The sequence below is a fragment of the Staphylococcus ratti genome (assembly GCF_020883535.1).
Taxonomy (GTDB): Bacteria; Bacillota; Bacilli; order Staphylococcales; family Staphylococcaceae; genus Staphylococcus; species Staphylococcus ratti.
Genome location: NZ_CP086654.1, coordinates 1,787,818 through 1,845,488, shown reverse-complemented (window position 1 = coordinate 1,845,488; position 57,671 = coordinate 1,787,818). Strand labels below are relative to the sequence as shown.

Here is a 57,671-nt window from a genome sequence, read left to right as displayed (position 1 = left end):
AATATTTATCTGTCCTCGTCACTTTGATATTTATGTTAGCAGTTTTTGCACCAAACACTTATGCCAAAAGCACATTGTCTCCCTTAAAATCAACATCTTCACCTTTTGATCATCCGATTTCTCCAAATAGTGAAGCTTCTAAACTACCAAAAGAATTTGCACCGACGCATTATCCAGATGTTAATCAATACATTATTCAAAATCAAATTAAGCATTCTAAGGTTGTAAAGGATAGCCGAATGAACACGCTACCTAAATTACCTTATAAGTATGGCACATATCAGGGGATTGTTATTCATGAAGTTGGTGAAGACAATAGTACTTTAACTCAATGGGTAGATCGTATGTATGAAACATATGAAACAGCCTTTGTCCACGCGTTTGTAGATAACAACGAGATTCATTTAACAGCACCTGCTGAATATTATGTATGGGGTGCTGGTAAAGAAGCAAATCCATACTTCTATCAAATAGAAGTGGTGCGTACATATACGTTTGATGATTTTGCGAAATCAGTGAATAATCAAGCATGGCTTGCAGCATATATGTTAAAACAAAAGAATCTAACACCAACGCTTGCCGATGACAATGAAGGTATCGGTACGATTATAAGCCACAATGCAGTAGGAAAATATTGGGGTGGCACAGATCACACTGATCCAATTGCATATTATGCAAAATGGGGTTATGATATGCATCAATTTTTTGACCTCGTTAATTATCACTACAATCATATGGATGCTGTATAAAGTAAACCAATATTTTTATATCGTTAATCGTTTTTCAAAGGTTATATTTAACCAAAAAGAACACGTCCTTTTAAAGGACATGTTCTTTTTGGTTAAATTACTTTGTCTTTACGATTTTCTCCACTTTTTCTGCAGTCTCTTTACCTAAATATTTCTCCACATCGTGAATAGACACCTTGTCTAGATTATATTCATCTAATGTTTTTGTATTTTTGTCCATATTTTTTTCATATTCATCAGCGGAAATCTCATTATTTATTAGTTTTTCCGTATCAGTTCCCAAATTGTTAAAGAAGCCACCTATGGTTTGGTTAGACTGTAAAAAGCGTTTTTCAATGTCTTTTAAGTCTTCAGGTACCTTAGCATCATATTTTTGAGACTCAAAGCTTTTACGAGATTTTTCAAATATATTAGCTTGAGTTTTAATGGTTTTAACAAACTTTTTTGGATTAGAGGCGTCAACGATACTTACTTTCTCCGAAAAGTTATCATAAGCATCAAGTTCCCTGTTAACAAATGCTTTCAAGTTGGCCTTATATTTTTTTAATTCGTCTTCTTTTTGATGGTTTTCTGACTTCGCTTCTTTTTTACTGTTGCTATCGTTTTGACCGCATGCACTTAGTACTAAAAAGCTCGATAAGCTAATTACCGCAATTTGTTTGAATTTCATAATTTAATAACCCCTTTTTATATATAATCATAAAATCTTGACCATAAATACAATATTTTTAAATAAATATGGATCGCAATTATTATAGCAAAAAAGGCGTAGCAATATTAGCATTTATTTCAAAACATTTACACTAATATATCCTTTTGTTACTGAATATATTATCTGCTGTCCACGCAGTCCTTTGAAAAGTGGATTTTTATAACGTATGATGTGTATAAGTTACTATTATAAAATGGATATATTACACATATTTATAACTTTTGGTTTACTTTAGTCAACATTGCGTGTATAGTTGAGTTTATCGTAATAAAAGATCGTGAAGTTGAATTGTAGTTTATTATTTTAGAATATGCTCCTTTTAATGAATGAAATTTTTTTACAAATAAAATGTGCTTAATGCACAACGGAGGTATTCTTTATGTATAGTGGTACAGTAAAATGGTTTAACGCAGAAAAAGGTTTTGGATTTATTGAGCGCCAAGATGGAGATGATGTATTCGTACATTTCTCAGCAATCGTTGGAGAGGGCTACAAATCTTTAGAAGAAGGTCAAAATGTTGATTTTGAAATCGTTAATGGCGACCGCGGCGAGCAAGCAGCAAACGTTGTTAAAATGTAATTAATCATAAAAAGAAAGCGGAAGTGGGATAAAGCATCCTTACTTCCGCTTTTTTTGTGTTTCATTATAAACTTACACGACCGTATTCATCTGATGGAATCAGTAGAACGCGAATGGCACTAATAATAGCAATAATGTGGGGAATACCAGTCCAAAAGAATGCGATGTGTAAAAGACCTTGAATTGGCTTACCAGCATAAAATTTATGGATACCAAATGAACCTAAAAATAAGGCTAATAAGATATAAGCTAATTTATTCACTTGCATTGTAAAACCTCCTTTTATTTTGCATGATTCGCATATATTAAATATAAGCGATAGCGTGCTTTATTTCCATTAAAGTGTCTATTCAATGAAAACATGATGATTGTAATTCTGAATGGACTTAGGTATAATAATTATACTTAAAAACACAAAGGAGTTACACTATGAATTTTCATGATAACAGAGCGATACATGTTAACCGTATTACATTAAATGTAGCCAATTTAGAGAAGCAAACGCATTTTTATCAAGCGATTGTAGGTTTACCGATTAAATCGCAATCAAAGCAACAAGTTGTTTTTTCAATAGGAACGAAAGGGCATGAACTGGTTTTAAATGATCTAAAAGAAGGTCGTCAAGCAACACCTTATGAAGCAGGATTGTTTCATATTGCATTTTTATTAGACTCAGTTAACCAATTAGGTGCGCTAATTAAACATCTTTCGTCGTTTAATATTCCTATCGGTGGTGGGGATCATTTAGTCAGTCAAGCAATCTATTTTACTGATACTGAAGGTAATGGAATTGAAGTCTATGTAGATCGAGATGCACGTACGTGGGAATGGCAAAATCAAATGGTCAAAATGGATACTTTACCTTTAGATATTGAAAGCATTATAGGAGAAGCCGAAAGTACTATTTGGGAAGGTATGCATAAAAATGCTCAAATCGGTCACTTACATTTGAAAGCAAGTGATTTAAAAGAAGGACGCTTATTTTATGAGCGTATTGGTTTCAACGTCGCTTCGACGTTACCACAAGCGTTTTTTATGTCAGACAAACAATATCATCATCATTTGGCGCTAAATACATGGCAATCTCATCAAAAGCGTAAAAGTCCTCTAGAAACATATGGTTTAAGCACTTTTAATGTCGTTATTCCAAATGGAAAAGTGGATGAACATGTGACACCTGAAGGATTAATATTAACAATAAACAAATAAAAAAATAAGAAGGGATGGATCGACAAATTCAATAGAATATTGTCATTCCATCCCTTCATTTTATGAAGGAGTATTAGGATATTGAGTTAGTGTATATATTTTAAAATTTAAACGCAATCGTTATGTTTAAAAACTTAGAGTCCCACTTCATTCCAAGCTTCTGTTACTTTTTCTTTTGCGCTTTCACCGTATAAATCTTCTGCTGATTGTTCAAGCGCACGTTTAGCATCTTTGAATTGAGATGTTGAAGTTAAGTATTCAGTAAGTGCGCGGTAGTAGATTTTTTCGGATTTTTCTTTTCCTAATTTTTCAGTTGTTAAGTAAGCTGCTTTATTTGGAATACCAGAGTTGATATGAACACCACCGTTATCATAATCTACATTTTGGTAATCGTCCATGTGTGCAGGTTGATCAAACTGAGTAGGATCGCTGAAGCTACGGATTGCTTTGTCTGGACCAGGATTGATGAATAAGTCTTCACCTAATAAAGTATCGTCTGGATCAATGAAGTATGAAAAAACGTCAGAGAAACTTTCGTTTAATGCACCTGGTTGATCACGGTAAACAAGTCCAGCAGTTTGTTGCGTCACACCATGTGTGATTTCGTGTGCAACAACATCGTCAGCAGCAGAAAAACTGTGCGTTTCTTGTCCATCACCGTCACCGTAAATCATTTTATCGCCTAACCAAGCAGCGTTTTTACTGTTATCGCGGCCTCTGAATTTGTTCACGTGAGTGATAGAATCGATAGGGCTACCTTTATCGTCATATGAATCTCTGTTGTGTACTTCTTTGTAGTAATCATAAACTTTACCAGCGTAGAAGTTAGCATCTACACCCGCTTTTTGATCATCAGAGTCAAAAGTAGTATCTTCATCTGTAATTAAGTGCGTAGCATTTGTGTATTGATCATAAGTAAATGCTGCTAATTTACCATTACGTGTAAGGTCTTCTAATGAGTAACCATCTTGAGTAGAGTTGATATTAATCTCTTTTTCATCATTACGAACACCTACGCCTTTACCAACTTCTGCAGCATGGTGAACTAAGTCTTGTTTTTCAACAACTTCTCCAGTTTTAGCATCGATTTGAACTTTCCAGTGAGATGGCTTAGGATCAATTGTTGTTAATTCTACTTCATAAACAAATTTGTTTTTGTCACTGTTAATGACAACTTCACTTGATTTAACTACTTCATCATCAGCATTTTTAGCTTCGTTACGGTTAATGTCGACAGCTTTAAATGCCTTGTTAATAGCATCCTCTTTGCTTAGCGAAACGTTGTTTTTAGGTTTTACTTCTGGTGCTTTTAATTCACCATTGACCATTACAACTTTACCTTTTGGGTTTACGTGTACTTTCACTTCACGGTCTTTAGCAATGTGTTTGTCCACTTTAGGGTAAAGTGTGTAGTGTGTGAAGCCCATGTTGTCCTTTTGTTCTTTTTCAATGCTGTAGTACTTAGTGTAGTTTTTAATGCCTTTCTCTGGTGCTGCCTCTTTGAGTGACTCCATCACGTCAGCTTTACTTTTGACAGTGAGTGGGCCAGTAGGTGCTACAGTTTCAGCCTTAGCGAGTGGTGTGTAGACCGTACCTAAGAGAGATAAAGATAATGCACAAATTCCAAGTTTTTGATACATGTAAAAAAACCTCCTAATTAAAAGATAAATTTATTATATCATAAAGTATGGAATAAATAACAAACATATTTTAAGATAAAAAATCGCTTCACATAGTGTGGTCTGCCATTGTACAATATCTCTAAATGACGTTAGGCATTATGATAGCGCTTAATTTATTGTTTATTCTAAAAAATGAGAAAAATATATTGAGGAAGGTGTCATGATGATAAGAGAAGCAAAGATAGAGGATATTGAAGTGATTACAGAGATTTATAATCATGCGATCCGTCATACAACGGCAGTGTATACTTATGATGAAACGTCGCTCGAAGAACGTGAAACTTGGTTTAATAAAAAGAAAAATGAGGGATGGCCGATATGGGTTTATGAATATGAAGGCGCGGTTGCTGGATTTGCAACATTTGGTTCCTTTAGAGATTGGCCTGCTTATCAATATACAGTAGAACATTCAATTTACGTCAGTGACTTATATAGAAGAAAAGGGATAGCTTCGAAGCTTTTGACACATCTTATTAATGACGCAACGACAAGAGGCTATCAAACGATTGTGGCAGGGATTGATACGATGAATGAAGGCAGTATGCATTTGCACAAAGCGCAAGGGTTTAAGTTGATGGGCGTGCTAGAAAAAGTTGGTTATAAATTTGATCGATGGCTAGACTTAGCCTTTTATCAATTACAATTAAAATAACAAAAAGGAAGAGTGGGGGAGAAAGGCTTGTCTCACTTTTTAAATGTATAGCATCCATGAGGCGTAGAGGTTTTAGAATAGAAGCTGTTGAACACGACGTGTGCGTCTGAGTTAGAAATTACAAACAACTTACTCTTGACGCCACCGCTGACCAATTTTATCTATGCGACCTGTAATTAGAAATTTTGCCATTCTATGCATCTAATTGGGTGTGTTCAAAAAGAGGCCAAAAACCTGTCAATAAATGCTCACAAATGGCATGTTTATTTTTTCACAATGAGCGTTATAATAAAAGTGCCTTCGAAAATAGGTTTATTAACCCATCTCTTAATTAGCGTATACCCCATAATATACGACGAAGGTTTAACTCCCTTTAGTAGTGAGACCAGAATGATGCAGCATTCTGGTCTTATCTTTGTTTTTTATTGAAAAATTGAGCAATTAATTTCATAACGACCACACGAATAATAATTCTGAAAATAGACTTTAACATGAGTGTCCTCCTCTTATATATCAATTTTTTCTATATATTTTCCTTGGTTGATATGGAAGTAAACGTTTTTTCTAAAATAAGACAAACATTTTCGTTGAAATGTTCTATTAAACGTTTATTTTTATTTTTAGACATAGAGTTGTTATAATGATAGATATTGAATAGAAGGTTTGACGTTCAGTTGACAAGTTGAACAAAATAATTCCGAGTCATCACGAGTATAAACACAAGTAAGTTATATAAAGTGAGGTCAGATTATGGGATTAAATAATCAAATGCCCCCGTCTAGACAAAATGACAAACGCGCTAAAAAAATAGCTACAGGCTGTTTGAGTATACTCGTTATTTTACTGTTAATAGGCGGATTGATATTTGCAATTTTTGCTTTTGTTGATCAATCACACCGTGGGAATGAGCGACTCCAAGAAAAATCTGCAGAAGAATACCAAAAGCAAAAAGAAGAAGAAAAAGCAAAAGAGAGAAAAAAACGTGCTGAAGAGAAAAAAGAGCGTGAGAAAAGGTTAGAAGCGCAAGAGGCTCAACGTCAAGCAATGCAAGCTTCAATCGAACAAGAACGCCAAGCTTCCATAGAGCAAGCACGTCAAGCGTCTATTGAAGCGGCACGCCAGGCTCGAAATAAAGCACGTACAACAGAGCAACCAACGAAAGAAAATAAGAAAGAGAAGCCATCATCAGAAGAACAAAAGTCTTCAACGGAAGAAAAGCAAACACAAGAAAAATCGACTCAAGAAAAGCCAACGCAGGAAAAACCAACACAAGAACGTACTACAGAACCGGCCTCTCCTTCTCAACCGTCAACAGAGGAACGGCGTACGCAGCAATCAACAGAAGCACATCATTCAACACAAACACGTCAAAGTCGTGAGTCAGCGTCACAAACTACAGACCCATAACCTAAAAAGCCCCTGAACATAGACGATTTGTTCAGGGGTAATTTTTACCAAAAAAACATATTTAAAAGTATCGTTAAAATGATAGAGATAACAATAGAAACTAAACAGCCTGGGAGACATCCGAAAGGTGTACAACCGTAAGATTGATAGTAAATATGTCTACCTCCACGTGAGTCTTCATTATAAAAATCTCGTTCTTGAGAACGATTGTTTTGGCGATGAAAGTCCTCAGGTCTTTTATAACGAGGATCATCAGGGTCTATAACTTCGGGTTCATCATTTGAAAAGTGCATATTGCATCCTCCTTTATTTACGAGTATGAGGCATACTTTATATGTACCCATTCATGTTTAAGGTCAGACATTTTCGTGAAAATAGAACTAACTGGTCGTTATATTTCTATCTGTTTGGGACGTTTTTTGTCCAGGTGATTTAGGAGCGGGATTGTTTTTGACTTGCGTTTTTATTTTATCCATAGTAATATGAAAATGTAAACAGGTTATATTTTTTTGTGACTGACGGGACTAAATTTGTCAACGCTTGGCTCAAACTTGACCATCCTGTTTCGCAAATAAGGAGGCATGCCTCTTGAAAAATATCATTCAAGTGCAGCAAAGAATTGTTCCTGATTTGGTAGACAAGATGTATCGGCGTTTTTCAATTTTAAGTACCATCCAAAAGTATCAACCTGTCGGACGCCGAACGCTTAGCGAAAAATTAAATCTTACAGAAAGGGTGTTACGTTCTGAAACAAACCTTTTGAAAGAACAAGATTTAATTTTAGTCAAACCTACAGGAATGACACTGACTAATGTTGGTGTCGATGTCTTAAGTGAACTTAATATTTATTTTAATAACTATACAGATTATCATAGCTTAGCGAAGCAAATTAAAGATTTGTATCAAATTAAAGAAGTTCATGTAGTACCTGGTAATAGCGAAAAAGACTTAAGTGTTAAAGTCGAAATGGGGCGCATTGCAGGGCAATTATTAGAAAAACAATTATATAAGGACGCAATTGTTGCTGTGACCGGCGGTTCTACAATGGCATCTGTAAGTGATGCGATGTCATCATTACCTTATAAGGTATTATTTGTGCCTGCTAGAGGCGGCCTTGGTGAAAATGTTGTTTTCCAAGCGAACACCATTTGTTCTACGATGGCACATCGTACAGGTGGAAGCTATACGACATTATATGTTCCTGATAATGTCAGTGAGTTAACGTATCAGAATTTACTCAAAGAACCTGCAGTAATTCAAACACTAGAAAAAATTAAAGATTCACAAATAACAATACATGGCATTGGTGATGCGCTGAAAATGGCAAAAAGACGTCAATCATCACAAGAAGTGATAAAGAAACTTCAACATCATAATGCCGTAGGTGAAGCATTTGGGTATTATTTTGATGAAGATGGCCAAATTATTCACAAAGTCAATACAATTGGACTGCAACTTGAAGAGGTTCGATTGAAAACACACAATTTTGCTGTGGCGGGTGGTTGTTCTAAAGGTAATGCAATAAAAGCATACTTGAAAATAGCCCCTAAAAATACGGTATTAATTACAGATGAAGAAGCAGCAAAAATGATTGTAGGCACAAGCACTAAGTAAAAAAGTAAAAAGTGATTTAATCATAAAGATGCATTGAGATTAGATTGCCTATTTGGTTTTCTAGCATATGCATTCGTCTATCGGGAAACAATGATTCACAGTAGGGTGGTATATCACTTTTTAAATATCATTAAAGGAGGCCATTAACATGGCAGTAAAAGTAGCAATTAACGGATTTGGTAGAATTGGTCGTTTAGCATTCAGAAGAATTCAAGACGTAGAGAACATTGAGGTTGTAGCTGTAAACGATTTAACTGACGACGACATGCTTGCACATTTATTAAAATATGACACGATGCAAGGACGTTTTACTGAAGAAGTAGATGTAATTGATGGTGGTTTCCGCGTAAATGGTAAAGAAGTGAAATCGTTCTCTGAACCAGAACCATCAAAATTACCTTGGGGTGACCTTGATGTTGACGTTGTTTTAGAATGTACAGGTTTATTCACAGCGAAAGAAAAAGCTGAAGCACATATTCAAGCAGGGGCTAAAAAAGTATTAATCTCTGCACCTGGTACAGGAGATCTTAAAACGATTGTATTTAACGTTAACCATGAAGAATTAGACGGCTCAGAAACTGTGGTTTCAGGTGCTTCATGTACAACAAACTCTTTGGCGCCAGTTGCAAAAACGTTACACGATGAATTTGGTATTGTAGAAGGTTTAATGACAACAATTCACGCTTATACAGGCGATCAAAATACACAAGATTCACCACACAAAAAAGGTGATAAACGTCGTGCGCGTGCAGCAGCAGAAAACATTATCCCTAACTCAACAGGTGCTGCTAAAGCAATCGGTTTAGTAATCCCTGAAATTGATGGCAAATTAGATGGTGGTGCGCAACGTGTACCAGTTGCAACAGGTTCATTAACTGAATTAACGGTAGTATTAGATAAAGAAGTTTCAGTTGAAGAAGTGAACAATGCAATGAAAAATGCAACGAACGAATCTTTCGGTTACACTGAAGACGAAATCGTATCTTCTGACGTTGTAGGTATGACTTTTGGTGCATTATTTGACGCAACACAAACACGTGTAATGACTGTTGGCGATCGTCAATTAGTTAAAGTAGCATCATGGTACGATAACGAAATGTCATATACTGCTCAATTAGTACGCACTTTAGAATATTTAGCAAGTCATGCTAAATAAGCTGAATTATATTATACTAAGTTAAAGGCATATCCTTTAGTTTAACTTATTTAGGTTAAATGTACGTGCTTCTAACTAGAAATTAGCTTATAGTAAGCGGAGGAGCACATCACTTCTCCGCTTATTTTAAAATAACAAGTGTTTTTGAGGAGGATTATTATGGCAAAAAAAGATGTAACAGACGTTTCGTTAAAAGGTAAAGTTGTGTTAGTACGCGCAGATTTCAATGTACCTATGAAAGACGGAGAAATTACAAATGACAACCGTATCGTACAGGCTTTACCAACTTTACAATATATCCTTGAGCAAGGTGGCAAAATCGTTGTTTTCTCTCACTTAGGCAAAGTTAAAGAAGAAAGCGATAAAGAAAAATTAACGCTTGCCCCTGTTGCGAAACGATTATCTGAAAAATTAAACAAAGATGTTACGTTCATCCCTGAAACACGTGGTGAAAAATTAGAATCAGCGATTAATGCACTTAATGACGGCGACGTATTAATGTTTGAAAATACGCGATTTGAAGATTTAGATGGCAAAAAAGAATCTAAAAACGATAGTGAATTAGGTAAATATTGGGCATCATTAGGCGACATTTTTGTTAACGACGCGTTTGGTACAGCACATCGTGAACATGCATCGAATGTTGGGATTTCTACACATTTAGAAACAGTGGCTGGTTTCTTAATGGAAAAAGAGATTAAGTTTATTGGTGGCGTTGTTGAGCATCCTGACAAACCGGTTGTAGCTATTTTAGGCGGCGCAAAAGTATCAGATAAGATTGGTGTTATTGAAAACTTATTAAATATTGCTGATAAAGTCCTAATTGGTGGCGGTATGGCTTATACCTTCTTAAAAGCGCAAGGTAAAGAAATAGGTTTGTCACTTTTAGAAGCGGATAAAATTGATTTTGCAAAAGATTTACTTGAGCGTGCAGGTGACCAAATCGTCTTACCTGTTGATGGTAAAGTAGCAAAAGAATTTTCAAATGATGCTAGTATTACGACAGTCTCTATCGATGAAATCCCAGAAGACCAAGAAGCTATGGACATCGGTCCTGACACAGTTGCATTATTTAAAAAGCAATTAGAAGGTGCGCATACTGTCGTATGGAATGGACCTATGGGCGTATTTGAATTTAGCAACTTTGCTCAAGGAACAATTGGTGTTTGTGAAGCTATTGCTGAATTAAAAGATGCTACAACAATTATTGGCGGTGGCGATTCAGCAGCAGCAGCAATGCAACTCGGTTTTGAAGATGACTTTACACACATTTCTACAGGTGGCGGTGCCTCATTAGAATATTTAGAAGGCAAAGTCTTACCTGGTATTAAAGCAATCGCAGATAAGTAATAAAATAAAGTAATAAAAATTTGCAAGAGATGGGGCATAACAAAATAATTTTTAAGGAACCGTTAAACGTTATTTCGCAGACAAAATGCTTTTTAGAACGTTCACAATGTGAGTTGAAAATGCTTTTAAGCATTATTTCGTTCTGTTTAAATCTTAAAGATATTCGCCCTAGCTTCTTAACATTTATTAGGAGGGTTTTAATTGAGAAAACCAATTATTGCAGGTAACTGGAAAATGAACAAAACTGTTGCAGAAGCGAAAGATTTCGTCAATGCATTGCCGGCGTTACCAGATACAAATGAAGTGGAATCTGTTATTTGTGCACCAACAATCCAATTAGACGCGTTAATTTCATTAACAAAAGCAGGTGTAGCACCTGGATTAAAGATTGGCGCACAAAATACATTCTATGAAGAAAGCGGTGCGTACACTGGAGAAACATCACCGGTTGCATTACAAGACTTAGGTGTGAGCTATGTTGTGATTGGTCATTCTGAACGTCGTGATATTTTCCACGAAACAGATGAAGACATTAACAAAAAAGCACATGCCGTTTTCAAACATGGTATGACACCTATCATTTGTGTAGGCGAGAGCGATGAAGAACGTGAAAATGGTAAAGCAAATGAAGTTGTTGAGCGTCAAGTTGAAAAAGCGCTTGAAGGTCTTTCGGACGACCAAGTGAAACAAACAGTAATTGCATATGAGCCAATTTGGGCTATCGGTACTGGTAAATCTTCAACAGCTAAAGATGCGAATGAAATGTGTGCAGCTGTGCGCCAAAAAATTGCGAAACTTACAAGTGATGCAGTGGCAGAAGCGGTACGCATTCAATATGGTGGTAGCGTGAAACCGAACAATATTAAAGAATATATGTCAGAATCAGACATTGACGGTGCATTAGTCGGTGGTGCTTCACTTAAAGTAGATGATTATGTTCAATTGTTAGAAGGTGCAAAATAATTATGGCAAAAAAACCAACAGCACTTATTATTTTAGATGGCTTGGCAAATAGAGAAGAAGTCCATGGTAACGCTGTTAAACAAGCGTACAAACCCAATTTTGACCGCTATTATGAAAAATTTCCTACAACTCAAATTGAGGCGAGCGGCTTAGATGTTGGACTTCCGGAAGGACAAATGGGTAACTCTGAAGTCGGACATATGAATATTGGTGCTGGACGTATTGTGTATCAAAGCTTAACACGTATTAACAAATCAATTGAAGACGGAGAATTTTATGACAACAAAGTATTGAATCGTGCGATTGACCATGCGCTTGAACGTCAATCTGCGTTACACGTATTTGGTTTGTTATCAGATGGCGGCGTACACAGCCATTATGAACATTTATTTGCTATTCTACGTTTAGCGAAAAATAAAGGTTTGGCTAAAGTTTATGTACATGCATTTTTAGATGGACGTGACGTCGATCAAAAATCAGCATTAACTTATATAGAAGAAACCGAAAAACAATTTAAAGCCATTGGGGTAGGACAATTTGCTTCTGTTGCTGGGCGTTACTATGCCATGGACCGTGATAAACGTTGGGAGCGTGAACATAAAGCTTATGATGCTATTCGCGGCTTTGAATCAGCGCCGAGATATGCGAATGCCCGTGAAGGTGTAGAAGCCAATTATGCTGAAGATCTTACAGATGAGTTCGTTGTGCCATTTGTCGTTGAAGATCAAAATAATGGTGTTAATGACGGAGATGCTGTTATTTTCTATAATTTCCGTCCAGACCGCGCAGCACAACTTTCTGAAATCTTTACAGATAAAGCGTTTGAAGGGTTTAAAGTGGAACGCGTTAACGATTTATTCTACGCAACATTTACAAAATACAATGACAATGTAGACGCTGAAATTGTATTTGAAAAAGTGGATTTAAAAAATACAATCGGTGAAGTGGCTCAAGACAACAATTTAATACAATTGCGTATTGCTGAAACTGAAAAATATCCTCATGTGACTTACTTTATGAATGGTGGTCAAAATGAAGAATTTAAAGGTGAACGTCGACGTTTAATTGATTCACCAAAAGTTGCGACGTATGACCTCAAACCAGAAATGAGTGCATATGAAGTTAGAGATGTGCTACTCGAAGAACTCGCTAAAGGTGATTTAGACTTAATCATTCTTAATTTCGCTAATCCAGATATGGTGGGGCATAGTGGTATGCTTGAACCAACAATTAAAGCCATTGAAGCTGTAGATGAATGTTTAGGTGCAGTGGTCGATAAAATTCTAGAAATGGATGGTTGTGCAATTATTACAGCTGACCATGGTAATTCTGACGAAGTATTAACTGATGAAGACCAACCTATGACGACACATACGACAAACCCGGTTCCAGTTATTGTAACTAAAGAAGGTATCGAATTAAAAGAAACAGGGCGTTTAGGTGATCTTGCATCTACACTACTCGATTTATTGAATTTGAAACAACCTGCTGAAATGACAGGTGAAAGTCTCATCAAACATTAAAATAGTTGAGTCCATTTTAAAACAAGTTATAATGAAGATGAATGATGTAGACAGTAATGAATAGAGGTGGGACATAACGAAGAACTGCTCTTGTCCCAATCCCTTAGTTTAAATACAATCATGAAAAAGGAGATTTATTATTATGCCAATTATTACGGATGTTTATGCTCGCGAAGTACTTGATTCACGTGGGAATCCAACAGTAGAAGTCGAAGTTTTAACAGAAAGTGGTGCATTTGGTCGCGCCCTTGTACCATCAGGTGCTTCAACGGGTGAACATGAAGCAGTAGAATTACGTGATGGTGATACAGAGCGCTACCTTGGTAAAGGTGTTGAAAAAGCAGTTGAAAATGTTAACGAAATTATCGCACCAGAAATCATTGAAGGTGAATTTTCAGCATTAGAACAAGTTTCAATCGATAAAATGATGATTCAACTTGATGGCACATCAAATAAAGGTAAGTTAGGTGCTAACGCGATTTTAGGTGTTTCTATTGCCGTTGCGCGTGCAGCAGCTGACTTCTTAGGACAACCTTTATACAAATATTTAGGTGGATTCAATTCTACAGTAGTACCAACACCAATGATGAACATCGTTAACGGTGGCTCGCACTCAGATGCACCAATCGCATTCCAAGAGTTCATGATTTTACCTGTTGGTGCAGACAGCTTTAAAGAAGCATTACGCTGGGGTGCGGAAGTATTCCACGCATTGGCTAAAATCTTAAAATCTCGTGAATTAGTAACTGCAGTTGGGGACGAAGGTGGTTTTGCCCCTAAATTTGAAGGTACTGAAGATGGTGTTGAGACAATCATCGAAGCGATCAAAAAAGCAGGTTATGAGCCAGGTAAAGATATTTTCTTAGGTTTTGACTGTGCTTCCTCTGAATTCTACGAAAACGGTGTGTACGACTACACGAAATTCGAAGGCGACAAAGGCGCGAAACGTACAGCTAAAGAACAAGTAGATTATTTAGAAGAACTCGTTAATAAATATCCTATCATCTCAATTGAAGATGGTATGGACGAGAACGACTGGGAAGGTTGGAAATTATTAACTGAGCGCATCGGTGACCGCGTACAACTTGTTGGCGATGATTTATTTGTTACAAATACTGAAATTCTTGCTAAAGGTATCGAAAACAACATCGGTAACTCTATCTTAATTAAAGTAAACCAAATCGGTACTTTAACAGAAACATTCGAAGCTATCGAAATGGCTCAAAAAGCAGGTTACACTGCAGTTGTATCACACCGTTCAGGTGAAACAGAAGATACTACAATTGCAGACATCGCTGTTGCAACAAATGCAGGACAAATTAAAACAGGTTCATTATCACGTACAGATCGTATTGCGAAATACAATCAATTATTACGTATTGAAGATGAATTGTACGAAACAGCGAAATATGAAGGGCTTAATGCTTTTTATAACTTAGATAAATAATGTATTAATCTTGCGCATAAGCCAGAGTGCATCACGCACTCTGGCTTATTTATGCTATTTAAGCATATGTAACATTAAATTGCATCGCTTTATTGACAAATAAAAGCCAATATTTCAATGTCTGTTTTGAACTGATATAATGAAGATAAGTGATTTTAAAAAGGAGCACCGATATATGAAGCAAAATCCGTCAAATGAGGCGCGTGCTAAACATACAGGACGATTAATAGGATATCTTTCATTTTTGTTCGCGGTATGTCTAGTAGTGCACCAAGTCATCATTGTGGATGGCCATGTCATTAGTTATATGTTAGAACACTCTAACAATCGTACTACAGAAAATGCGATTAATATGATTAATAATAGCTTGAGATATACAGGTATTTTGTACATTTTAGCTTATTCTGCTGGTGTAGTTGCTATAAAATATCAACACCCTTATTTATGGTGGTTTATGATTGCTGTTTTTATTTCGCAATTATTCAATGCATTATTAAACCCACCTATTATTTATATAGCGATTCTAAATGTTAAAGGTTTCTTTGCGTTAATTCCATATATCATCGTGATAATAGGCACATTGTTGTTAGTGATTTTCATGATTTGGGTAAGCATCAAACGCAAGTCAACGTTCAATCGTTAACGGCATGTTGTGAAATGGCCTTAAATATGATAGAATAACCTTCGTATATGATGAATGGAGGACAATCTGATGCACACATTTTTTGTTGTATTACTAATTATTGACTGTATCGCACTCATCACAGTTGTTTTATTACAAGAAGGTAAAAGTAATGGCTTATCAGGTGCCATCAGTGGTGGAGCCGAACAGTTATTTGGTAAACAAAAACAACGTGGTGTAGATTTATTTTTGCATAGATTGACAATTGTACTTTCAATTATTTTCTTTGTACTAATGTTAGGTATCAGTTACTTTAATTTATAAGTCTGACGGTAAACGTTAAAAATAGAGTTAACATTTTAGACCGTTTAGAAAATCAAAGTCCGACAGTTGATAAGTCGGGCTTTTTTATTTGTAGCGCTACCCATTAAACTATAAAATGAAGTTATATGTGACTTGAAAGGACGGAATGACATATGAAAATCCAATTACCAAAACCTTTCTTATTTGAAGAAGGGCCACGTGCAGTGTTGTTATTACATGGTTTTACTGGGAACAGTTCAGATGTAAGACAACTCGGTCGTTTTTTACAGAAAAAAGGTTATACCTCTTATGCACCTCACTATGAAGGGCATGCTGCACCTCCTGAGGAGATTTTGAAGTCGAGTCCGCACGTATGGTATAAAGATGCACTAGAGGGTTACGATTATTTAGTTGATCAAGGTTATGATGAAATTGCAGTAGCCGGTTTATCACTTGGTGGCGTTTTTGCTTTAAAACTAAGCTTAACTCGAGATGTTAAGGGTATTGTAACCATGTGTTCACCTATGTATATTAAGACAGAAGGGGCAATGTACGAAGGTGTTTTAGAATATGCAAGAAACTTTAAAAAATATGAAGGTAAAGATGAAGCAACGATTCAACGAGAAATGGAAGCATTTCAACCGACAAGCACTTTACACGAATTGCAAGATATGATCCAGGGTGGTCGTGCGATCGTTGAAGATGTGATTGAACCGTTACTTGTCATTCAATCTGAACAAGATGAAATGATTAACACAGATTCTGCTAATATCATTTATAATGATGCAGCGTCAGAACATAAACATTTATCATGGTACAAAAATTCTGGTCATATCATAACAATTGATAAAGAAAAAGAAGCAGTTTTTGAAGAAGTCTATCAGTTTTTAGAGACTTTAGATTGGTCAGAATAGTGACAAAGATAGAAAAATGAATAGAAAGGAGGACTTCATATGAATTTGAAATCGCAAATTAAAGCCATTGTGGAACGTTCTAATTATGAGTCTATGTCTGTATCGGACTTCCAAGATGAATTAGGTTTGAGCAGTGCGGAGAGCTTTCGTGACCTTATTAAAGTCCTTAATGAATTGGAACAAGAAGGTAAAGTGAAACGCACAAAACAGGACAGATACCAAAAACAAGGTCCTAAACCGGGTTTGATTAGAGGAACGTTAAGCCAAAACAAAAAAGGATTTGCTTTTTTAAGACCTGATGAAGAAGGTATGGAAGATATTTTTATACCTCCAACGAAAATTAATCGTGCGATGGATGGAGACACAGTTATCGTTGAAGTTCAAAAATCACGCGGCGATTTCCGTAAAGGGAAGGTTGAAGGAGAAGTTAAATCTATTGAAACGCATTCGGTAAAGCAAGTCGTAGGTACTTATACCGAAGCGCGTCATTTTGGTTTTGTAGTACCCGATGATAAACGCATTATGCAAGATATTTTTATACCTAAAGGCCAAGACTTAGGAGCAGTAGATGGCCATAAGGTACTCGTTCAAATTACAGCGTATTCAGATGGGTCTAATAATCCAGAAGGACACATTTCTGCTATTTTAGGACATAAAAATGATCCTGGTGTAGATATTTTATCGATTATTTATCAACACGGCATTGAAATAGAGTTTCCGGATGATGTTTTAAAAGAAGCGGAAGCTATTCCAGAATCAATTGAACCATCCGAAATTGAAGGGCGACGTGATTTACGTCAAGACCTAACGATTACGATTGATGGCGCAGATGCGAAAGATTTGGATGATGCAATTGCTGTTAAACAACTTTCAAATGGCAATATGCAATTAACAGTAAGTATTGCAGATGTCAGTTACTATGTTACTGAAGGGTCGGCTTTAGATCGTGAAGCATATGATCGTGCTACGAGTGTATATTTAGTAGACCGTGTAATTCCGATGATTCCTCATCGTTTAAGTAATGGCATTTGTTCATTGAATCCTAATGTAGATCGATTAACAATGAGTTGTCGTATGGAAATTAATCCACATGGTGAAGTGGTACAGCATGATATTTTTGATAGTGTTATTCATTCAGATGCCCGTATGACATATGCAGAAGTGAATGAAATTATTACAGATCACAACCCACAAACACGTGAAAAATATAAAGCAATCACACCTATGTTGGATTTAGCGCAACGTTTGTCCAAGCAATTGATTGAAATGCGTCGTCGTCGTGGAGAAATTGACTTTGACATTAAGGAAGCTAAAGTTTTAGTCAATGACGAGGGTATTCCACAAGAAGTAGTAGCGCGTGAACGAGGAGAAGGCGAGCGATTAATTGAATCATTTATGCTTGCAGCAAACGAAACGATAGCAGAACATTTCAGCATGAAAGAAGTACCATTTATTTATCGTGTACATGAACAACCGAAGTCTGATCGTTTGCGTCAATTTTTCGATTTTATTACTAACTTTGGTATTATGGTAAAAGGTACAGGCGAAGACATTCATCCGAGCACGCTCCAAAGTATTACGAAAGAAGTCGAAGGTCGACCAGAAGATATGGTTATTTCGACGATGATGTTGCGCTCAATGCAACAAGCACATTATGATGCAGATAATTTGGGGCATTTTGGTCTTGCAGCAGATCACTATACTCATTTTACGTCTCCGATACGTCGTTATCCTGATTTGATTGTGCATCGTTTGGTGCGTAAATATCTCATTGAAAAATCAATGGATGGTAAAGCACAACAAGAATGGCAGGAAAAATTGCCGCAAATGGCCGAACATACGTCGAATCGTGAACGTCGTGCAATCGATGCGGAACGTGATACAGATGACTTAAAAAAAGCAGAATATATGATACAACATCTTGGCGATGAATTTGAAGGTGTTGTGAGCTCGGTTGCGAACTTTGGTATGTTTGTTGAATTGCCCAATACCATTGAAGGTATGGTTTCGATGCAAAACATGACTGATGACTATTATCACTTCGATGAACGTCAAATGGCACTCGTTGGAGAACGAAAAGCATCGGTATACCGTATTGGCGATGTGATTAAAGTGAAAGTCATTCATGTTGATGTAGAAGAACGTCAAATTGATTTTCAAATCGTAGGTATGCCATTAGATGTCAATTCAAAACGTGAGAAAAAAGCGAGAGGTACAACCATTCAAGCTAAAACGAAAGGTAATGCGTTCAAAAAAGACAAAGACAAAAAGAAAAAACGAAAATCACGTAAAGGAAAAAATGCAAGAAAACGTGAAAAGTCAGGAAATACGCAATATAAACCTTTTTATAAAGATAAACGTGTTAAAAAGAAAGGCAAAAAGAAGAAAAAGTAAACTGAGGTGACATCCAATGCCAAAAAAATCAGGAAAAAGCACTTTAGCAGAAAATCGTAAAGCGCGACACGATTATAACATCGAAGATACGATAGAAGCTGGCATTGCGTTACAAGGTACTGAAATAAAATCGATTCGTCGAGGTAGCGCAAATTTAAAAGATAGCTATGGACAAGTCAAAGGTGGAGAAATTTTTCTTCATAATATGCATATTGCGACTTATGAAGAAGGTAATCGATTTAATCACGACCCTAGACGTGTACGCAAGCTCTTATTACACAAGAGAGAAATCTTAAAACTGGGAGAGCAAACACGTGAAGTCGGATACTCTATTGTGCCGTTGAAGCTTTATCTTAAGCATGGCAACTGTAAAGTATTGCTTGGCGTTGCACGTGGTAAGAAAAAATACGACAAACGTCAAGCTTTGAAAGAGAAAGCAGTAAAACGAGATATCGATCGTGCAATGAAACAGAATTATTAAATGATTGCTAAGAATGTTAAGATTCGTTATAATTAAATGTGCTTTCTAGCCAGAGAGTACATTTTCTCAATACGGGGGCGTTTATGGATTCGACAGGGGTCCCCAGAGCTCATGAAGCGTGTCGGAGGGTTGTCTCCGCAACAACACATCAGTTTATAATAACTGGCAAAACTAACAACAATTTAGCAGTAGCTGCCTAATCGCACTCTGCATCACCTAACAACATCGCCTATGTGTTGTTAACGTGATTCAACTTTAGTAGGATACGCTTGTCACTGCCGTTTGAAGTCTGACAAGAAGAGATGAATCAAGCTCGCATAAGGTTGGTTGTCTGTTTCTAAGCCTTATGTTAAATTTTCAAACAGACTACACACGTAGAAACATTTGTATCAGGACCTTTGGACGCGGGTTCAAATCCCGCCGCCTCCATAAAATAATAGCTAAAAACGTTAATATCACAATTTTATGATGTAGCAAGTGTCAAATATGTGTTTCGAAATAAATTTCGAACGCATGACCTTGCTCTTTTTTTATGAAAAAATTAAAGCATACAATGAATCGCCATATAGAGAGTATTGGTAAATAATTACTTAATATAAATTTTATAGTACAAATAAACCAAGGGTGTTAGTATTTAATTGAATGATGTAAATAAAGGGGGATTACATGAGTAATCTAATTAAACTTGAAAATGCGTGTGTTTTTATTACGGCGGTTAGTGTTTATTTTATCTTTGATTTTTCGTTATGGATATTTTTGCTGCTTCTATTAGTTCCTGATATAACTATGATAGGTTATGCTTTTAATAAAGAAATAGGTAGTAAAATATATAATCTGGGTCATACATATGTTTTACCTATTATCGTTACGTTATTCTATTTATTGAGTAAAGAAGAGCTATTATTACAAATATCGTTAATATGGTTAGCGCATATAAGTATGGATAGAACTATTGGATATGGTCTTAAATATGCGTTAAGTTTCGATAAAACTACAATTCAAAAAGTATAATTATTAAATATGGTAAGCGTCAAACCCATTGGGTTTGGCGTTTTTTGTTAAAAATCAAAAATTCAGTGGAGTTTTCCTTGTGTTATCAATTTAGATGAATTGAGTAACGATGATGAAGAACAAGTGAAGTATAGGTTATTTAAGATATTCACAAAGTAAATTTTATTTCGCGTATAAAAATCAAAAGCATAAAGACTATAAAGTTATGTATTTTTAACATATAATTGATAATAGTTATCAATTAGCTGCTGTTATAGCATCGATTAAAAACAATATTTTAACCTCAATAAAAATGTATTTGATAAAAACTAATAAAAAGAATAGGAGAATTACATGTCATTTTCATATAAATTAACATTAAGCATTTTATCCGTGATTAAACCTAAACGTTTTATGGCTAAAAGAGGAGCTGCATTTGATACAGCAATTTATAAGGCAGCAGAGAAACAAAAGACAGACTTTCCATTTGAACTTTTCAAGGCGCTAGAAGTGTCTAAAAAACCTCTTGAATATTGTGAGATGTATACGATTAAAAGAAAAAATAGTCGACCGAAAAAAGCGGTGATTTACTTTTTCGGAGGTGGTTTCTTTATGGCGCCACAAAAAGCAGATTTCAAAGCGATACAAACAATTATCAAAAATGTAGATGATGTCGAAGTTATTATGCCGATGTTACCATTATTGCCGCATCAATCATTTAGTCAAATTTGTCATTCAGCGCTAGAAAGTTATAAATTTGCGCTTGAGCGCTTTGATCCGCAATCAATACAAATTATGGGATTTTCTTCAGGAGCTTCTTTAATTTTTTATATGTTTTCCTATGCACAAAAATTGAAAGAAACCCTCCCTTACCCTAAAAATATCGTTGCTTGTTCTCCTGCAGAATCTGTGCCACCTACGAATAAGCAATTAGATGAGATGATGAAGCTAAAAGCAAAAGATTATATTATGGATCCTATATTAATGCAAGAATTACCAAGGCATATGCAAGATAGCCCGATTTCATTATGTACTTTGGCATTTGATTTGAAATCTTTCCCTTCTGCTTATATTAGTTTCGGAACAAACGAAATCTTTTATGCTTATTTACCAGCTTTCCAAAAAGTAGCTAAAGTACAGCATCTTGATTTTAATTTTCATATTCAGAAAGGCATGGCGCACTGTTGGCAATTATGGTACTGGACTGCTGAAGGGCAAATTGGAATGAAAAAGGTAATAGATACGATTAAATATCATTTTGAACAAAAATAAGCCGAGCATAAAGTACAATACGTATCATAATAAATCGATTGACAGGACGACGAAATCAATAGATTTCTGTCCTGCGGTCTTTTTCAAATGGTTAATTGATATGTTGAGATGTTATTGATAAATTATAAAGTATAAAAAGGGGGAGCGATATGAAGTTTGTATTTGATGTAGACGGTACGATATGTTTTAATGGTCAATTTATTGAGCCAGAATTAGTGAATGAAATCAAAAGAATAGAAAAGCAAAATGAGGTCATTTTTGCTTCTGCACGTCCAATACGAGACTTATTGCCAGTAGTTAGAAACTTTGAATATAACTTTTTGATTGGTGGGAATGGGTCTATTATTTCAAGAGAAGGAGAAATAGAAGTAATCAAAGCAATACCGGGTGTTGTGTATTCAAAAATAAAAGATTTAATAAGAAAGTATCATTTGAAGTATATTATAGATGGTGCATTTGATTATGCTTCTAATGTCAGTGAAAGTAGTAACATATATCAACAACTCGATCCAGATAATTTAGCTAATAAAGTTGAGATGGAAGCAATCGAAGAACCTATCAAAATTATTTTAATAGATATTCCAGAGGAGCTTTTTATTGAAATAAAGAGGCATATTGCTAAGTTGGGTTCCAATATATCCATTTTATATCATGATGGTGAACACAACATTGATATTACCGCCAAAGGTATTAATAAATTTTCAACTTTAAAGAAGATTATAGGTAACGAAGCTTACATAGCTTATGGAAATGATGTTAATGATTATGAATTGTTACAAAACGCGGCTCAGTCATTTTATGTAAGTGATAATGTAGAGAAGTTGTCATTTGACATAACAGAAGTGGTTAAAAGTAATTTTAAATCTCTTGTGATGTCGCTTAAAAAATTATAAAAGATTAGAAAGTCAAAATAAGGCATATTTCCTAAAATACATATCATGCATTTGGACACCTATTTGGTAATGTGCGTACTATCAATAGTAATGCTACAAATAAATAAGGGTGGATTCTGTATGTGTCATCATTCATTTAGTTTAAAAAGGTATTGTGATAGTGTCTTGTTTTAGTAGTATCAAAGGTTGGGGAAGGGCTATGTTTTACATCTTTTTATACATAATAGATAAGCGATTCGCGCATTTTAGATAGGATCATTATCCATATAATGAATGAGCCAATGCTCGTCTATGTATGTGTTTTCATATTTACGGGCATGTGATTCAAGACCTAAAAATTCAAAGCCAAGATGTCCGCAAAATACTTTAGCAGCGATGTTATTTGAGGCAACACCTAATATGAGCTGTTCTATGTTGTGTTGTTTTGCATATTGAATAAGGTATTTCATGAGCTGTCTGCCAACCGTTTTCCCTCTGTAATCAGGCTTGACAAATAATCCTTGAATGGTTGCTTTATGACTTTTAGAGGTATAAGGGAAGAAATTGAGTTGGACAAATCCGATGAGCATTTCATCTTCAAATGCGCCAAAAAATATTTGATGATGGTGGTAATCTGGGTGAAGCAGCTGGGCTATATCTTGCTCTGTATAATCAGTGCGTTCATTGATTTCATGTACAAAAGCAGAAGGGTGAAGGCGAAAAGCTTCACAAGTCAATTGGTAAAATGCTTTTGCATGACGATCGTTTAAAACTTTTATCATTAGCATTCTCCTATCATAAAGTTATGTTTATTATATTAATCATATAAAAAATTAAACATTATTGCAACTATAATTTAGAATATTCTGATAAATTAAGTTTGATTAAATAACGCCTAAAATAATAAAGGAAATAAATGATTGCATGTAATGTATAAATCGCTTCAAAAGGGTGTGCACTTTTAAGGTGCATGTTGTAAGCACATTTGCGCGTATAAAATGATTTTAATACTAAGTGTATCATTGAATAAGTGTTGGATTACTTTTAGACAATTTTTTCAGATACATACTTTTAAATTGTTTTAAGATAAGCTAACATTAACCACAATCTATCCTAAAATAAGAAGGTGTATCATATGAAAACACAAATTGTAGCAAGTTTTATGCCAACTACAATTCATTTATCAACTGATGATTTAACTTTAATTGAAGAAAAACAACAATACTTTGATATTTTAGAATTAAGAATCGATGCGATTCCAGATGTTTCGTTAAATAAGGTTAGACAAATGTTGGAACAGTTACATCAAAAGGGATTACACAAAGCGGTGCTTGTTACTTTTAGAACGACAGCACAAGGGGGCAAAGGTGCTATTCTAGAGGGTGTGTATGAAGGATTGATGAAAGATATCGCTGAATTGGAGCAGGTGGATTATGTGGATATCGAATGGGCGCCCTCTTATCATCGTGAAAGTTTAGTTGCACAAATTCAGTCTACAGGCACTGATGTTGTCGTATCTTATCATAATTTTCATGAAACCCCTCAGTTAGAGGTGCTAAAAAAAACATATTACCATATGTCGAAATGGAAAGGCACACACTTGAAAATTGCGGTAATGCCTCACACGAGACAAGATGTTTTAACGCTCTTGCACGCAGTGACAGATGCGAGTTCGGCGTTGCCACATTGGATAACAGGTATTTCGATGTCTCAACTAGGCATAATATCAAGAACTGCACAACAAACGTTTGGCGGGGCGCTAACTTACGGGGCAATAACTGAAAGCGTGGCACCAGGACAACTCGATGTAAAAACACTCAAAAGCGCAATGGCTTTGTATCAGTAATTTGAAAAGTTGTACATCGTCAGATATAATTGATAATGATTATCAACATTAAAAGGGGAAGATGACGATGGAACTTCAACACGCTATTAAATATCGAAGAAGTATTAAGAAGTTTAATAGAGATATGCATATTAATGAAGATGCGGTGAGAGAAGCAGTGGTAGAAGCAGCTAATGCGCCGAATCATGGTATGCGTGAGCCATGGCGCGTGGTCTACGTTCCAAAACATAAGTTGGGTGAAATGAGCAAAGAAGTCACACGTTATGCTTTTCCACGGGAACCAGAAAAAAAACAAAGTCATTATGACGCAGTGACCAATTTAGGGGGCTTTATTGCGCTGATTATGAAATGTGATGCACGCCAACGTGAAGAAAATGAAAATTATTTAGCGGTTGGAGCATATGCACAAAATTTATTACTTCTTTTATATGAAAAAGGTATTGGCACGTGTTGGAAAACACCTACGTATATTTTTCATCCAAAAGTGAGAAATGTTTTTGGTGTACTCCCAGATGAAAGGCTCATTGGTTTTATTTATTTAACAGATCTCGAGAGCGAAAAAGAGACAGAGGCCAAACGTAAAAATAAAGGCGTTTATACTGAATATATTTAAAAGTAAAAAAGACACGTAGATTAAATCATGATCTACGTGTCTTTTTAAGCTTTATCCTAAACTTTCAGCTAAAAATGATTCAACTTGTTCTGGAGATTTTGCATGTGCGGAATGCAGGTGGTGCAATTTCTCGCCATTTTTGAAAATAAGAATACTTGGGATGCCCATTACGTCATTTTCAATGGCTGCTTCTTCAACTTCATCACGGTTCACGACATACCAATCATATTGATTGTATTTTTGGACGATTGGGTCGACCCACATGTCCATCGCTTTACAATCGGGACACCAACTTGCTTCAAATTTTACAATCGCAATGTTGTCACCATTAATGATTTCTTTGAATCTATCCATGTTTTGAATTTTTTGCATAAGTATTTCCTCCGTTGTTCTTTTTCTTATTACAAAGTATAACGAATTTCTTATAATACGTCATATTTCATGATTTAATCAATATTAAAAATGAGCATCAACTTAAAATTAGTCTAATCTAACAAATTTTGGTATATTTGTTATAAGTCAAGCAAGGAGGTTAGAGCATGATTAAGTTTTATCAGTATCCTAATTGTACTACATGTAAAAAAGCTGCAAAATTTTTATCTGAGCATGGCGTGAGCTATGAACCAATTGATATCGTACAATTGACGCCGACAAAAGAGGAATTTAGAGAGATTGTTCAACAGTCTGGTATTGAAATTAAGAAATTATTCAATACGCATGGCGCAAAATATCGGGAATTAAAACTTAAAGATAAATTAAGTGAATTATCTGATGACGAAAAATTAGAACTTTTAGCCTCAGATGGAATGTTAGTAAAACGACCTTTAGCAATCTTAGGTGATAAAGTAACGGTCGGTTTTAATGAGCAAGTTTATCGCGATACTTGGTTATAATAAAATAGTTGATAGATAATTTGCATTGTGTCATGATTATCTTGTAAACAAATATAGGAGGGGATTCAAGTGGCAGTGCCAAGTGAATTAAAGTATTCAAAAGAACATGAATGGGTAAAAGTTGAAGGCAACATCGCAACTGTCGGTATTACAGATTTTGCACAAAACGAATTAGGAGATATCGTATTCGTTGAACTTCCAGAAGTCGATGATGAAGTAGCTGAAGGTGAAACTTTCGGTAGCGTTGAATCTGTTAAAACAGTTTCAGAATTATATTCACCAGTATCTGGCAAAATCGTAGAAATTAACGAAAACCTTGAAGATGAGCCAGAAGCTGTAAATGAATCACCATACGAAAAAGCATGGATGGTTAAAGTGGAAATAACTGACGAAAGTGAACTTGATGCGTTAATGGATGCACAAGGCTATCAAGAAATGATCGGCGAATAATAATGACGAAACTCCTAGATACTCATTGGATTATCTCGGAGTTTTTTTACACTGAATAATATCTTTTTAGAAGGTGAAGACCATGACGATGATTAACAAGATAATTGTTGTAGAAGGCAAATCTGATAAAAAAAGAGTTAACGAGGTGTTACTAGAGCCTGTCGAAATCGTTTGTACTCACGGGACGATGGGGATTGAAAAATTGGATAACATGATTGAATCATTATATGGCAAGCAAGTCTATATTCTTGTTGATGCTGATGCGGAAGGACGAAAGATTCGAAAATGGTTTCATAAGTATTTGAGTGAAAGTATTGATATCTTTGTCGATTCAACTTATAGTGAAGTGGCACGTTGCCCACGAGATTACCTCTCAAATGTATTAGGACGTCATGGGTTTAATGTTAAAAACGACTTTTATGTAAAAGGAAAGTATTCGTATCATGAATGTTTCGAAGCAATTGAACAATACATTTAAAAATAAAGATAATGAGATTCATTTAATTTTTGGTTACACACCGATGTGTGGAACATGTAAAATATCCGAGCGCATGCTAGATATTGCTAACGAAGTGGCTCAGTTACCATTAGAAAAACGAAATTTAAATTTCTATCCTGAATTTAGCCAACAATTTGAAATACAGTCTGTACCGATATTATTGATTATGAAAAACAATCAAGAACTAGAACGCATCTATGCTTTTCAATCTGTGACGTATTTGTTAGAGAAGTTAAAAAAATCTGTTGACGAAAATTGAGGGAAATGGTAAGATTTGAACAACTTAATATTCAGATAAGCTCTTATCCAGAGTGGTGGAGGGATGTGCCCTATGAAGCCCGGCAACCGTCTATGTATAGAAATGGTGCCAATTCACATAAAGTAACGATTTACTTTTGGAGATGAGAGAAATGCATCGGTATCTTTGCTTTCTCTTATTTACATAATAGGAGAAAGCTTTTTTTATTCTGATTTTTGTCATAGGACAACATATAGGGGGGAATCATATTGATCGAGCTTAAAAATATTGTTAAACGGTACGAGAGCAAATCCCAAACTGTGACAGCTGTAGATGATATCGATTTAAATATTGATAAAGGGACCATTTTTGGTATTATCGGCTTTTCTGGTGCGGGAAAAAGTACATTAATACGATTGTTTAATTATTTAGAAACGCCAACTTCTGGTGAGGTCATCATTGGTGGTGAAAATATAGGACAACTAAGTAAACGTGCACTTCGTCACAAAAGGCAAAAAGTGAGCATGATTTTTCAACATTTTAACTTATTATGGTCACGTACAGTTTTAGACAATGTGTTATTTCCGTTAGAAATTGCAGGTGTTCCAAAGAAGGAGGCAAAAACGAAAGCACTAGAACTTATAGAACGTGTCGGGTTAAAAGGGCGAGAAAAAGCATACCCTTCCGAATTGTCTGGTGGACAAAAACAGCGTGTAGGTATCGCGCGTGCATTAACGAATGACCCAGAAGTATTGCTTTGTGATGAGGCAACTAGTGCACTTGATCCACAAACAACAGATGAAATTTTAGATTTATTGCTACAACTCAAAAAAGAACAAAATTTAACGATTATTATTATTACGCATGAAATGCATGTGATTCGTCGTATTTGTGATGAAGTAGCGGTGATGGAAAGAGGGCGGATTATTGAACAAGCTGAAATAACAGAATTTTTCGAGAATCCAAAACATTCTGTCTCTAGAAGATTTGTTCAAGAAGATTTAAAGCCAAGTGCAGAATACGAGGATATTTCTGAGTTAGTAGAAATTAATGCTTCTGATAAATTAGTCAAACTTAATTTTTCAGGAGAGGCTACAACACAACCAATCGTTTCGTACATCACACGAACACATCATGTGGCAGTGAACATTTTGGAGGCGAATATTAAACATTCCAAAAAAGGGATTATAGGCTTTATTTTGTTACACCTTCAAAATGTTTCAGAGCATGAATTTGAACAATTAACACTAGAGTTAGCAGAAAAGAAAATTGAAGTTGAGGTGATAAGCCATGGGTAAAAGTTTTAGCGAAATATTGAGTGAAATGATAACGATGCCTCATATACGATGGGATGAGGTGTGGATAGCCACATACGAAACACTCTATATGACGGTGATTTCTACCATTTTTGCGTTTGTTTTTGGGCTTATCATTGGCGTGATTTTATTTTTGACATCTAAAAGTAAATCCAAAGTAGGGCGCATCTTTTACAGCATCGTTTCATTTTTTGTTAACTTATTCCGAGCGATTCCATTTATCATATTGATTTTATTGCTCATTCCTTTTACAAGTTTAGTACTTGGCACGATTAGTGGACCAACGGGCGCGTTACCAGCGTTAATTATTGGCGCTTCGCCATTTTACGGACGACTTGTTGAGATTGCATTAAAAGAGATTGATAAAGGTGTCATCGAAGCTGCTTGGTCTATGGGGGCAAACACTTGGACAGTTATTCGAAAGGTGCTCATTCCAGAGTCCCTTCCAGCGCTCGTTTCAGGTATTACTGTAACAGCTATTGCACTCGTAGGGTCAACGGCGATTGCAGGTGTAATTGGCGCAGGTGGATTAGGGAATTTAGCTTATTTAACTGGTTTTACGCGAAATCAAAATGATGTCATTTTAATTTCGACAATTTTAATTTTAGTTATCGTCTTCGTTATTCAATTTTTGGGAGATTGGACAACGAATAAAATAGATAAACGATAAATTTATTTTAAGGAGAATGGTCAAATGAAAAGAATTTTATCAATTGCATTAATTTTAGTACTTACGGTTGTTTTAGCTGCTTGTGGAAATAACGATTCGAAAAGTGGTAGCAAAGATGACAAAAAAATTGTCGTAGGCGCATCACCGGCGCCTCATGCTGAAATTTTAGAAAAGGCGCAACCATTATTGAAAAAAGAAGGTTATGATTTAGAAATTAAAACAATTAACGATTATACGACACCTAATAAATTATTAGATGCTGGAGAATTGGATGCAAACTTTTTCCAACATACACCTTATTTAGATACTGAAAAGAAAGACAAAGGCTATAAAATTGAGTCAGCAGGCAATGTACATTTAGAACCTATGGCAGTGTACTCACAAAAGCATAAAAGTTTAAAAGATTTACCTAAAGGCGCTGAAATTTTCGTTTCAAATAACCCAGCAGAACAAGGACGTTTCTTGAAGTTTTTCGTTGACGAAGGTTTAATTAAAATTAAAAAAGGCGTTAAAATTCAAGACGCGACGTTTGACGATATTGAAGAAAACAAAAAGGATTTAAAATTCAACAACAAGCAATCTGCAGAATTTTTACCTAAAACGTACCAAAATAATGAAGGCGACGCTGTAATAATTAACTCTAACTTCGCAATTGAACAAAAGTTGAATCCACAAAAAGATTCGATTGCTGTTGAAAAATCAGATGACAACCCATATGCAAACTTGATTGCAGTTCAAGAGGGGCATAAAGATGACGATAAGATTAAAGTTTTAATGAAAGTATTACAATCTGAAGACATTAAAAAGTTCATCGAAGATAAATACGATGGTGCTGTTACGCCAGCTAAATAAGAGGATACTATCTAAACATTAGTGTGCGAGTACTACTTTTGGAATGTTTGAATTTAAAAAAAGCATGTGCCCATATATACGTATTATCTAACTGTTGAAAAGCGAATGATATGCGAACGCATCTAAAATTTGGTATATTACCCTTCAGTGAAATTTTAGGAGGAATGAAATATGTTTGTTGCTCAAGTTACGTTTTCAACAAAAGATTTAGAGTCAAGATCGATTTTAGATAACAAAGCGAAACATGCTAAAAAGGATTTTGAAGGTTACGAAGGTCTTATAGCTGTTGAAGTTTGGAAAAATGAAACTAAAGACAAATTAGAGTATGCAATTGTTTCTAAATGGCACGATAAAAAAGACTTTCAAGCATGGGTTTCTAGGCCGGAACATGTTGAAGAACATAAAAACAAAAATCAAACATCTAAAGTACAAGAGGAAGCAAAATATAGCGCAATAGATAAACAAATTAAAAAGTATGAATGTGTAGAATAAATAGAATGCTCTGCCAAGTGTGTGTATGCTCATAAATGGCCACACGAAGGGGGAAGTTGTTTCCTATTTACGCGCAAAATACCAAAAAGAAGTGGGATAGAAATCAAATCGATTTCTATCCCACTTCTATAATGAGAAAATAGCTGTTAAAAAGCACAGTAGCTGTCTGGATTGAACTGCGCTTGCCAGCTTATTCAATCCTAGTCAGCCTTGTCGGGGTGGGACGACGAAATCAAATAGATTTCTGTCCCACATCTATAATGAGAAAATAGCTATTAAAAAGCACAGTAGCTGTCTGGATTGAACTGCGCTAGTCAGCTTATTCAACCCTAGTCAGCTTTGTCGGGGTGGGACAACGAAATCAAATAGATTTCTGTCCCACTATTATAATGAGAAAATAGCTGTTAAAAAGCACAGTAGCTGTCTGGATTGAACTGCGCTAGTCAGCTTATTCAACCCTAGTCAGCCTTGTCGGGGTAGGACAACGAAATCAAATAGATTTCTGTCCCACATCTATAATGAGAAAATAGCTGTTAAAAAGCACAGTAGCTGTCTGGATTGAACTGCGCTAGTCAGCTTATTCAACCCTAGTCAGCCTTGTCGGGGTAGGACAACGAAATCAAATAGATTTCTGTCCCACATCTATAATGAGAAAATAGCTGTTAAAAAGCACAGTAGCTGTCTGGATTGAACTGCGCTAGTCAGCTTATTCAACCCTAGTCAGCCTTGTCGGGGTAGGACAACGAAATCAAATAGATTTCTGTCCCACATCTATAATGAGAAAATAGCTGTTAAAAAGCACAGTAGCTGTCTGGATTGAACTGCGCTAGTCAGCTTATTCAACCCTAGTCAGCCTTGTCGGGGTGGGACAACGAAATCAAATAGATTTTTGTCCCACTCCCCTAATATTCGTTTGTGTATTGTCCTAATACGTAACTGATAACAAAGCCGATGATTAATGTGAATACAGAAATGACCCATGTCATGCCAGAAGTTGGCAATCCAGGGAAAACTGAAAAGAGTGAGCCTATGACAAGACCAAGAATAGCGGCGTATGTCAAATACGTATAGTGTGTGAGTAAAAATTTAATCAATTTACTAGCAAGTAAAAAGCCTACTACGACACCAGAACCCACTAATAAAATGACAGGCAAGGCTTGGAAGTTAAAACGTACAATTTCTGATATAGCGTATGTGACAGTGCTGTAAACACCTAAAAGTAACAATACAAATGATCCAGAAATTCCAGGAAGTAACATTGCGCTTGAGGCTAGAATACCAGCGATAAAATACTTGATTAACATAGGCGCTGATAAATCAATATGTGACGGTGCTGCGTGAGAAGTTTCACCCTTAAAGAAAGCCATCGCTGCTAATAATAATATAAAAAGCAAAACAATAATCCAATGCGTGGCTTTAAACGTGCGATGATAATGTGAAATTCTTAATAGAAATGGGATAACGCCAATGATTAAGCCAGTAAAGAAAAACATCGTTGGAATTTGATGATGTGCTAATAAATAATTGATTAAACTACTGAGCATACCAATTGCAAGACCCATTCCGATAACGATAGGAAGTAAAAACATAATGCTACGCTTAAAGTTTTTCGAAAAAACGCCACTTACAGATGCAATAAAATCATCATAAATGCCAAGAAGCAATGCAATCGTGCCTCCACTTACACCGGGAATCAAGTCGCTCACACCCATCGCAAATCCACGGGGAAGGTTAGTTAATTTAAATTGCGACATAGTTGAATAACGTTCCTTTCTAAATTTGATAACTGTATAGTTATTGAAATGTCATATTACAACAATAAGCCATTTTAAGCAATAAAATATAAACGGTGATTGAGAACATCCCGTTATATTTTATCAATAACTTTTCTAATTTTAATAAAAAAATGAATCGTAAATAAATGCTATTTTCCAACCCGTAATGGTTTTAAATCCCCGCTATTTTCGTTATAATGGGCTCTTAGAAAGATTAGAAATCCTTTTGACGTTACATTAAAATTATTATAAACTAGTATATGGAATCTAACATTTTTGGAGGGAATAGTAATGCCATCAACATTAGAAATTAAAGACTTACATGTGTCTATAGACGATAAAGAGATTTTAAAAGGTGTTAACTTAACAATTAATACAGGAGAAATCCACGCCATTATGGGACCGAATGGTACGGGTAAATCCACACTTTCTTCAGCAATTATGGGTCATCCTTCATATGAAGTGACACAAGGTGAAGTGCTATTAGATGGTGAAAATATTTTAGAAATGGAAGTAGATGAGCGTGCTAAAGCAGGATTGTTTTTAGCGATGCAATACCCGTCTGAAATTACAGGTGTAACAAATGCTGATTTTATGCGTTCAGCCATCAACTCACAACGTGAAGAAGGTCAAGAAATTAACTTAATGCAGTTCATTAAAAAACTCGACAAACAAATGGACTTTTTAGATATGGATAAAGATATGGCACAGCGCTATTTAAATGAAGGTTTCTCTGGAGGAGAGAAAAAACGTAACGAAATCTTACAATTAATGATGTTACAACCTAAATTTGCAATTTTAGATGAAATTGACTCAGGTCTTGATATTGACGCATTAAAAGTTGTTTCAAAAGGCATCAATGAAATGCGCGGAGACGAATTTGGTTCATTAATTATTACGCACTATCAACGTTTATTAAATTATATTACACCAGATCACGTACACGTCATGTATAACGGTATCGTCGTTAAATCCGGTGGTGCAGAATTAGCGAAGCGCCTTGAAGAAGAAGGTTACGAGTGGGTTAAAGAAGAATACGATTCAGTAATGGCGAATCAATAATCATCATAGGGGGAAATAGGTATGACGACTGAAACATTAAACATTTCTGAAGCTCAACTTGTTGATTATTCACAAGCACACCGTGAACCTTCTTGGATGACAAACCTAAGAAAAGATGCACTAAAACAATCAGAGTCTTTAGAAATGCCAAAACCAGACAAAACTAAAATAGATAAATGGGATTTTGATACGTTCAAACAACATGAAACAACAGGTGCAACGTTTGAAACACTACAAGATCTTCCGAAAGAAATCGATCGCATTATCAATGTTGAATCGAGTGAAAATTTAATTATTCAACACAACAATACTTTGGCATATACAAAAGTCAATGAACAAGCAAAGCAAGATGGCGTAATTATTGAACATATTAGCGAAGCGCTCCAAAATCATAGCGAGCTCGTTCAAAAATACTATATGACAGATGCTGTTACAATAGATGAACATCGTCTTACAGCATTAAATGCAGCGTTAATGAATGGAGGCGTGTTTGTATACGTTCCTCGTAATGTAGTAGTAGAGCATCCTATACAATATGTTGTATTACATGATGATGAAAATGCGAGCTTTTTCAATCATGTTGTCTTAGTTACTGAAGAAAGTGCAGAAGTGACGTATGTTGAAAATTATCTTTCAACAGTTTCAGGTGAAGGCGCTCAACTGAATATCATTTCTGAAGTTATTGCAGGTGCTAATTCTAAAATTGCCTATGGTTCTGTAGACTTTTTAGATAAAGGTTTCACAGGTCATGTTATTCGCCGTGGAACAACAGCTGCAGATGCTACGATTAACTGGTCATTAGGTTTAATGAACGAAGGTAATCAAATTATTGATAATACAACAAACTTAATCGGTGACCGTTCTACTTCTGATTTGAAATCAGTTGTTGTAGGTCGTGGTGAACAAACAATCAATTTAACATCTCGTATTGTACAATACGGTAAAGAAACAGATGGTCACATTCTGAAACATGGTGTAATGAAGGAAAAGGCTTCATCTATTTTTAATGGTATTGGTTACATTAAACATGGAGGATCAGGTTCATCAGCTAATCAAGAGTCACGCGTTTTAATGTTATCTGAACATGCACGTGGAGATGCTAACCCAATTCTACTTATCGATGAAGATGACGTAGAAGCAGGTCACGCAGCTTCAGTTGGACGTGTAGATCCTGAACAACTTTACTACTTAATGAGTCGTGGTATTTCTCAGCAAGAAGCCGAGCGATTAGTTATTCATGGATTCTTAGATCCAGTTGTGCGTGAACTTCCAATTGAAGATGTACAACGTCAATTGCGAGAAGTGATTGAATTAAAAGTTGGCCACTAAGTGACCACACTATCTTGAAATGAATAAAAAGGTGTCATTTTAAAACGACGTGACGCACTTTGATAAATAGAGCTGTAACTTTTTGAAGAAAGGTCTGTGATAGAAGTGACCGAAACACAATTTGATGTTGAAACAATTATAAAAGACTTTCCTATATTGAATGAAACTGTGAATGGAAAGCGACTTGCATATTTAGATTCAACAGCGACGAGTCAAAAGCCTCAACAAGTCATCACTGCAATAGAAGATTACTACAAACGCTACAATTCAAATGTACATCGTGGTGTGCATACACTAGGTTCTCTTGCGACGGATGGTTATGAAGGTGCACGTGAAGCGGTACGTCGATTTATTCACGCACCTTACTTTGAAGAAATTATTTTCACGCGTGGAACGACTGCGGCGATTAACCTCATCGCACACAGTTATGGTGATGTACATGTTGAAGCTGGAGACGAAATTGTTGTGACGCAAATGGAACATCATGCCAATATTGTGCCATGGCAACAATTAGCTAAGCGTAAAAATGCAACATTAAAATTTATTCCAATGACGGATTCAGGAGAATTAACACTTGATGCAGTAAAAGCAACAATTACAGACAAGACGAAAATTGTAGCAGTTGCACATGTATCTAATGTTTTAGGGACCGTCAATGATGTTAAATCTATTGCTAAAATTGCGCATGAGCACGGGGCAATCATCTCAGTTGATGGCGCGCAGTCTGTGCCTCATATGAAAGTAGATGTACAAGATTTAGATGTTGATTTTTATAGCTTTAGTGGTCATAAAATGCTCGGTCCTACTGGTATTGGCGTGTTATATGGACGACGTGAACTGCTCAATCAAATGGAACCTATTGAATTTGGTGGAGATATGATTGACTTTGTCGGTTTACACGAAAGTACATGGACAGACTTACCTACAAAATTTGAAGCAGGCACGCCACTGATAGCGCAAGCGATTGGTTTGAAAGCAGCTATTGACTATTTAGAGGCGATTGGATTTGATGCCATTCATGCCCACGAAGCTGAAATTACAACGTACGCTTATGACAAAATGTCAGAAATCGAAGGTATTGATATATACGGCCCAGATAAAGATAAACGTGCAGGTATCATCACATTCAATTTAAAAGATGTCCATCCACATGATGTTGCGACAGCATTGGATACAGAAGGTGTTGCGGTACGCGCTGGTCATCACTGTGCTCAACCTTTAATGAAATGGTTGAATGTTTCGTCAACAGCACGTGCAAGTTTCTATATCTACAACACAAAAGAAGATGTAGACCAACTTATAGAAGGGTTGAAACAAACGAAGGAGTTTTTCTCTTATGAATTTTAATAATCTTGATCAATTATATCGTTCAGTGATTATGGATCATTACAAAAACCCGCGCAACAAAGGTGTAATTGAAGATGGCACAATGACTGTTGATATGAACAATCCAACATGTGGGGACAGAATACGTCTTACATTTGACATTGTTGATGGCATTATTAAAGATGCTAAATTTGAGGGCGAAGGTTGCTCAATTTCAATGTCAAGTGCATCAATGATGACAGAAGCAATCAAAGGCCATAGCCTTAAAGAAGCAATGGAAATGAGCCAAGAATTTACAAAAATGATGCTTGGCGAAGACTACGAAATTACTGAAGAAATGGGAGATATTGAGGCACTTCAAGGTGTATCTCAATTTCCCGCACGTATCAAGTGTGCAACGTTAGCATGGAAAGCACTTGAAAAAGGCACAGTAGAAAAAGAAGGCAAAACAGAATAGCGATGTAACTGTGAACAGTAGTAATAGATCGTATCAATAAAGATACAAAAAAGAAGTGAATAGGAGTGATCGTTGATGGCTAAAAAAGCACCTGATGTAGGCGATTATAAGTATGGGTTCCATGATGAAGACGTTTCAATTTTCCGTTCGGAACGTGGACTCACTGAAAATATTGTACGTGAAATTTCAAATATGAAAGAAGAACCGGAATGGATGCTAGACTTCCGTCTTAAAGCATTAAAATTATTTTATAAAATGCCAATGCCACAATGGGGTGGAGATTTATCTGAACTAGATTTTGATGATATTACGTACTATGTAAAACCATCAGAACGTTCAGAACGTTCTTGGGATGAAGTACCAGAAGAAATCAAACGTACGTTTGATAAATTAGGTATTCCTGAGGCGGAGCAAAAATATTTAGCAGGGGTATCTGCACAATACGAATCAGAAGTTGTTTACCATAATATGGAAAAAGAACTTGAAGAAAAAGGTATTGTATTTAAAGATACAGATACAGCATTAAAAGAAAACGAAGAGTTATTCAAAAAATACTTTGCATCAGTTATCCCAGCTGCCGATAATAAGTTTGCTGCTTTAAATTCAGCAGTATGGTCAGGTGGTTCATTCATTTATATTCCTAAAAATGTAAAATTGGACACACCATTACAAGCGTATTTCCGTATTAACTCTGAAAATATGGGGCAATTCGAACGTACGTTAATCATTGCGGATGAAGGTGCATCTGTAAACTATGTTGAAGGTTGTACTGCACCTGTTTATACGACGAACTCATTACACTCAGCTGTTGTAGAAATTATTGTACACAAAGATGCACATGTACGTTACACAACAATTCAAAACTGGGCAAACAACGTGTATAACTTAGTTACGAAACGTACACTCGTTCATGAAAACGGTAATATGGAATGGGTAGATGGTAACTTAGGTTCTAAGTTAACGATGAAATATCCAGCATGTGTGCTTGTAGGAGAAGGTGCAAAAGGAAGCACGTTATCTATTGCATTTGCAGGTAAAGGGCAAGTTCAAGATGCTGGTGCAAAAATGATTCATAAAGCACCGAATACATCTTCAACAATTGTCTCTAAATCAATCTCTAAAGATGGCGGTAAAGTTGTTTATCGAGGCATTGTTCACTTTGGCCGTAAAGCGAAAGGTGCACGTTCTAACATAGAATGTGACACATTAATTTTAGATAACGAATCGACATCAGATACAATTCCATATAATGAAATTTTTAATGATAATATTTCATTAGAGCACGAAGCAAAAGTATCTAAAGTTTCAGAAGAACAACTTTTCTACTTGATGTCTCGTGGTATTTCAGAAGAAGAAGCAACAGAAATGATTGTTATGGGCTTTATCGAGCCATTTACAAAAGAATTACCGATGGAATATGCTGTTGAAATGAACCGTTTAATTAAATTTGAAATGGAAGGCAGTATCGGATAAATCTGCATTGAGGTACCAAAACTTTTTAGTATTCAACTAAAGGTTTGGTGCCTTTTTTATTTGAATTTCTTATAAAATTGAATGGGAAGTATAAAATTCTATAGGAGAAATATAGGTCAACCTTTGCATCATTGATACGAAAAACCGCTTTATCAGACAGAGTAACCTAAGCGTATAAACGAAGAGATGATGAGATATGACAGATCTATACATTACTGAAACTTCGGCTATCACTGTATTCATTGCGACTTGATTTTTTGGTTTTTTTCATACACAATGATGAGCATACAACAAAACATGTAAATAGGTTGAAGTGGAAGGGGAACTGCTTAATGATCATTGCGATCATTTTATTAATTTGCGTATCATTTTTCTTTTCGGGTAGTGAAACAGCCCTAACTGCCGCGAACAAAGTAAAGCTAAGGGCAGAAGCGGAGTCAAATCGTAAATCTGCCAATCTTTTAAATTTACTTGAAAAACCGAGTGAATTTATTACGACCATTCTTATAGGGAACAATATTGCCAATATTCTTTTGCCAACGTTAGTTACGATTTGGGCGGTAGATATGGGCGTGAATGTTGGGGTAGCGTCGGTAGTACTCACTGTTGTCATCATATTATTTGCAGAGGTGATACCTAAGTCTATCGCTGCGACATCCCCAGATCCGATTGCACGATTTGTCTTTCCGGTAATTAACTTTTTTGTCATTATATTTAAGCCGCTAACGATGATTTTAAATGCGATTACTGATTTGATTAATCGTTTGATTACGCGAGGCCGTAATGAAGAAAGACTGTCTAAAGAAGAAGTGCGTGCTATGGTTTCGATTGCAGGAAGCGAAGGTGCTTTTAATGAAATGGAGCGCAATCGAATACAAGGGGTTATGAATTTTGACCGACTTAAAATTAATGATGTCAATAATACGCCACGTGTAAATGTCACTTCTTTAAATGTGGAAGATGAATATAGTGAAGTTTATGAAGTAGTAATGAATCATCCATATACACGTTATCCAGTGTATGAAGGGGACATTGATAACGTCGTTGGTGTATTTCATTCCAAATATTTACTCGCTTGGAGCCAAGAACCAGAAAAATCATTGCGTGATTTTTGTTCAGAGCCTTTATTCGTTTACGAACATAATCATGCAGAATGGGTGTTGCGTAAAATGACTGTGACACGTAAACATTTAGCCATTGTGATAGATGAGTATGGAGGTACTGATGCCATTGTGACGCATGAAGACCTTATAGAGGAAATGTTGGGCATGGAAATTGAAGACGAGATGGATAGAGTAGAAAGTAAAATGATTGAAAACGTACGCTAACATAGGGATCATCTAAAATAAAAAAAGACGTAGGGCTAGTGCATGTGATGATGAAATCTTCTTGATTTTGAGTTTAGGCACTTAGAGCTTTACGTCTTTTTTATGAGGGTTTAAAAATAAAGAAGAGGTTAAAGTAAAACATAAGTATTAGAAGTGGAGGAGAGACAATGTGGAAATCTACTCTTTTTACAAAACAATGCGGCATACGTATACCTATCGTACAAGCTGGGATGGCAGGTTCAACTTCTCCTGAGTTAGTCGCTACTGTTAGTGAATATGGAGGACTTGGGACGCTTGGTGCTGGTTATGATACACCGGAGCAACTTAAGAATCATATTAAAACGGTTAAACAATTAACGGCACGCCCTTTCGCGGTTAATTTATTTGTACCTGAAAGTGTCGATTATCAAGAAGAGGATGTTCAAAAGATGAATGCACATTTAAAGCCTTATTTAGACCATTTGGACTTAAATGCATCTTATCCAGAAAGTCATACGGCAGCGCAGTTTGAATCGTTAATAGATATCGTGATAGATTTAGAGGTTCCAATTTGTAGTTTTACATTCGGTATCCCGCCTGCACATACGATAAAAAAATTGAAAAAGCAAGGCATAATCATTATAGGTAGTGCAACATCCGTAAATGAAGCAATCGAAAACGAGCGTGCTGGTGTAGACAGTATAGTAGCTCAAGGCGGTGAAGCTGGAGGGCATCGAGGTACATTTAATAATACGGCGTCTCCAGTAAATATTGGAACAATGGCGCTTATACCACAAGTGGTAGACCATGTTTCAATTCCAGTCATTGCAGCTGGAGGTATTATGGATGGCAGAGGTGTGAGTGCGGCGTTTATGTTAGGTGCTTCAGGTGTACAAATGGGGACGGCTTTTTTAACGACCGATGAGGCCGGTTCTAAACCAGTGCATCGTGAAGCTTTAATGAAACATGTGGAAACAGAGACGACGATGACGCGTTTATATAGTGGTAAATGGGCGCGTGGTATTCATACTCGATTAATCGATGAATTACGTGCACAACACGTTGAACCTTTACCTTATCCTATCCAAAATGATTTAACGAAAAATTTGCGTAAAGTAGCAGCGGAACGTGGTTATGAAGCGTGGACACATTTATGGAGTGGACAGGGGTTAAGGTTATCTCGAAAAATGTCGACACAAGCCCTATTGGCGTCCCTCGAATGCGAGACAGAAGAAACATTAGGAAAGTTTCAATGATAAAGGATACAATTGAATGATAACGTGTGCCGACCTTATCAAGGATATAATGTGTTTTAAAATTGACTTTTAATATAGAAGATTCATGAGGTCATAACTTTTGTACCCTCATGAATCTTTTAATTTTATTTTTATGGCGTTGCAAATTGTTTTAACCAAGATAACATCAAATGAAAGTGCGCACCTTTAGGATTAATACAATCCAAATGATCTAAATACGGCAATGCATAAAAGGTTGTAAAGTAGCCTTTACGATAGTTTTCGTGTACATAAGATATCGACGTATCAATGTGAACAGAAGTATCATTGTATCCATGGATAAGCAATATATCCGTTTCTACAGGAAGTTGCGTAAGTGGAGACGCTAATTTTAAAGCGTTTGTATTATGCGTATCAAAATATTCAGGTACAGCATCTTGTCCAAGATGATTGTGTAGCGTGTAAAGTACGTCGGTAACTGGCGCCAATGCGACAATAGCATCGAAATCACTATGCCGCAATAAAACGATTTGACCTCCGACAGAGTGTCCGATTCCGATAATTTTTTTCGGCGTAAACTGCGAGTTTCTAAAATGTTGAATGGCATCGTGGACATCATCTGATGGCGCCGGCCAAGTATGTGATTGGCCACGGCGATATTCTATATTAATAACAGAGTAACCTGCGTCGATGAGTGCATCGATAAACGGGCCCATCATGTGTTTGTCAAATTTTTCTCGCCAATAACCGCCATGTATCAATGCGATCCAAGTGGTACTTTGACTGTTTGGATTAACGTAAATATCATAATGTTGATCTTGATGTGAACCATAAGTCAATTGCTCCATTATTTGTCACTCCTAAAAGGATATTTTCTTAATTTTACCCTAAGTCTGTTTAAAGAAACGAAAGGTTTTATGTTGAAGTCGTATAATATGGAATGAATATGATAAAATGAAGTCGGTGATATACATGATAGAGATAGGACTGACGGGGTGGGGCGACCACGATACGTTATATGAAGATTTAACGAGGAAAACAGATAAATTACAAACATACGCAAGTCATTTTCCGATTGTTGAACTAGATGCATCGTATTACGCCATTCAACCTGAACGCAATATTTTAAAATGGATTAAAACAACACCTGAACGTTTTAAATTTGTAGTTAAAATTCATCAAGCACTTACTTTGCATGCAGATTATAAAGATTTCGCAGATACTAGAGAAGCGTTATTTGAATCATTTAATCTCATGCTTCAACCTTTAACTCAAGCAAATAAACTTGCCATGGTGCTTGTACAATTTCCGCCTTGGTTTGATTGTAATATTAAGCATATTAAATATATTCGTTTTGTTAAATCACAATTGGAAAACGTACCTATTTGTATTGAATTTAGACATCGTTCATGGTTTGAAGACAAAATGAAAGAATATACGCTTGAATTTTTAACTGAGCAAGAACTGATTCATGCCGTATGTGACGAACCTCAAGTCGGAGATGGCTGTATTCCGCTTGTTAATCGTGTCACACATGAGACGGCCTTTGTACGCTTTCATGGCCGTAATATTCACGGATGGACGAAAAAAGATATGTCTGATCAGGAATGGCGAGATGTCCGCTATTTATATAACTACAAAGAAACAGAATTACAGGATTTAGCTGATAAAGTACGTATTTTAAATCAAAAAGCCAAGCATGTGTATGTTATTTTTAATAACAATTCTGGTGGGCATGCGGCTAATAATGCTAAAACCTTTCAAAAATATCTGGATATTGACTATGAAGGTCTCGCACTACAACAACTTAAACTTTTTTAATAAGGAGGTAATGTGATGAGTATAGCGTTATTAATCATTATTGGGTTAGTTTCAGCAATCATCGGGTCATTAGTAGGTATTGGTGGAGGCATCATTATCGTCCCGACATTGATTTATTTTGGAATGACGCAAGGATTACTGCAAGGCATTACCCCTCAAACCGCAATAGGAACTTCTTCAATCATTCTTATTGCGACAGGTCTTTCGTCTACATTAGGTTATTTGAAAGTGAAGCAAGTCGATGTTAAAAATGGCCTTATTTTTTTAGTGGGTATTTTACCTGGTGCTTTTATAGGTGCTTATTTAAGTCGCTATTTGACGATAGATTCATTTAATTTTTATTTTGGTATATTTTTAATTTTTGTCGCAATGTTACTCATGATGAGACATAAAATTCCTCCCATTAAAGCCTTTCAGAAACCCGAATATATGAAGCATTTTGTAGATGCACATGGTGTCCATTATGAATACGGCGTAGTACCGTATATTGCTATCATTGCTTCTTTTATTATTGGTCTTACTTCAGGTTTATTTGGTATCGGCGGAGGGGCATTAATGACACCATTAATGTTGCTCGTTTTCCGTTTTCCACCACATGTTGCGGTAGGGACAAGTATGATGATGATATTCTTTTCGAGCTTAGCTGGTTCAATCGGTCACATTCTTTTAAACCATGTCGTATGGGGGTATGGTATTGTATTAATTATTTCTAGCTACATTGGTGCGCAAATTGGTGTGAAAGTTAATAAAGCGATAAAATCAGATGTCATTGTTTTAATTTTGCGTATCGTCATGTTGGCGTTAGGCATGTACTTAATTTTTCAAACAATAGCAGGATAAGGAGAGAGGTATATGCGTATCACAATTTATCATACTAACGATATACATAGTCATTTGCATGAGTATCAACGTATCGCACGTTATATGGCAGATTATCGCTCATTATTAGGTCATCCTTCGCTTTACATTGATATTGGTGATCACGTTGATTTGTCTTTACCTGTAACAGAAGGGACGATGGGGAAACGTAATGTGGCATTGTTAAATGATGCCGATTGTGATATTGCTACGATTGGAAATAATGAAGGGATGACACTCTCACACGAAGCCCTACAAACGTTATATTCAGATGCTAATTTTACGGTTACATGTGCAAACGTATTTGATGACAAAGGGGCATTACCTGAAAATTTCGTGTCTTCTATTATAAAAAATATCGATGGAGTCCGGTTGTTGTTTGTTGCTGTAACAGCGCCTTTTACACCATTTTATCGTGCTTTAGACTGGGTCGTAACCGACCCGTTTGAAGCGATTAAAGCTGAAATAGTGAGCCATAAAAATGAATATGATGTGCTACTTGTAATGAGTCATGTGGGTATATTTTTTGATGAAATGCTGTGTGAAAAACTTCCTGAAATTGATGTGATATTTGGTGCGCACACACATCATTATTTTGAAAAAGGTCAAATAGAAAATGGCGTGCTCATGGCTGCAGCTGGTAAATACGGAGACTTCTTAGGTGAAGTGACATTAGATATTGAAGATGGCCAAGTCATTCATAAGTGTGCGAGACTTCATGCGTTAGCTACTTTGCCAGAAGTTGAAACAGACTTTGACTCAGAGGGACGTGCTTTATTAAACGAGCCAGTCATAGCTAAGCCGATGACCTTAGATAGTGCAACTCATTGTATTACTAAAGTGAGCTATCTGCTCGCGGAAAGTATTTATGAATTTACAGAGGCAGATTGCACAATTATCAACGCAGGATTAGTTGTAAAAGGGTATCGTCATAAGCAACTGACAGAGTATGATATTCATCAAATGTTGCCACATCCCATTAATACGGTCCGAGTCAAATTAAGTGGACGAAAATTAAAAGAAATCATTCTATTAGCAAGTCAAAATGAGTATATCCATCAACATGCACAAGGATTAGGTTTTCGTGGTGATATCTTTGGTGGTTATATTCTATATGAAGCAGGGTATATTGCTTCTTCTCAACGTTGTTTTGTAAAAGGCCGTGAAATTATAGATGAGGAAACGTATACATTAGGTACTGTGGACATGTATACGTTTGGACGTTATTTTCCGTTATTAAAAGATGAAGCTGTTTCGTATCTTATGCCTGAATTTTTGCGAGACATTTTCAAAGAAAAATTATTGCGTCTATGAAATTAAGCCACTAGATTTTAATTTAAGTCAAAGTTCGTTATAATGTAATGAGACCTAAAACTACAGGAGGGTATCTGCTGTTATGGCTACAAAAAATGAAGAAATTCTACGTAAACCAGATTGGTTGAAAATAAAATTAAACACTAATGAGAACTATACTGGGCTCAAAAAAATGATGCGTGAAAAAAACCTACATACGGTATGTGAGGAAGCCAAGTGTCCAAACATTCACGAATGTTGGGGAGCACGTCGTACAGCAACGTTTATGATTTTGGGGGCTGTGTGTACGCGTGCGTGTCGTTTTTGTGCGGTTAAAACTGGATTGCCAAATGAGCTTGATTTAGAAGAACCAGAACGCGTAGCAGAGTCGGTTGAGTTAATGAATCTTAAGCACGTGGTTATTACAGCGGTAGCACGTGATGATTTAAAAGACGCAGGTTCAAATGTGTATGCTGAAACAGTACGTAAAGTACGTGAACGCAATCCATTTACAACTATTGAAATTTTACCGTCTGATATGGGCGGGGATTACGAAGCGCTTAAAACATTAATGGCTTCTAAACCGGATATTCTTAACCATAATATCGAAACCGTACGTCGTCTCACACCGAGAGTACGTGCACGTGCCACATATGATCGTACGTTGGAATTTTTACGTCGTTCTAAAGAATTACAACCAGACGTACCAACGAAATCAAGTCTTATGGTTGGTTTAGGGGAAACGATTGAAGAAATCTACGAAACAATGGACGATTTGCGTGCGAATGATGTAGATATTTTAACGATTGGACAGTATTTACAACCATCTCGTAAACATTTAAAAGTACAAAAATACTACACACCATTAGAATTTGGTAAGTTACGTAAAATCGCGATGGAAAAAGGGTTTAAACATTGCCAAGCAGGTCCATTAGTACGTAGTTCATATCACGCAGACGAACAAGTAAATGAAGCAGCCAAAGAAAAACATCGTCTAGGTGAAGCGCAATTGAATCAATAATATCAAGGTGTGATAAACATGATAAAAGTAGGTAACCATTACTTTGAGCTCCTTGAATCATATCAAGATGGCTTTGTTGAAGAAGACTTTGTCGCGAGGTACTCAGAAATTTTAGATAAGTACGATTTTATAGTAGGCGATTATGGTCACGAACAGTTACGCTTGAAAGGCTTTTATTATGATTCAAATCGAAAAGCGGACTTTAATAAACGTTTCTCTACAATCCAAGATTATTTATATGAATATTGTAATTTTGGATGTGCTTATTTCATCGTACGTCGATTAAGCAAACACGAGGCAGAAAAGCACTTTGCAGAAGACGCGTTTGTAGTAAGCGAAGATAAATTAAAAGACGTTAAAATTCAGCCAAGTATACAAGAATAGTGTTTAATATTAAATAGAAGTATAGATGAAGTCGTAGTATTTCATTTATACTTCTTTGTTTTTAAGGCATGTTATACTTATTTATGACTATGTATGAGAAAGGATAGAGTGATGTTAGCACAAATTAAAAAGGGAATGTTTGTGCTCAGTTTGATTATCGTTTTAACGGGATGTTCTTCTAAGAAGGATAATTTATTTACACAAGGGTTTGATGCCATATTTATCGCACCGATGCAATGGTTACTTGGGCTTTTTAGTAGTTGGTTTGGTGGTCAGTTTGGTTTTGGGATTATTTTATTAGTGTTGCTCGTACGCTTTTGTATGCTTCCGTTTATGATTCGTCAATCTAAAGTGAGTCATCGTATCCGACAGATTAAGCCTGTTGTGATGCCGCAACTGAATCAAGCCAAAGAAGTAGTGAAAGCAACTCAAGTACCTGAGGAAAAACGTCAAGCGCAAAAGCAATTGATGCAATTGTATCAACAATACGGGATGCACCCTTATCAAACGATGCTTGGGTGTTTACCGATGCTTTTACAGTTTCCTATACTTTTAGGACTTTTGTATGCCATCAAGCATCCGAGTGAACATATTTTAATGACGGAAATGCAATTTTTAGGTTTTGATTTGAGACATCCTACTGTGGTGCTTACATGTTTGGCGGGACTGTTATACTGTATTCAACCATTAGTGAATATGGGGAATTTTGAACGTAAACGTTTCACAATCGTATTAGCGATTTTAATGCCGCTATTTATTATGTTTGCAGCCACGCAAACGCCAAGCGCAATTGCTTTATATTGGATTACAAATGCGAGTTTCCTTATCGTCCAAATGACATTGACGAATCTTATTTTTAGAAAGCGTGCGCAAAAAGAGGCGAAGGCATTGGAACGCCAATTTTCTCGAAAAGATAAATAAATAGTGGACCAATATATTTCAAGGGTGAAAAAATGAAACGGATCTACCAATATGATTGTCACACACAAAACTGCCTAGGATGACGAAATACATTTCCATCCTAGGCAGTAATTGGCTTTATAAATTTTATGAGTAGCTTCAAGCGTCTCATCTTCAAATTTTTAAATTAAGACGCACGTAGCACTGTTTAAACGGTACGGATAGTGACATATGCTTACCGTATCTGTTTTATTGGATGACTTCATGAAGGTAATCAGTAATTTCATCTGCTTCTTCGTCATTAACGCCTAAAATATAGGCAATATAGCCTTCTTCTTCTAAATCATCTGTTCCAATAATGCCAAATTTATTTGTTTGTGTATTTAAGACTAGTGTTTTTCCGTAATGTCGATCAGTTTGGATTAACACTAAATCATAACGACTATGTTCTCCCACGAAGCCAACGAAGCGGACTTGTGAAGGCTCAATGTCATCATATAAGTACATGTCTATCATTTTAAGCGCTCCTTCAATGAAAATGTTAAGCCAAGTATAACGATAAATGAATAGAACTGCAAAATTGTGATATGATTAAAATAATAGAGGTGACGAAAATGTATTTTGTGAATAAGGAAGAATTATCTCGAAAACTTACATATTTAAGACAACTAACAAATGATTATGCATCATCGAAGGAAAACCATTACGCATTTGAACGTGTAGCACATATGTTGATTGAAGCTTCAGTAGATATTGGGAATATGATTATTGATGCTTTTATTTTAAGGGATCCTGGTAATTACAAAGATGTAATTGATATTTTAGAACTTGAAGGCGCAATATCTAAATCGACACAAACTCATTTGCATCAAACGATTGATGTACGCAAGCGTTTTGTACATTTATATGACACGTTACATGTTGAAGAAATCGAACCAATTTTTGACGAAGCAATACCTTATTATCGACAATTCATTGATGAAGTCATTCACTTTTTAGAAAATGAAAATGTACCTGTTACCGCATTTGGAAAAGGAGCGCGTGCAGAATGAAAGCCTATCAAGCATATCTCATTGATTTAGATGGAACATTATATAAAGGAAACGAAGCGATTTCAGGTGCCAAAGCATTTATTGATTATCTTAACACCGAAAATATTCCCCATCTTTATGTTACAAACAATTCAACAAAATCTCCAGATGACGTAGTTCAAAAGCTAAAAAGTATGGGGATTAATGCGAAACCTCAAGAAGTCGTTACTTCTGCAATGGCGACCGCGGATTACATTGCAACTGAAAAACCAGATGCTTCTGTTTATATGGTTGGCGCTTCTGGTTTAGAGACGGCGTTAAAAGAAGCAGGATTACAGCTGAAATCAGATACAGATGTGGATTTTGTTGTCATGGGCTTAGATGAACAAATCACATATGAAAAATTAACGATAGCAACATTAGCTGTACAAAAAGGTGCGACATTCATCTCAACCAATAAGGACCCTTCAATTCCGAAAGAACAAGGTTTTTTACCAGGCAATGGTTCGTTAACAAGCGTTGTGACAGTATCTTCTAAAACGGACCCAATATTTATTGGGAAACCAGAGACACCAATAATGAAAAAAGCGCTGGATTTACTACAAGTCAATCCAACAGACGTGGCAATGATTGGTGATTTGTATGAAACTGACATCTTATCGGGGATTAATGTGGGAATCGATACAATACATGTTCAAACGGGTGTTACTTCAGAACAGGAAGCGATGACCAAACCGATGCCTCCTACTTATAGTGTAAGAGATTTAACCGTTTTAAAACAACAACTTGAAAAGGGGGAATGATACCTATGAATAAAATTTTAGTCACGCGACAGATACCAGAAAAATTTAAAGCGCGTTTAGAGCAATATGCTGAAGTTGAAATATGGGATCATCATCTTACGCCGATGCCAAGAGAGCAGTTTTTAGAGGCTGCCAAAGATAAGACAGCTTTACTTGTCACACTAAGTGAACAAATAGATGAGACACTTTTTCATGCAGCACCACATTTGAAAATTGTTGCTAATATGGCAGTGGGTTACGATAATATTGATTTAGCAGCAGCTGAACGTCATGAAGTCGCTATCTCCAATACGCCTCACGTATTAACAGAAACTACGGCAGAGTTAGGATTTGCTTTAATGTTAGCAACGTCTCGTCGTATCGTAGAAGCGGAAAAATATGTACAAGAAGGTAAATGGGAAAGTTGGGGGCCGTATCTATTAGCAGGTAAAGATATTTATCGATCAAAAGTAGGCATATTTGGTATGGGTGAAATTGGCAGAGCGTTTGCGAGACGTTTAAGAGGCTTTAATGCGGATATTCTATATCATAATCGCTCGCGTAATGCAAAAGCCGAAAGCGAGTTGGGCGCGTTTTACACGTCTTTTGAAACGTTAATTCAGGAAAGTGACTTTATTATTTCTACAGCCCCTTCTACTCCAGAAACACAAAACGTTTTCAATCATGAGGCATTTAAAAAAATGAGAAAAGATGCCATATTTATTAATATTAGACGTGGTGATTTAGTTGTAGAGGAAGACTTAGTAGATGCTATCGAAAATGGTGAAATCGCAGGAGCTGGACTAGACGTGGTACGCGACGAACCGATTCGAATGGATCATCCATTATTAAAATTCCCCAATGTGATTGTAACACCACACATTGGCAGTGCTTCAGTATTAACGCGAGACCAAATGATTCAAACGTGCGTGCTTAATATTGAAGATGTTTTCAATGACAGAACTGCGCGTAACCAAGTTATGCATAAAGCGTAGTTTTTATAAGTATGAGCAAATGATGGTTGAGATGAGTTTAGAAAAAAAGTATTTTAATTTTGAACAGAACTGAAACGATACGCAAAATGATTTCTCAAATTTTGTTGTATTGTGAAGGTTCTGTTCAAATTTTGTTTTAGTGCTAATTTACTAGGTTTCATAGAGTCCTCAACTATGGGATTAAGTTAAGCATGACAATACGAAATTAGAGTGAAATAGACTTGTAGGAGAAGCTAAATTTTTAGTAAAATATATTTCTAAGACTTAAGTCTGATTTAGTTTAAAATTTACTTAAATTATTCGAAATACGAGATATAATGAGTGAATAGTATTATAATATTACGTGTGTAAATGAATGGAACAGATGAATGAGAAATGTGAAGTATGTTTTATGTTTTGGGAATAAACTTAAAGGAAGTCAATGTTCGAAAGATGGGGCACATTGTTCACTTCTGAATCACCAGTTCTATGCACGACAATTTTTAAAGAAGAGAAGTGACGTACTATGAAATTGGCAAATCATGTGTATCTAAAGTCATTTTTATTAATGGTATTCTATTTTGCTATTATGATGGCTTTGTATTTGTTGTACGGAGACGGTGGTGCACAAAGTACATTTGTCTACAATGAATTTTAATATTTAAGGAGTAATGACGATGAGAGATATTTTAGAGGCAATTCGTTATTTTAGTGAAACCACTCCAAAGAAAAATGCGGTGCAACATCAGACTAACACATTAACTTATTCCGAATTAGAGACATATTCGAACGAACTTGCATTACAACTTAAGAACGCAACACAACCGATTGTCGTTTATGGACATATGTCGCCCTATATGATTGTGGGAATGATTGCAGCATTAAAAGCAGGATGTGGCTATGTACCGATTGATTATTCGATTCCAGTCAATCGTATCGAATCTATCGTTAACAGGATTCAACCAAGTTTATTTTTAAATACAATGACCGACACAATGACGATTGACAATGTAAAGGTCGTTGACGTGGAATCATTGAAGTTGACAGGTGTAAAAGAACACGTTTCAAACATTCGTCCAGATTCTATTGCATATACGATTTTTACATCGGGTTCGACAGGGGAACCTAAAGGTGTGCAGATTTATTATGATAGTCTAGTAGATTTTGCGCATTGGGTAGATGATTTAAACCAAAATAAAGAAGGACAAGTTTGGTTAAACCAAGCACCGCTTTCTTTTGACCTATCTGTGATGACGATATATCCAGCGCTAGTTTCTGGGGGAACGATTCAATTTGTGTCTAAAGACATGATTATTAACCCGAAAGCATTGCACGAATTATTCGTTTCACAACCGATAGATGTATGGGTATCTACACCGTCATTTATGGAAATGTGCTTATTATTACCTTCATTTAATGCAGAACAAATGCCGAACACATCGACATTTTTATTCTGTGGTGAAGTTTTTGGACATAAATCGGCACAACGTTTATTAAAACAATTCCCTAATTCTGCAATTTATAATACGTATGGTCCAACTGAAGCAACTGTAGCAATTACAAGTATCTTAGTGACAGAAGACGTATTAGAGCAGTTTGAAAGTGTACCTATCGGTGTACCAAGACCTGGTGTAGCATTACGTGTGACAGAAGAGAATGAACTTGTCATTGAAGGATCATGCGTAAGTGCAGGATATGTGAAAGACCCAGAGCGTAGTGCACGTGTGTTTTTTGAAACAAATAAAACACGAGGCTACTTAACTGGTGATAGCGCAAAATTTGAAAATAATCAATGGTTCATTCAAGGACGTATCGATAACCAAATTAAATATAACGGTTATCGAATGGAGCTTGAAGAAATCGAAGCAAAATTGAATCGCTTAGACGAAATTAGTAACGCTATGGTAGTGCCAGTGCGCAAAAATAACAAGGTAAAATTGCTTAAAGGTGTTGTACAGCTTTCATCACAAGATCTAGATGAAAAAGAAGCAGTTAAAGCGATTAAACAACGTATCAAACAAGAATTACCGGACTATATGATTCCACAACAATGGGTATGCGTGGAACAAATGCCATTAAATAATAATGGTAAAATTGACCGAAAAATGATTAACGAGGTATATCAATCATGACACCATATGGTTCATTGCACTTTTTCTTGATTGCATTTATCATTTTACTTCCTATTATTATATTAGGATTGTTTAGTAAACGATCAAAGATTTATAATGCACTCAGTACAATTGTCATGTTGATCATCATTTTTGCTGATCACAAGTACAATTTTTTAGGTATTAAATATTTAAGTTATCATACGATAACGTTTTTCCTTTACATCATTTGGCAAGTTTTATTGATTAAAGGCTATGAAAAATTAAATAAAAATAAAGAGAGCAACTCTACAGCATTATATGTCACTGTACTTTTCTTATCCTTATTACCATTAATTATCGTTAAAATTCTTATGAGTTCTTGGCTAGGGACGGGACAAGTACATATGTACAGTTCCAAACTATTAAGTATGTTTGGATTTTTAGGTATTTCTTATATAGCGTTTAAGAGTATTCAGTTGATTATGGAAATCCGTGATCACTCAATCAAAGAAATACCACTTAAGAAATTGTTGGCGTTTATGACATTCTTCCCAACAATTTCATCTGGTCCGATTGATCGCTTTAGACGTTTTGTCAAAGATGAAAAGAAAGTGCCAGATTCAGCGCAATATAGACAACTTTTAGAAAAAGCCATCCATTATGTTATGCTCGGATTCTTATACAAATACATTGTGGCATTCTTAATTCAGAAATATGTAACTACCCCAATGGGTGGACATTTAACGTCATTTACAGATTACTGGATTTACATGTATGGCTATACATTCTATATTTTCTTTGATTTTGCAGGTTACAGTTTGTTTGCAGTAGCCTTTAGTTATATTTTAGGTGTTCAAACACCAATGAACTTCAATAAACCATTTATGGCTAAAAATATTAAAGATTTCTGGAACCGTTGGCACATGTCGCTTTCTTTCTGGTTCAGAGATTGTGTATATATGCGTATCGTCTTTTTTATGACGAAAAAGAAATATATGAAATCAACATTCCATATATCAAATTTAGCATTTTTAATCAATTTCGGAATTATGGGGATATGGCATGGGCTTGAATGGCATTACATTATTTATGGTTTATTCCATGCAGCATTATTTATTGGATATGCTTATTATGAAAGATGGCGTAAAAAACGTTTTGGTCAACTTAAACATCCGTTTTTCAATGTAATGGGTATCCTTATTACTTTCCACTTTATAGCATTTGGACTTTTAATATTCTCAGGGAAACTGATTTAATTTAGGAGTGATTGATATGGAATTTAGAGAACAAGTATTAAATATTTTAGAAGATGTAACAGAAGATAGTATTGTAAAAGAACAACCAGATGTTCGTTTATTTGATGAGGGTATATTAGATTCTATGCAAACAGTTCAACTTATTTTAGCAATTCAAAATGAATTGGATATCGAAGTATCAATTATGGATTTTGATCGTGAAGCATGGGCAACACCAAATAAAATTGTAGAAGTTTTAACTGAATTACAATGAAGCTAAAGTATCCCGCACTTATAGCATTTCTTGTTAGTGCACTGTTATTTGGTGCGTTTGTTTTAATACCTGCTTCGTGGCTTCAGCCCAATTGGTCACATAAAAAACTGTTAACACAACAAGTGGCAAATACAGATAACGTCATTAAAGGTTCATCAATTCAGCATGCAATGTTGAAAGATAAAAACTTTTACCCTGTCTATGGCTCAAGTGAGCTTCGTAAAGATGACCCGTTCCAACCGCTAATCTTATTAAAAGGAAAGCAGCCTGATTTATTCTATGTTGGTACAGGGGGACAGACTGATTTATTACAAACGCTTGCGTTAGGGGCACAGTATGATCAGTTAAAAGGTAAAAAAATGACAATTATTATTTCGCCACAGTGGTTTACGCGGAATGGTATTTTAGAAAACAACTATTTAGGCCGTGCCTCAAAAGTGCAAATTAACCAATATTTCGATAATCCAAACATACCGAATCATCTAAAACAACGTTTAGCGCAACGGTTATTACATTTTAAAACAAATAAAAAAGATGCTTTTTTAAAGAAAGTCGCTAAAACAGGGAAGGTTGAAGGACATTACCTCAACCCATTTTATGCGAATCATTTAGAAAAAATAGAAATCTTAAAAAGCTATATTTCGTTATCCCCGGAAACGGATAAATTAACGAAATTAGTAGATAAATCTAAATTGAATACGAAAAGTTATGAACAACTCGATAAGGAAGCAGAGATTTATGGTAAAAAGCATAGTTCTTCTAACCCTTACCGTATTAAAGATTCGTATTGGAAGTTAATCAAAAAGAATAAGCGTCCTATCGATCGTCAATATGAGTTCCGTTTAAATTCACCAGAGTTTAAAGATCTAGCATTATTGGTAGATACAATGAACGCCGCGAATGCGGATGTACAATATGTTGTGTTGCCAGTTAATGGAAAATGGTATGATTCGATTCACGTTAGTAAAGAGCGTCGTCAAAAAGTAGATGAAAAAATTGTGAAAACAATTACATCTCGTGGTGGTAAAGTATACGACATGACTGACCAAGACTATCGACCATATGTAATGAGTGACTCAGTTCATATCGGGTGGCGTGGTTTAGTTGAATTAACAAAACAAATTGAAAAACATATTCAGTCATAATAAAAAACCAGTAGCATGCTCAAGTATGCTACTGGTTTTTAATGTGTGTATATCATAAAAGAGAATGGGCAGGATAGTACGACGGCCCTATATACAAACGTCATGCCTCAGTCTGATTTTAGGCTAAGGCAATGTGAAAGTTTTAATCTTTTTAATATGTTAAAAGACTTGTTCAACTTCAATGACACCCGGTACTTCTTCCACAAGCGCGCGTTCAATACCTGCTTTTAATGTAATTGTACTACTAGGACATGTACCACATGCACCTAACAATTGAAGTTTAACGATGCCATCTTCAACATCTACGAGTTCGCAATCTCCGCCATCGCGTAATAAGAAAGGACGTAATCTTTCGATGACCTCAGCAACTTGGTCATACATTGTTGCATTTTCAGTTGGCATGTAAAATGCCTCCTTTCAAGTTAAATGGTTCTAATTACTCTTATTTTTTTATTATAATAGAATCAGTAGTAAAAATCTATATTTGAAAATGAGAGGGGATTCTTAGTGACTAAAGTGAGCGTTGTTGTTTATGGAGCTGATGACATCTGCGCTAGTTGTGTGAATGCGCCAAGTTCACGTAACACGTATGATTGGTTGCAATCTATTTTAGCGCGTAAATATCCAAACATTGATTTTGAATATACGTACATCGATATTGAAAAAGATACAGAAGGTTTATCGGATCACGATCAACATTATATTGAGCAAATCAATGAAGATGAATTGTTTTATCCACTTGTGACAATGAATGATGAGTATGTAACGGATGGTTACGTTCAAATTAAGCCTATTACACGTTTTATAGATGAACATTTCAACAAGTAATAATGATTGAGAAACAAAGAGAACAAAATACTGATCTTATATAAAGGTCTAATTTTTATTTGGTTTTGGATTAAGAACCTATGACAAACAATATTACTTATGGCAGTTCCCTTTTCATAATTGAAAGGCCAGGAGAACAATTTTGGGTGCGATAATGATAGTGGTGTATATTTACAAAAAACGTGGCGCAGCAATCCAGTGTGATAGAATTACGCGTCACGTTTTTAAGTATATGGATTGTTTTTAAGCAAAGTTAGAACTACTTAACCATTATGGTATTTGTATAACCAAAGCACACCTGATTTTAAAATGGAAGCAAGGCGACCCGTAACAGTTTTATCCATTAAGTAAGCAAAGCCTTTTTTCTCACCTAATGAACCTAAGAAGCCTTGAATTTTAATTTCTGGCATTTGTTCAGGAAGTGTTTTACCTTCCCATAGCGTTTTTAAAACAGTTGCGATTTGATCAGCTTGTTCTTCAGCCAACTGTGCACTTGGCGCATGAGGTAAATCAGCACAATCTCCAACGACGTAAACATTTGGATGCGTTGGAATTTGATGATATTGATTTAAGATAACACGGTTACTTCGACTTAAATCAATAGGTAAATTGCGCACGAGTTCGACAGGTTGAATCCCTGCTGTCCAGACGATCAAGTCATGTTCATTTTTGGTATCTTTATTATAGAGAATGCCCGGTTCTACTTTCACAATGTCTGAATTCGGCACAACAGTGACATCATGTTGGTCAAACCATTTTTTAACATAGTTACTTAATTTTTCTGGAAACTGATTTAAAATACGATCGCCTCTATCGTATAAAAAGATTTCAATATCACTGCGACTTTCACGTAATGCACTTGCAAGTTCAATACCACTTAAACCTGCACCTACGATACCGACCTGTGAATTTGATGGTAATTCACTGATATCATGATACGTTTTACGTGCTTTTTGCAAAGTTTGAATGCTGTATGTATGATCTTTAGCTCCAGGAACATTATGATATTTATCTTCACAACCTAATCCTATAATTAGATCATCATAGTCGACACGTGTTTGGCCAACAGAAATGATTTGTTGTTCTAAATCAATGTCAGTAATTTCGCCATACACGATATTCATACGTTCTGACTTTGGAAAGCTGACACGAACGTCTTTATCAGATTTAGAACCTGCAGCAAGCGCATAAAACTCTGTTTTTAAGCCATGATATGGCATGCGATCAATAAGTGTTACTCTATACTCCTCTGGTAAAGAATCAGGTAAGATTCGTGATAAAATACGCATATTACCGTAACCGCCGCCTAATAATACTAAATTCTTCATTATAAATTCCCCTTTAATGTTGATTTTATATGATTTCTCCAGACAATATGTTTTAGACCCCTTCAACATATTGGAAGTGCCTCGTAAAAGAATGAAATTCAGATATCATTATTCATATTTAATTATAAACGTTTTTGATTTGACGTACAAACAAATGTCAAATTTCAGACATATTTTTAGTTATAAACAGTGTAATCATTGTATAAGTTATGGGGGATTTAGAGTAAGTGATTCTATAATAAAAGACAAACGATTTAAAGCGCTTTAAATAAGAGGGGGCCATAGAATGAAGTGGCAGAGTTTGTTATAATGAGAATACTAAAAAAGATATGCTAGAAGGTGAAACATGAATCCTATTGTTGAGTTTTGTATCTCTAATATGGCGCGGGGTTCTGAATCTGTTTATCAAACATTAGAAAGTGATCCCAATGTGGATGTGCTCGATTATGGATGCCTACAGCAATGTGGGATTTGTTCATCGGGGCTTTATGCACTTGTGAACGGGGATTTAATAGAAGGCAATACACCAGACGAATTATTACAAAATATTTATGCACATATAGAAACAACTTGGATTTTTTAGAAGGAGGGGTTTTATAATGTCAACGGTTATTCTGACTGAAGCCGCAGCTTATGAAGTTAAAGACATGTTAAAACAAAATGACATGCCAGATGGTTATTTGAAAGTTAAAGTGAATGGTGGAGGTTGTACGGGCCTTACGTACGGTATGACTGCCGAAGCTGCACCAAGCGAAAATGATGAAGTACTTGAGTTTTATGGTTTAAAAGTGCTTGTCGACAAAGAAGATGCACCTATTTTAAAGGGAACGACAATTGATTATAAACAATCATTAATGGGCGGTGGATTTCAAATAGAAAATCCAAATGCCATTGCGTCATGTGGATGTGGCAGTTCCTTTAGAACGGCAAAAGTTGCAGGCACTCCGGAAGATTGCTAAATGTACAAATAAGACTTGTA

Annotated in this window: 64 protein-coding genes, 1 other RNA gene and 1 riboswitch (1 of these 66 running past the window's edge); of the genes, 54 read left to right on the top strand and 11 right to left on the bottom strand. The window is 35.8% G+C overall.

The window, feature by feature from the left end:
• On the top strand, positions 1–749 hold the 3' portion of the coding sequence (locus LN051_RS08865) for a peptidoglycan recognition protein family protein (protein ID WP_229292179.1). It extends 4 nt beyond the left edge of the window; the window shows 749 of its 753 coding nt (coding positions 5–753); its start codon lies off the left edge, out of view; its stop codon occupies positions 747–749.
• A gap of 97 nt (positions 750–846) precedes the next feature.
• Here LN051_RS08865 and LN051_RS08860 read toward each other — a convergent pair whose 3' ends face one another.
• A complete protein-coding gene (locus LN051_RS08860) occupies positions 847–1,419 on the bottom strand; it encodes a hypothetical protein (RefSeq protein ID WP_229292178.1) in 573 nt (190 codons plus the stop codon).
• Positions 1,420–1,840: 421 nt separating this feature from the next.
• On the opposite strand from LN051_RS08860, the gene LN051_RS08855 reads away from it, so the two are divergent.
• On the top strand, positions 1,841–2,041 hold the full coding sequence (locus tag LN051_RS08855) for a cold shock domain-containing protein (protein WP_229292177.1): 201 nt from the start codon (positions 1,841–1,843) through the stop codon (positions 2,039–2,041).
• Between the two features lie 64 nt (positions 2,042–2,105).
• Here LN051_RS08855 and LN051_RS08850 read toward each other — a convergent pair whose 3' ends face one another.
• Positions 2,106–2,309 (bottom strand): TM2 domain-containing protein, encoded by a 204-nt coding sequence (locus LN051_RS08850; protein WP_229292176.1) that lies wholly within the window; start codon positions 2,307–2,309, stop codon positions 2,106–2,108.
• Between the two features lie 161 nt (positions 2,310–2,470).
• Here LN051_RS08850 and LN051_RS08845 point away from each other — a divergent pair, with 161 nt between their 5' ends.
• On the top strand, positions 2,471–3,250 hold the full coding sequence (locus LN051_RS08845; protein ID WP_229292175.1) for a VOC family protein: 780 nt from the start codon (positions 2,471–2,473) through the stop codon (positions 3,248–3,250).
• Positions 3,251–3,384: 134 nt separating this feature from the next.
• Here LN051_RS08845 and LN051_RS08840 read toward each other — a convergent pair whose 3' ends face one another.
• A complete protein-coding gene (locus tag LN051_RS08840; RefSeq protein WP_229292174.1) occupies positions 3,385–4,890 on the bottom strand; it encodes a M4 family metallopeptidase in 1,506 nt (501 codons plus the stop codon).
• Positions 4,891–5,095: 205 nt separating this feature from the next.
• Here LN051_RS08840 and LN051_RS08835 point away from each other — a divergent pair, with 205 nt between their 5' ends.
• Together LN051_RS08835 and LN051_RS08830 are read left to right on the top strand one after the other, a co-directional pair.
• On the top strand, positions 5,096–5,584 hold the full coding sequence (locus LN051_RS08835) for a GNAT family N-acetyltransferase (RefSeq protein ID WP_229293659.1): 489 nt from the start codon (positions 5,096–5,098) through the stop codon (positions 5,582–5,584).
• 750 nt (positions 5,585–6,334) lie between these two features.
• Positions 6,335–6,991 carry a DUF4887 domain-containing protein gene (locus LN051_RS08830; RefSeq protein ID WP_229292173.1) on the top strand — a complete coding sequence of 219 codons (657 nt, stop codon included), beginning with the start codon at positions 6,335–6,337 and terminating at the stop codon, positions 6,989–6,991.
• A gap of 44 nt (positions 6,992–7,035) precedes the next feature.
• On the opposite strand, the gene LN051_RS08825 is transcribed toward LN051_RS08830, so the two are convergent.
• The gene (locus LN051_RS08825) at positions 7,036–7,284 is read right to left on the bottom strand and encodes a hypothetical protein (RefSeq protein WP_229292172.1); all 249 of its coding nucleotides are present in this window, start codon (positions 7,282–7,284) and stop codon (positions 7,036–7,038) included.
• Positions 7,285–7,579: 295 nt separating this feature from the next.
• Here LN051_RS08825 and LN051_RS08820 point away from each other — a divergent pair, with 295 nt between their 5' ends.
• From LN051_RS08820 to LN051_RS08750, 15 genes are all read left to right on the top strand, one after another.
• Entirely contained in the window at positions 7,580–8,605 is a 1,026-nt protein-coding gene (locus LN051_RS08820; RefSeq protein WP_229292171.1) for a sugar-binding transcriptional regulator, read from the top strand.
• Positions 8,606–8,753: 148 nt separating this feature from the next.
• Entirely contained in the window at positions 8,754–9,761 is a 1,008-nt protein-coding gene (gene gap, locus LN051_RS08815) for a type I glyceraldehyde-3-phosphate dehydrogenase (protein WP_229292170.1), read from the top strand.
• A 159-nt stretch (positions 9,762–9,920) separates the two neighbouring features.
• The gene (locus LN051_RS08810; protein ID WP_229292169.1) at positions 9,921–11,111 is read left to right on the top strand and encodes a phosphoglycerate kinase; all 1,191 of its coding nucleotides are present in this window, start codon (positions 9,921–9,923) and stop codon (positions 11,109–11,111) included.
• A 201-nt stretch (positions 11,112–11,312) separates the two neighbouring features.
• Positions 11,313–12,074: a triose-phosphate isomerase gene (tpiA, locus tag LN051_RS08805; protein ID WP_229292168.1), complete on the top strand. Its 762-nt coding sequence runs from the start codon at positions 11,313–11,315 to the stop codon at positions 12,072–12,074.
• Between the two features lie 2 nt (positions 12,075–12,076).
• A complete protein-coding gene (gene gpmI / locus LN051_RS08800; protein ID WP_229292167.1) occupies positions 12,077–13,597 on the top strand; it encodes a 2,3-bisphosphoglycerate-independent phosphoglycerate mutase in 1,521 nt (506 codons plus the stop codon).
• Positions 13,598–13,739: 142 nt separating this feature from the next.
• A complete protein-coding gene (eno, locus tag LN051_RS08795; RefSeq protein WP_229292166.1) occupies positions 13,740–15,044 on the top strand; it encodes a surface-displayed alpha-enolase in 1,305 nt (434 codons plus the stop codon).
• A gap of 175 nt (positions 15,045–15,219) precedes the next feature.
• Positions 15,220–15,687, top strand: coding sequence for a hypothetical protein (locus LN051_RS08790; RefSeq protein WP_229292165.1), 468 nt, complete (start codon positions 15,220–15,222; stop codon positions 15,685–15,687).
• Positions 15,688–15,756: 69 nt separating this feature from the next.
• The gene (gene secG / locus LN051_RS08785) at positions 15,757–15,990 is read left to right on the top strand and encodes a preprotein translocase subunit SecG (protein ID WP_037566707.1); all 234 of its coding nucleotides are present in this window, start codon (positions 15,757–15,759) and stop codon (positions 15,988–15,990) included.
• Between the two features lie 152 nt (positions 15,991–16,142).
• Positions 16,143–16,883: an alpha/beta hydrolase gene (locus LN051_RS08780; RefSeq protein WP_229292164.1), complete on the top strand. Its 741-nt coding sequence runs from the start codon at positions 16,143–16,145 to the stop codon at positions 16,881–16,883.
• A gap of 39 nt (positions 16,884–16,922) precedes the next feature.
• Positions 16,923–19,277, top strand: a complete 2,355-nt coding sequence (gene rnr / locus LN051_RS08775) for a ribonuclease R (RefSeq protein ID WP_229292163.1) — start codon at positions 16,923–16,925, stop codon at positions 19,275–19,277.
• Between the two features lie 16 nt (positions 19,278–19,293).
• On the top strand, positions 19,294–19,758 hold the full coding sequence (gene smpB / locus LN051_RS08770; protein WP_229292162.1) for an SsrA-binding protein SmpB: 465 nt from the start codon (positions 19,294–19,296) through the stop codon (positions 19,756–19,758).
• 73 nt (positions 19,759–19,831) lie between these two features.
• Positions 19,832–20,190, top strand: a transfer-messenger RNA (tmRNA) gene (ssrA, locus tag LN051_RS08765).
• A 234-nt stretch (positions 20,191–20,424) separates the two neighbouring features.
• Complete coding sequence (locus LN051_RS08760) at positions 20,425–20,769, top strand: DUF4260 domain-containing protein (protein WP_229292161.1); 345 nt, start codon at positions 20,425–20,427, stop codon at positions 20,767–20,769.
• A 333-nt stretch (positions 20,770–21,102) separates the two neighbouring features.
• A complete protein-coding gene (locus tag LN051_RS08755) occupies positions 21,103–22,020 on the top strand; it encodes an alpha/beta hydrolase (RefSeq protein WP_229292160.1) in 918 nt (305 codons plus the stop codon).
• A 149-nt stretch (positions 22,021–22,169) separates the two neighbouring features.
• A complete protein-coding gene (locus LN051_RS08750; protein ID WP_229292159.1) occupies positions 22,170–22,913 on the top strand; it encodes an HAD-IIB family hydrolase in 744 nt (247 codons plus the stop codon).
• A gap of 245 nt (positions 22,914–23,158) precedes the next feature.
• Here LN051_RS08750 and LN051_RS08745 read toward each other — a convergent pair whose 3' ends face one another.
• Positions 23,159–23,674: a GNAT family N-acetyltransferase gene (locus LN051_RS08745; RefSeq protein ID WP_229292158.1), complete on the bottom strand. Its 516-nt coding sequence runs from the start codon at positions 23,672–23,674 to the stop codon at positions 23,159–23,161.
• Positions 23,675–24,027: 353 nt separating this feature from the next.
• Here LN051_RS08745 and aroD point away from each other — a divergent pair, with 353 nt between their 5' ends.
• Positions 24,028–24,738: a type I 3-dehydroquinate dehydratase gene (gene aroD / locus LN051_RS08740; RefSeq protein ID WP_229292157.1), complete on the top strand. Its 711-nt coding sequence runs from the start codon at positions 24,028–24,030 to the stop codon at positions 24,736–24,738.
• A 67-nt stretch (positions 24,739–24,805) separates the two neighbouring features.
• The gene (locus LN051_RS08735; RefSeq protein WP_229292156.1) at positions 24,806–25,351 is read left to right on the top strand and encodes a nitroreductase family protein; all 546 of its coding nucleotides are present in this window, start codon (positions 24,806–24,808) and stop codon (positions 25,349–25,351) included.
• Positions 25,352–25,402: 51 nt separating this feature from the next.
• Here LN051_RS08735 and LN051_RS08730 read toward each other — a convergent pair whose 3' ends face one another.
• Entirely contained in the window at positions 25,403–25,723 is a 321-nt protein-coding gene (locus LN051_RS08730; RefSeq protein ID WP_229292155.1) for a thioredoxin family protein, read from the bottom strand.
• Positions 25,724–25,890: 167 nt separating this feature from the next.
• Between LN051_RS08730 and LN051_RS08725 the strand changes: the two genes are divergently transcribed.
• From LN051_RS08725 to LN051_RS08690, 8 genes are all read left to right on the top strand, one after another.
• Positions 25,891–26,244, top strand: a complete 354-nt coding sequence (locus LN051_RS08725) for an arsenate reductase family protein (protein ID WP_229292154.1) — start codon at positions 25,891–25,893, stop codon at positions 26,242–26,244.
• Positions 26,245–26,313: 69 nt separating this feature from the next.
• Entirely contained in the window at positions 26,314–26,694 is a 381-nt protein-coding gene (gcvH, locus tag LN051_RS08720; RefSeq protein ID WP_229292153.1) for a glycine cleavage system protein GcvH, read from the top strand.
• 82 nt (positions 26,695–26,776) lie between these two features.
• A complete protein-coding gene (locus LN051_RS08715; RefSeq protein WP_229292152.1) occupies positions 26,777–27,172 on the top strand; it encodes a toprim domain-containing protein in 396 nt (131 codons plus the stop codon).
• Positions 27,138–27,452 carry a thioredoxin family protein gene (locus LN051_RS08710; protein ID WP_229292151.1) on the top strand — a complete coding sequence of 105 codons (315 nt, stop codon included), beginning with the start codon at positions 27,138–27,140 and terminating at the stop codon, positions 27,450–27,452. The genes LN051_RS08715 and LN051_RS08710 overlap by 35 nt, the downstream gene beginning before the upstream one ends.
• A gap of 40 nt (positions 27,453–27,492) precedes the next feature.
• Positions 27,493–27,601: riboswitch (SAM riboswitch) on the top strand.
• A gap of 99 nt (positions 27,602–27,700) precedes the next feature.
• Complete coding sequence (locus LN051_RS08705) at positions 27,701–28,729, top strand: methionine ABC transporter ATP-binding protein (protein WP_229292150.1); 1,029 nt, start codon at positions 27,701–27,703, stop codon at positions 28,727–28,729.
• Positions 28,722–29,417 (top strand): methionine ABC transporter permease, encoded by a 696-nt coding sequence (locus LN051_RS08700; RefSeq protein ID WP_229292149.1) that lies wholly within the window; start codon positions 28,722–28,724, stop codon positions 29,415–29,417. Before LN051_RS08705 ends, LN051_RS08700 begins: the two co-directional genes overlap by 8 nt.
• 24 nt (positions 29,418–29,441) lie before the next feature.
• Positions 29,442–30,269: a MetQ/NlpA family ABC transporter substrate-binding protein gene (locus LN051_RS08695; protein ID WP_229292148.1), complete on the top strand. Its 828-nt coding sequence runs from the start codon at positions 29,442–29,444 to the stop codon at positions 30,267–30,269.
• 171 nt (positions 30,270–30,440) lie between these two features.
• On the top strand, positions 30,441–30,761 hold the full coding sequence (locus LN051_RS08690) for an antibiotic biosynthesis monooxygenase family protein (protein WP_229292147.1): 321 nt from the start codon (positions 30,441–30,443) through the stop codon (positions 30,759–30,761).
• A gap of 902 nt (positions 30,762–31,663) precedes the next feature.
• Here the strand turns inward: LN051_RS08690 and popT are convergent.
• Positions 31,664–32,515, bottom strand: coding sequence for a polyprenyl-phosphate transporter PopT (gene popT / locus LN051_RS08685; RefSeq protein WP_229292146.1), 852 nt, complete (start codon positions 32,513–32,515; stop codon positions 31,664–31,666).
• 312 nt (positions 32,516–32,827) lie between these two features.
• Here popT and sufC point away from each other — a divergent pair, with 312 nt between their 5' ends.
• From sufC to LN051_RS08650, 7 genes are all read left to right on the top strand, one after another.
• Positions 32,828–33,598 carry a Fe-S cluster assembly ATPase SufC gene (gene sufC / locus LN051_RS08680; protein ID WP_229292145.1) on the top strand — a complete coding sequence of 257 codons (771 nt, stop codon included), beginning with the start codon at positions 32,828–32,830 and terminating at the stop codon, positions 33,596–33,598.
• 21 nt (positions 33,599–33,619) lie between these two features.
• Positions 33,620–34,927, top strand: a complete 1,308-nt coding sequence (gene sufD / locus LN051_RS08675) for a Fe-S cluster assembly protein SufD (protein ID WP_229292144.1) — start codon at positions 33,620–33,622, stop codon at positions 34,925–34,927.
• Between the two features lie 96 nt (positions 34,928–35,023).
• Positions 35,024–36,274, top strand: a complete 1,251-nt coding sequence (locus LN051_RS08670) for a cysteine desulfurase (RefSeq protein ID WP_229292143.1) — start codon at positions 35,024–35,026, stop codon at positions 36,272–36,274.
• Positions 36,264–36,710 (top strand): Fe-S cluster assembly sulfur transfer protein SufU, encoded by a 447-nt coding sequence (gene sufU / locus LN051_RS08665; RefSeq protein ID WP_229292142.1) that lies wholly within the window; start codon positions 36,264–36,266, stop codon positions 36,708–36,710. Before LN051_RS08670 ends, sufU begins: the two co-directional genes overlap by 11 nt.
• A 75-nt stretch (positions 36,711–36,785) precedes the next feature.
• Positions 36,786–38,183: a Fe-S cluster assembly protein SufB gene (gene sufB, locus LN051_RS08660; protein ID WP_229292141.1), complete on the top strand. Its 1,398-nt coding sequence runs from the start codon at positions 36,786–36,788 to the stop codon at positions 38,181–38,183.
• Between the two features lie 332 nt (positions 38,184–38,515).
• Positions 38,516–39,511 carry a hemolysin family protein gene (locus tag LN051_RS08655; protein ID WP_229292140.1) on the top strand — a complete coding sequence of 332 codons (996 nt, stop codon included), beginning with the start codon at positions 38,516–38,518 and terminating at the stop codon, positions 39,509–39,511.
• 167 nt (positions 39,512–39,678) lie between these two features.
• Positions 39,679–40,746 (top strand): NAD(P)H-dependent flavin oxidoreductase, encoded by a 1,068-nt coding sequence (locus LN051_RS08650; protein WP_229292139.1) that lies wholly within the window; start codon positions 39,679–39,681, stop codon positions 40,744–40,746.
• Between the two features lie 131 nt (positions 40,747–40,877).
• Here LN051_RS08650 and LN051_RS08645 read toward each other — a convergent pair whose 3' ends face one another.
• Positions 40,878–41,573 (bottom strand): alpha/beta hydrolase family protein, encoded by a 696-nt coding sequence (locus LN051_RS08645; protein WP_229292138.1) that lies wholly within the window; start codon positions 41,571–41,573, stop codon positions 40,878–40,880.
• A 124-nt stretch (positions 41,574–41,697) separates the two neighbouring features.
• Between LN051_RS08645 and LN051_RS08640 the strand changes: the two genes are divergently transcribed.
• The 6 genes from LN051_RS08640 (at position 41,698) to yidC (ending at position 47,023) form a co-directional block, all read left to right on the top strand.
• Complete coding sequence (locus tag LN051_RS08640; RefSeq protein ID WP_229293658.1) at positions 41,698–42,546, top strand: DUF72 domain-containing protein; 849 nt, start codon at positions 41,698–41,700, stop codon at positions 42,544–42,546.
• 15 nt (positions 42,547–42,561) lie between these two features.
• Positions 42,562–43,386 carry a sulfite exporter TauE/SafE family protein gene (locus tag LN051_RS08635; protein WP_229292137.1) on the top strand — a complete coding sequence of 275 codons (825 nt, stop codon included), beginning with the start codon at positions 42,562–42,564 and terminating at the stop codon, positions 43,384–43,386.
• Between the two features lie 12 nt (positions 43,387–43,398).
• Positions 43,399–44,718 (top strand): bifunctional metallophosphatase/5'-nucleotidase, encoded by a 1,320-nt coding sequence (locus tag LN051_RS08630; RefSeq protein ID WP_229292136.1) that lies wholly within the window; start codon positions 43,399–43,401, stop codon positions 44,716–44,718.
• A gap of 82 nt (positions 44,719–44,800) precedes the next feature.
• Positions 44,801–45,718, top strand: a complete 918-nt coding sequence (lipA, locus tag LN051_RS08625; protein WP_229292135.1) for a lipoyl synthase — start codon at positions 44,801–44,803, stop codon at positions 45,716–45,718.
• 18 nt (positions 45,719–45,736) lie between these two features.
• The gene (locus LN051_RS08620) at positions 45,737–46,102 is read left to right on the top strand and encodes a YutD family protein (RefSeq protein ID WP_229292134.1); all 366 of its coding nucleotides are present in this window, start codon (positions 45,737–45,739) and stop codon (positions 46,100–46,102) included.
• A gap of 93 nt (positions 46,103–46,195) precedes the next feature.
• On the top strand, positions 46,196–47,023 hold the full coding sequence (yidC, locus tag LN051_RS08615) for a membrane protein insertase YidC (RefSeq protein WP_229292133.1): 828 nt from the start codon (positions 46,196–46,198) through the stop codon (positions 47,021–47,023).
• Positions 47,024–47,251: 228 nt separating this feature from the next.
• Here yidC and LN051_RS08610 read toward each other — a convergent pair whose 3' ends face one another.
• The gene (locus tag LN051_RS08610) at positions 47,252–47,518 is read right to left on the bottom strand and encodes a DUF3055 domain-containing protein (protein WP_229292132.1); all 267 of its coding nucleotides are present in this window, start codon (positions 47,516–47,518) and stop codon (positions 47,252–47,254) included.
• A 98-nt stretch (positions 47,519–47,616) separates the two neighbouring features.
• Between LN051_RS08610 and LN051_RS08605 the strand changes: the two genes are divergently transcribed.
• The 8 genes from LN051_RS08605 (at position 47,617) to dltD (ending at position 54,536) form a co-directional block, all read left to right on the top strand.
• Positions 47,617–48,054, top strand: a complete 438-nt coding sequence (locus LN051_RS08605) for a DUF86 domain-containing protein (RefSeq protein WP_229293657.1) — start codon at positions 47,617–47,619, stop codon at positions 48,052–48,054.
• A complete protein-coding gene (locus LN051_RS08600) occupies positions 48,051–48,836 on the top strand; it encodes a TIGR01457 family HAD-type hydrolase (RefSeq protein WP_229292131.1) in 786 nt (261 codons plus the stop codon). Before LN051_RS08605 ends, LN051_RS08600 begins: the two co-directional genes overlap by 4 nt.
• 5 nt (positions 48,837–48,841) lie before the next feature.
• Positions 48,842–49,810, top strand: a complete 969-nt coding sequence (locus LN051_RS08595) for a 2-hydroxyacid dehydrogenase (protein ID WP_229292130.1) — start codon at positions 48,842–48,844, stop codon at positions 49,808–49,810.
• 505 nt (positions 49,811–50,315) lie between these two features.
• Positions 50,316–50,447 (top strand): teichoic acid D-Ala incorporation-associated protein DltX, encoded by a 132-nt coding sequence (locus LN051_RS08590; RefSeq protein ID WP_229292129.1) that lies wholly within the window; start codon positions 50,316–50,318, stop codon positions 50,445–50,447.
• Positions 50,448–50,466: 19 nt separating this feature from the next.
• Positions 50,467–51,921 (top strand): D-alanine--poly(phosphoribitol) ligase subunit DltA, encoded by a 1,455-nt coding sequence (dltA, locus tag LN051_RS08585; protein WP_229292128.1) that lies wholly within the window; start codon positions 50,467–50,469, stop codon positions 51,919–51,921.
• Positions 51,918–53,138, top strand: a complete 1,221-nt coding sequence (dltB, locus tag LN051_RS08580; protein WP_229292127.1) for a D-alanyl-lipoteichoic acid biosynthesis protein DltB — start codon at positions 51,918–51,920, stop codon at positions 53,136–53,138. Before dltA ends, dltB begins: the two co-directional genes overlap by 4 nt.
• A 16-nt stretch (positions 53,139–53,154) precedes the next feature.
• Complete coding sequence (gene dltC / locus LN051_RS08575) at positions 53,155–53,391, top strand: D-alanine--poly(phosphoribitol) ligase subunit DltC (protein ID WP_229292126.1); 237 nt, start codon at positions 53,155–53,157, stop codon at positions 53,389–53,391.
• Positions 53,388–54,536 carry a D-alanyl-lipoteichoic acid biosynthesis protein DltD gene (dltD, locus tag LN051_RS08570; RefSeq protein ID WP_229292125.1) on the top strand — a complete coding sequence of 383 codons (1,149 nt, stop codon included), beginning with the start codon at positions 53,388–53,390 and terminating at the stop codon, positions 54,534–54,536. Before dltC ends, dltD begins: the two co-directional genes overlap by 4 nt.
• Before the next feature lie 159 nt (positions 54,537–54,695).
• Here the strand turns inward: dltD and LN051_RS08565 are convergent, their stop codons facing one another.
• Complete coding sequence (locus tag LN051_RS08565; RefSeq protein WP_039646585.1) at positions 54,696–54,938, bottom strand: NifU family protein; 243 nt, start codon at positions 54,936–54,938, stop codon at positions 54,696–54,698.
• 105 nt (positions 54,939–55,043) lie between these two features.
• On the opposite strand from LN051_RS08565, the gene LN051_RS08560 reads away from it, so the two are divergent.
• Positions 55,044–55,364 (top strand): YuzD family protein, encoded by a 321-nt coding sequence (locus LN051_RS08560; protein WP_229292124.1) that lies wholly within the window; start codon positions 55,044–55,046, stop codon positions 55,362–55,364.
• Between the two features lie 263 nt (positions 55,365–55,627).
• On the opposite strand, the gene LN051_RS08555 is transcribed toward LN051_RS08560, so the two are convergent.
• Positions 55,628–56,692 carry an NAD(P)/FAD-dependent oxidoreductase gene (locus LN051_RS08555; protein WP_229292123.1) on the bottom strand — a complete coding sequence of 355 codons (1,065 nt, stop codon included), beginning with the start codon at positions 56,690–56,692 and terminating at the stop codon, positions 55,628–55,630.
• Positions 56,693–57,038: 346 nt separating this feature from the next.
• Here LN051_RS08555 and LN051_RS08550 point away from each other — a divergent pair, with 346 nt between their 5' ends.
• Both LN051_RS08550 and LN051_RS08545 read left to right on the top strand, forming a co-directional pair.
• On the top strand, positions 57,039–57,275 hold the full coding sequence (locus tag LN051_RS08550) for a YuzB family protein (protein WP_229292122.1): 237 nt from the start codon (positions 57,039–57,041) through the stop codon (positions 57,273–57,275).
• Between the two features lie 16 nt (positions 57,276–57,291).
• A complete protein-coding gene (locus LN051_RS08545; protein WP_229292121.1) occupies positions 57,292–57,651 on the top strand; it encodes a HesB/IscA family protein in 360 nt (119 codons plus the stop codon).
• Positions 57,652–57,671: the final 20 nt, after the last annotated feature.

Excerpts from the sequence above, each read along its gene's own strand:
- LN051_RS08860 (WP_229292178.1), bottom strand. The coding sequence starts at position 1,419 with ATGAAATTCAAACAAATTGCGGTAATTAGCTTATCGAGCTTTTTAGTA.
- LN051_RS08855 (WP_229292177.1), top strand. The coding sequence starts at position 1,841 with ATGTATAGTGGTACAGTAAAATGGTTTAACGCAGAAAAAGGTTTTGGA.
- LN051_RS08850 (WP_229292176.1), bottom strand. The coding sequence starts at position 2,309 with ATGCAAGTGAATAAATTAGCTTATATCTTATTAGCCTTATTTTTAGGT.
- LN051_RS08845 (WP_229292175.1), top strand. The coding sequence starts at position 2,471 with ATGAATTTTCATGATAACAGAGCGATACATGTTAACCGTATTACATTA.
- LN051_RS08840 (WP_229292174.1), bottom strand. The coding sequence starts at position 4,890 with ATGTATCAAAAACTTGGAATTTGTGCATTATCTTTATCTCTCTTAGGT.
- LN051_RS08835 (WP_229293659.1), top strand. The coding sequence starts at position 5,096 with ATGATAAGAGAAGCAAAGATAGAGGATATTGAAGTGATTACAGAGATT.
- LN051_RS08830 (WP_229292173.1), top strand. The coding sequence starts at position 6,335 with ATGGGATTAAATAATCAAATGCCCCCGTCTAGACAAAATGACAAACGC.
- LN051_RS08825 (WP_229292172.1), bottom strand. The coding sequence starts at position 7,284 with ATGCACTTTTCAAATGATGAACCCGAAGTTATAGACCCTGATGATCCT.
- gap (WP_229292170.1), top strand. The coding sequence starts at position 8,754 with ATGGCAGTAAAAGTAGCAATTAACGGATTTGGTAGAATTGGTCGTTTA.
- LN051_RS08810 (WP_229292169.1), top strand. The coding sequence starts at position 9,921 with ATGGCAAAAAAAGATGTAACAGACGTTTCGTTAAAAGGTAAAGTTGTG.
- gpmI (WP_229292167.1), top strand. The coding sequence starts at position 12,077 with ATGGCAAAAAAACCAACAGCACTTATTATTTTAGATGGCTTGGCAAAT.
- eno (WP_229292166.1), top strand. The coding sequence starts at position 13,740 with ATGCCAATTATTACGGATGTTTATGCTCGCGAAGTACTTGATTCACGT.
- LN051_RS08790 (WP_229292165.1), top strand. The coding sequence starts at position 15,220 with ATGAAGCAAAATCCGTCAAATGAGGCGCGTGCTAAACATACAGGACGA.
- secG (WP_037566707.1), top strand. The coding sequence starts at position 15,757 with ATGCACACATTTTTTGTTGTATTACTAATTATTGACTGTATCGCACTC.
- LN051_RS08780 (WP_229292164.1), top strand. The coding sequence starts at position 16,143 with ATGAAAATCCAATTACCAAAACCTTTCTTATTTGAAGAAGGGCCACGT.
- rnr (WP_229292163.1), top strand. The coding sequence starts at position 16,923 with ATGAATTTGAAATCGCAAATTAAAGCCATTGTGGAACGTTCTAATTAT.
- smpB (WP_229292162.1), top strand. The coding sequence starts at position 19,294 with ATGCCAAAAAAATCAGGAAAAAGCACTTTAGCAGAAAATCGTAAAGCG.
- LN051_RS08760 (WP_229292161.1), top strand. The coding sequence starts at position 20,425 with ATGAGTAATCTAATTAAACTTGAAAATGCGTGTGTTTTTATTACGGCG.
- LN051_RS08755 (WP_229292160.1), top strand. The coding sequence starts at position 21,103 with ATGTCATTTTCATATAAATTAACATTAAGCATTTTATCCGTGATTAAA.
- LN051_RS08750 (WP_229292159.1), top strand. The coding sequence starts at position 22,170 with ATGAAGTTTGTATTTGATGTAGACGGTACGATATGTTTTAATGGTCAA.
- LN051_RS08745 (WP_229292158.1), bottom strand. The coding sequence starts at position 23,674 with ATGATAAAAGTTTTAAACGATCGTCATGCAAAAGCATTTTACCAATTG.
- aroD (WP_229292157.1), top strand. The coding sequence starts at position 24,028 with ATGAAAACACAAATTGTAGCAAGTTTTATGCCAACTACAATTCATTTA.
- LN051_RS08735 (WP_229292156.1), top strand. The coding sequence starts at position 24,806 with ATGGAACTTCAACACGCTATTAAATATCGAAGAAGTATTAAGAAGTTT.
- LN051_RS08730 (WP_229292155.1), bottom strand. The coding sequence starts at position 25,723 with ATGCAAAAAATTCAAAACATGGATAGATTCAAAGAAATCATTAATGGT.
- LN051_RS08725 (WP_229292154.1), top strand. The coding sequence starts at position 25,891 with ATGATTAAGTTTTATCAGTATCCTAATTGTACTACATGTAAAAAAGCT.
- LN051_RS08715 (WP_229292152.1), top strand. The coding sequence starts at position 26,777 with ATGACGATGATTAACAAGATAATTGTTGTAGAAGGCAAATCTGATAAA.
- LN051_RS08710 (WP_229292151.1), top strand. The coding sequence starts at position 27,138 with ATGAATGTTTCGAAGCAATTGAACAATACATTTAAAAATAAAGATAAT.
- LN051_RS08700 (WP_229292149.1), top strand. The coding sequence starts at position 28,722 with ATGGGTAAAAGTTTTAGCGAAATATTGAGTGAAATGATAACGATGCCT.
- LN051_RS08695 (WP_229292148.1), top strand. The coding sequence starts at position 29,442 with ATGAAAAGAATTTTATCAATTGCATTAATTTTAGTACTTACGGTTGTT.
- LN051_RS08690 (WP_229292147.1), top strand. The coding sequence starts at position 30,441 with ATGTTTGTTGCTCAAGTTACGTTTTCAACAAAAGATTTAGAGTCAAGA.
- popT (WP_229292146.1), bottom strand. The coding sequence starts at position 32,515 with ATGTCGCAATTTAAATTAACTAACCTTCCCCGTGGATTTGCGATGGGT.
- sufC (WP_229292145.1), top strand. The coding sequence starts at position 32,828 with ATGCCATCAACATTAGAAATTAAAGACTTACATGTGTCTATAGACGAT.
- sufD (WP_229292144.1), top strand. The coding sequence starts at position 33,620 with ATGACGACTGAAACATTAAACATTTCTGAAGCTCAACTTGTTGATTAT.
- sufU (WP_229292142.1), top strand. The coding sequence starts at position 36,264 with ATGAATTTTAATAATCTTGATCAATTATATCGTTCAGTGATTATGGAT.
- sufB (WP_229292141.1), top strand. The coding sequence starts at position 36,786 with ATGGCTAAAAAAGCACCTGATGTAGGCGATTATAAGTATGGGTTCCAT.
- LN051_RS08655 (WP_229292140.1), top strand. The coding sequence starts at position 38,516 with ATGATCATTGCGATCATTTTATTAATTTGCGTATCATTTTTCTTTTCG.
- LN051_RS08650 (WP_229292139.1), top strand. The coding sequence starts at position 39,679 with ATGTGGAAATCTACTCTTTTTACAAAACAATGCGGCATACGTATACCT.
- LN051_RS08645 (WP_229292138.1), bottom strand. The coding sequence starts at position 41,573 with ATGGAGCAATTGACTTATGGTTCACATCAAGATCAACATTATGATATT.
- LN051_RS08640 (WP_229293658.1), top strand. The coding sequence starts at position 41,698 with ATGATAGAGATAGGACTGACGGGGTGGGGCGACCACGATACGTTATAT.
- LN051_RS08635 (WP_229292137.1), top strand. The coding sequence starts at position 42,562 with ATGAGTATAGCGTTATTAATCATTATTGGGTTAGTTTCAGCAATCATC.
- LN051_RS08630 (WP_229292136.1), top strand. The coding sequence starts at position 43,399 with ATGCGTATCACAATTTATCATACTAACGATATACATAGTCATTTGCAT.
- lipA (WP_229292135.1), top strand. The coding sequence starts at position 44,801 with ATGGCTACAAAAAATGAAGAAATTCTACGTAAACCAGATTGGTTGAAA.
- LN051_RS08620 (WP_229292134.1), top strand. The coding sequence starts at position 45,737 with ATGATAAAAGTAGGTAACCATTACTTTGAGCTCCTTGAATCATATCAA.
- yidC (WP_229292133.1), top strand. The coding sequence starts at position 46,196 with ATGAGAAAGGATAGAGTGATGTTAGCACAAATTAAAAAGGGAATGTTT.
- LN051_RS08610 (WP_229292132.1), bottom strand. The coding sequence starts at position 47,518 with ATGATAGACATGTACTTATATGATGACATTGAGCCTTCACAAGTCCGC.
- LN051_RS08605 (WP_229293657.1), top strand. The coding sequence starts at position 47,617 with ATGTATTTTGTGAATAAGGAAGAATTATCTCGAAAACTTACATATTTA.
- LN051_RS08600 (WP_229292131.1), top strand. The coding sequence starts at position 48,051 with ATGAAAGCCTATCAAGCATATCTCATTGATTTAGATGGAACATTATAT.
- LN051_RS08595 (WP_229292130.1), top strand. The coding sequence starts at position 48,842 with ATGAATAAAATTTTAGTCACGCGACAGATACCAGAAAAATTTAAAGCG.
- LN051_RS08590 (WP_229292129.1), top strand. The coding sequence starts at position 50,316 with ATGAAATTGGCAAATCATGTGTATCTAAAGTCATTTTTATTAATGGTA.
- dltA (WP_229292128.1), top strand. The coding sequence starts at position 50,467 with ATGAGAGATATTTTAGAGGCAATTCGTTATTTTAGTGAAACCACTCCA.
- dltB (WP_229292127.1), top strand. The coding sequence starts at position 51,918 with ATGACACCATATGGTTCATTGCACTTTTTCTTGATTGCATTTATCATT.
- dltC (WP_229292126.1), top strand. The coding sequence starts at position 53,155 with ATGGAATTTAGAGAACAAGTATTAAATATTTTAGAAGATGTAACAGAA.
- dltD (WP_229292125.1), top strand. The coding sequence starts at position 53,388 with ATGAAGCTAAAGTATCCCGCACTTATAGCATTTCTTGTTAGTGCACTG.
- LN051_RS08565 (WP_039646585.1), bottom strand. The coding sequence starts at position 54,938 with ATGCCAACTGAAAATGCAACAATGTATGACCAAGTTGCTGAGGTCATC.
- LN051_RS08555 (WP_229292123.1), bottom strand. The coding sequence starts at position 56,692 with ATGAAGAATTTAGTATTATTAGGCGGCGGTTACGGTAATATGCGTATT.
- LN051_RS08550 (WP_229292122.1), top strand. The coding sequence starts at position 57,039 with ATGAATCCTATTGTTGAGTTTTGTATCTCTAATATGGCGCGGGGTTCT.
- LN051_RS08545 (WP_229292121.1), top strand. The coding sequence starts at position 57,292 with ATGTCAACGGTTATTCTGACTGAAGCCGCAGCTTATGAAGTTAAAGAC.